Annotated in this window: 54 protein-coding genes (1 of these 54 running past the window's edge); 47 read left to right on the top strand and 7 right to left on the bottom strand. The window is 35.3% G+C overall.

Annotated features, from left to right (window positions below; genetic code table 11):
- Window positions 1–938 carry the 3' portion of an oligosaccharide repeat unit polymerase gene (locus tag ACIP9G_RS10390; protein WP_401019152.1) on the top strand. It extends 343 nt beyond the left edge of the window, so the window shows 938 of its 1,281 coding nt (coding positions 344–1,281); the start codon falls outside the window, past its left edge; the stop codon is at window positions 936–938.
- A 490-nt stretch (window positions 939–1,428) separates the two neighbouring features.
- Here ACIP9G_RS10390 and ACIP9G_RS10385 read toward each other — a convergent pair whose 3' ends face one another.
- Window positions 1,429–3,324, bottom strand: coding sequence for an S-layer homology domain-containing protein (locus tag ACIP9G_RS10385; protein WP_401019150.1), 1,896 nt, complete (start codon window positions 3,322–3,324; stop codon window positions 1,429–1,431).
- 234 nt (window positions 3,325–3,558) lie between these two features.
- Between ACIP9G_RS10385 and ACIP9G_RS10380 the strand changes: the two genes are divergently transcribed.
- The 5 genes from ACIP9G_RS10380 to ACIP9G_RS10360 all read left to right on the top strand — a co-directional run bounded on the left by ACIP9G_RS10380 (window position 3,559) and on the right by ACIP9G_RS10360 (window position 10,940).
- Window positions 3,559–5,823, top strand: coding sequence for an S-layer homology domain-containing protein (locus ACIP9G_RS10380; RefSeq protein WP_340820910.1), 2,265 nt, complete (start codon window positions 3,559–3,561; stop codon window positions 5,821–5,823).
- Between the two features lie 310 nt (window positions 5,824–6,133).
- Window positions 6,134–7,279 (top strand): polysaccharide pyruvyl transferase family protein, encoded by a 1,146-nt coding sequence (locus tag ACIP9G_RS10375; RefSeq protein WP_340820908.1) that lies wholly within the window; start codon window positions 6,134–6,136, stop codon window positions 7,277–7,279.
- Window positions 7,276–8,376, top strand: a complete 1,101-nt coding sequence (locus ACIP9G_RS10370) for a glycosyltransferase (RefSeq protein ID WP_340820907.1) — start codon at window positions 7,276–7,278, stop codon at window positions 8,374–8,376. Before ACIP9G_RS10375 ends, ACIP9G_RS10370 begins: the two co-directional genes overlap by 4 nt.
- Window positions 8,373–9,911 carry a murein biosynthesis integral membrane protein MurJ gene (murJ, locus tag ACIP9G_RS10365; protein ID WP_401019147.1) on the top strand — a complete coding sequence of 513 codons (1,539 nt, stop codon included), beginning with the start codon at window positions 8,373–8,375 and terminating at the stop codon, window positions 9,909–9,911. Before ACIP9G_RS10370 ends, murJ begins: the two co-directional genes overlap by 4 nt.
- 405 nt (window positions 9,912–10,316) lie before the next feature.
- On the top strand, window positions 10,317–10,940 hold the full coding sequence (locus ACIP9G_RS10360) for a TetR/AcrR family transcriptional regulator (RefSeq protein ID WP_401019145.1): 624 nt from the start codon (window positions 10,317–10,319) through the stop codon (window positions 10,938–10,940).
- A 247-nt stretch (window positions 10,941–11,187) separates the two neighbouring features.
- Here the strand turns inward: ACIP9G_RS10360 and ACIP9G_RS10355 are convergent, their stop codons facing one another.
- Window positions 11,188–12,576: a S41 family peptidase gene (locus ACIP9G_RS10355; RefSeq protein ID WP_401019143.1), complete on the bottom strand. Its 1,389-nt coding sequence runs from the start codon at window positions 12,574–12,576 to the stop codon at window positions 11,188–11,190.
- 111 nt (window positions 12,577–12,687) lie between these two features.
- On the bottom strand, window positions 12,688–14,010 hold the full coding sequence (gene brnQ, locus ACIP9G_RS10350; protein ID WP_401019141.1) for a branched-chain amino acid transport system II carrier protein: 1,323 nt from the start codon (window positions 14,008–14,010) through the stop codon (window positions 12,688–12,690).
- Between the two features lie 251 nt (window positions 14,011–14,261).
- On the opposite strand from brnQ, the gene ACIP9G_RS10345 reads away from it, so the two are divergent.
- Window positions 14,262–15,191 carry a C40 family peptidase gene (locus ACIP9G_RS10345; RefSeq protein WP_401019140.1) on the top strand — a complete coding sequence of 310 codons (930 nt, stop codon included), beginning with the start codon at window positions 14,262–14,264 and terminating at the stop codon, window positions 15,189–15,191.
- A gap of 112 nt (window positions 15,192–15,303) precedes the next feature.
- Here ACIP9G_RS10345 and ACIP9G_RS10340 read toward each other — a convergent pair whose 3' ends face one another.
- Window positions 15,304–16,203: an accessory Sec system S-layer assembly protein gene (locus tag ACIP9G_RS10340; RefSeq protein WP_340820901.1), complete on the bottom strand. Its 900-nt coding sequence runs from the start codon at window positions 16,201–16,203 to the stop codon at window positions 15,304–15,306.
- Window positions 16,203–18,566, bottom strand: a complete 2,364-nt coding sequence (gene secA2 / locus ACIP9G_RS10335) for an accessory Sec system translocase SecA2 (RefSeq protein WP_401019139.1) — start codon at window positions 18,564–18,566, stop codon at window positions 16,203–16,205. The genes ACIP9G_RS10340 and secA2 overlap by 1 nt, the downstream gene beginning before the upstream one ends.
- A 225-nt stretch (window positions 18,567–18,791) precedes the next feature.
- Between secA2 and ACIP9G_RS10330 the strand changes: the two genes are divergently transcribed.
- A complete protein-coding gene (locus ACIP9G_RS10330) occupies window positions 18,792–19,835 on the top strand; it encodes a glycosyltransferase family 4 protein (protein ID WP_340820899.1) in 1,044 nt (347 codons plus the stop codon).
- Between the two features lie 309 nt (window positions 19,836–20,144).
- Here ACIP9G_RS10330 and ACIP9G_RS10325 read toward each other — a convergent pair whose 3' ends face one another.
- Window positions 20,145–21,200, bottom strand: coding sequence for an LCP family protein (locus tag ACIP9G_RS10325; protein ID WP_340820898.1), 1,056 nt, complete (start codon window positions 21,198–21,200; stop codon window positions 20,145–20,147).
- A 145-nt stretch (window positions 21,201–21,345) separates the two neighbouring features.
- On the bottom strand, window positions 21,346–21,981 hold the full coding sequence (locus tag ACIP9G_RS10320; protein WP_340820897.1) for a YigZ family protein: 636 nt from the start codon (window positions 21,979–21,981) through the stop codon (window positions 21,346–21,348).
- A 165-nt stretch (window positions 21,982–22,146) separates the two neighbouring features.
- Between ACIP9G_RS10320 and ACIP9G_RS10315 the strand changes: the two genes are divergently transcribed.
- The 39 genes from ACIP9G_RS10315 to hpf all read left to right on the top strand — a co-directional run bounded on the left by ACIP9G_RS10315 (window position 22,147) and on the right by hpf (window position 57,069).
- Window positions 22,147–23,295, top strand: coding sequence for a sensor histidine kinase (locus ACIP9G_RS10315; RefSeq protein WP_340820896.1), 1,149 nt, complete (start codon window positions 22,147–22,149; stop codon window positions 23,293–23,295).
- 40 nt (window positions 23,296–23,335) lie between these two features.
- A complete protein-coding gene (locus tag ACIP9G_RS10310; protein WP_340820895.1) occupies window positions 23,336–24,010 on the top strand; it encodes a response regulator transcription factor in 675 nt (224 codons plus the stop codon).
- A 199-nt stretch (window positions 24,011–24,209) separates the two neighbouring features.
- Window positions 24,210–24,758: a nuclear transport factor 2 family protein gene (locus ACIP9G_RS10305; protein WP_340820894.1), complete on the top strand. Its 549-nt coding sequence runs from the start codon at window positions 24,210–24,212 to the stop codon at window positions 24,756–24,758.
- Between the two features lie 158 nt (window positions 24,759–24,916).
- Window positions 24,917–25,759 (top strand): DegV family protein, encoded by an 843-nt coding sequence (locus ACIP9G_RS10300; protein WP_340820893.1) that lies wholly within the window; start codon window positions 24,917–24,919, stop codon window positions 25,757–25,759.
- Window positions 25,760–26,339: 580 nt separating this feature from the next.
- A complete protein-coding gene (locus tag ACIP9G_RS10295; RefSeq protein WP_401019138.1) occupies window positions 26,340–26,963 on the top strand; it encodes a DEAD/DEAH box helicase family protein in 624 nt (207 codons plus the stop codon).
- Window positions 26,964–26,972: 9 nt separating this feature from the next.
- Complete coding sequence (locus ACIP9G_RS10290; RefSeq protein WP_401019634.1) at window positions 26,973–27,413, top strand: helicase-related protein; 441 nt, start codon at window positions 26,973–26,975, stop codon at window positions 27,411–27,413.
- Window positions 27,410–28,000, top strand: a complete 591-nt coding sequence (locus tag ACIP9G_RS10285; RefSeq protein WP_401019136.1) for a ComF family protein — start codon at window positions 27,410–27,412, stop codon at window positions 27,998–28,000. Before ACIP9G_RS10290 ends, ACIP9G_RS10285 begins: the two co-directional genes overlap by 4 nt.
- An 84-nt stretch (window positions 28,001–28,084) precedes the next feature.
- Window positions 28,085–28,498, top strand: a complete 414-nt coding sequence (locus ACIP9G_RS10280) for a TIGR03826 family flagellar region protein (protein ID WP_337982047.1) — start codon at window positions 28,085–28,087, stop codon at window positions 28,496–28,498.
- A gap of 259 nt (window positions 28,499–28,757) precedes the next feature.
- Window positions 28,758–29,018, top strand: coding sequence for a flagellar biosynthesis anti-sigma factor FlgM (gene flgM, locus ACIP9G_RS10275; protein WP_173479684.1), 261 nt, complete (start codon window positions 28,758–28,760; stop codon window positions 29,016–29,018).
- Window positions 29,019–29,044: 26 nt separating this feature from the next.
- The gene (locus tag ACIP9G_RS10270; protein ID WP_401019134.1) at window positions 29,045–29,545 is read left to right on the top strand and encodes a flagellar protein FlgN; all 501 of its coding nucleotides are present in this window, start codon (window positions 29,045–29,047) and stop codon (window positions 29,543–29,545) included.
- Window positions 29,546–29,576: 31 nt separating this feature from the next.
- Window positions 29,577–31,124 (top strand): flagellar hook-associated protein FlgK, encoded by a 1,548-nt coding sequence (gene flgK / locus ACIP9G_RS10265; RefSeq protein ID WP_401019632.1) that lies wholly within the window; start codon window positions 29,577–29,579, stop codon window positions 31,122–31,124.
- A 45-nt stretch (window positions 31,125–31,169) separates the two neighbouring features.
- Window positions 31,170–32,084, top strand: a complete 915-nt coding sequence (gene flgL / locus ACIP9G_RS10260; RefSeq protein WP_401019132.1) for a flagellar hook-associated protein FlgL — start codon at window positions 31,170–31,172, stop codon at window positions 32,082–32,084.
- 79 nt (window positions 32,085–32,163) lie between these two features.
- Window positions 32,164–32,727, top strand: coding sequence for a DUF6470 family protein (locus ACIP9G_RS10255; RefSeq protein WP_401019131.1), 564 nt, complete (start codon window positions 32,164–32,166; stop codon window positions 32,725–32,727).
- Between the two features lie 18 nt (window positions 32,728–32,745).
- Window positions 32,746–33,189: a flagellar assembly protein FliW gene (gene fliW, locus ACIP9G_RS10250; RefSeq protein WP_401019130.1), complete on the top strand. Its 444-nt coding sequence runs from the start codon at window positions 32,746–32,748 to the stop codon at window positions 33,187–33,189.
- A complete protein-coding gene (csrA, locus tag ACIP9G_RS10245; protein ID WP_115674241.1) occupies window positions 33,189–33,407 on the top strand; it encodes a carbon storage regulator CsrA in 219 nt (72 codons plus the stop codon). The genes fliW and csrA overlap by 1 nt, the downstream gene beginning before the upstream one ends.
- Before the next feature lie 178 nt (window positions 33,408–33,585).
- Window positions 33,586–34,398 carry a flagellin N-terminal helical domain-containing protein gene (locus ACIP9G_RS10240; RefSeq protein ID WP_401019129.1) on the top strand — a complete coding sequence of 271 codons (813 nt, stop codon included), beginning with the start codon at window positions 33,586–33,588 and terminating at the stop codon, window positions 34,396–34,398.
- 83 nt (window positions 34,399–34,481) lie between these two features.
- Window positions 34,482–36,170, top strand: a complete 1,689-nt coding sequence (locus tag ACIP9G_RS10235) for a motility associated factor glycosyltransferase family protein (protein ID WP_401019128.1) — start codon at window positions 34,482–34,484, stop codon at window positions 36,168–36,170.
- Window positions 36,171–36,172: 2 nt separating this feature from the next.
- Window positions 36,173–36,517, top strand: coding sequence for a DUF8042 domain-containing protein (locus tag ACIP9G_RS10230; RefSeq protein WP_401019127.1), 345 nt, complete (start codon window positions 36,173–36,175; stop codon window positions 36,515–36,517).
- Between the two features lies 1 nt (window position 36,518).
- Window positions 36,519–37,718: a 6-hydroxymethylpterin diphosphokinase MptE-like protein gene (locus ACIP9G_RS10225; protein WP_401019126.1), complete on the top strand. Its 1,200-nt coding sequence runs from the start codon at window positions 36,519–36,521 to the stop codon at window positions 37,716–37,718.
- Window positions 37,715–38,713 carry an NAD-dependent 4,6-dehydratase LegB gene (locus tag ACIP9G_RS10220; protein WP_401019124.1) on the top strand — a complete coding sequence of 333 codons (999 nt, stop codon included), beginning with the start codon at window positions 37,715–37,717 and terminating at the stop codon, window positions 38,711–38,713. The genes ACIP9G_RS10225 and ACIP9G_RS10220 overlap by 4 nt, the downstream gene beginning before the upstream one ends.
- Window positions 38,710–39,864 carry a LegC family aminotransferase gene (locus ACIP9G_RS10215; RefSeq protein WP_401019122.1) on the top strand — a complete coding sequence of 385 codons (1,155 nt, stop codon included), beginning with the start codon at window positions 38,710–38,712 and terminating at the stop codon, window positions 39,862–39,864. Before ACIP9G_RS10220 ends, ACIP9G_RS10215 begins: the two co-directional genes overlap by 4 nt.
- 2 nt (window positions 39,865–39,866) lie before the next feature.
- The gene (gene neuC, locus ACIP9G_RS10210) at window positions 39,867–41,027 is read left to right on the top strand and encodes a UDP-N-acetylglucosamine 2-epimerase (protein ID WP_401019121.1); all 1,161 of its coding nucleotides are present in this window, start codon (window positions 39,867–39,869) and stop codon (window positions 41,025–41,027) included.
- Window positions 41,028–41,029: 2 nt separating this feature from the next.
- On the top strand, window positions 41,030–41,911 hold the full coding sequence (locus ACIP9G_RS10205) for a methionyl-tRNA formyltransferase (RefSeq protein WP_401019120.1): 882 nt from the start codon (window positions 41,030–41,032) through the stop codon (window positions 41,909–41,911).
- Entirely contained in the window at window positions 41,908–42,576 is a 669-nt protein-coding gene (locus ACIP9G_RS10200) for a PIG-L deacetylase family protein (protein ID WP_401019118.1), read from the top strand. The genes ACIP9G_RS10205 and ACIP9G_RS10200 overlap by 4 nt, the downstream gene beginning before the upstream one ends.
- The gene (neuB, locus tag ACIP9G_RS10195; RefSeq protein ID WP_401019117.1) at window positions 42,573–43,646 is read left to right on the top strand and encodes an N-acetylneuraminate synthase; all 1,074 of its coding nucleotides are present in this window, start codon (window positions 42,573–42,575) and stop codon (window positions 43,644–43,646) included. Before ACIP9G_RS10200 ends, neuB begins: the two co-directional genes overlap by 4 nt.
- On the top strand, window positions 43,639–44,262 hold the full coding sequence (locus tag ACIP9G_RS10190; RefSeq protein WP_401019116.1) for an acetyltransferase: 624 nt from the start codon (window positions 43,639–43,641) through the stop codon (window positions 44,260–44,262). The genes neuB and ACIP9G_RS10190 overlap by 8 nt, the downstream gene beginning before the upstream one ends.
- Window positions 44,263–44,266: 4 nt before the next feature.
- Window positions 44,267–45,310, top strand: a complete 1,044-nt coding sequence (locus ACIP9G_RS10185; protein WP_401019115.1) for a nucleotidyltransferase family protein — start codon at window positions 44,267–44,269, stop codon at window positions 45,308–45,310.
- Window positions 45,311–45,320: 10 nt separating this feature from the next.
- A complete protein-coding gene (locus tag ACIP9G_RS10180; RefSeq protein ID WP_401019113.1) occupies window positions 45,321–46,034 on the top strand; it encodes an acylneuraminate cytidylyltransferase family protein in 714 nt (237 codons plus the stop codon).
- Between the two features lies 1 nt (window position 46,035).
- Complete coding sequence (locus ACIP9G_RS10175; protein WP_401019112.1) at window positions 46,036–46,821, top strand: SDR family oxidoreductase; 786 nt, start codon at window positions 46,036–46,038, stop codon at window positions 46,819–46,821.
- Window positions 46,815–47,759, top strand: a complete 945-nt coding sequence (locus tag ACIP9G_RS10170; protein ID WP_401019111.1) for a Gfo/Idh/MocA family oxidoreductase — start codon at window positions 46,815–46,817, stop codon at window positions 47,757–47,759. The genes ACIP9G_RS10175 and ACIP9G_RS10170 overlap by 7 nt, the downstream gene beginning before the upstream one ends.
- A gap of 1 nt (window position 47,760) precedes the next feature.
- Window positions 47,761–48,585, top strand: a complete 825-nt coding sequence (locus ACIP9G_RS10165; protein ID WP_401019110.1) for an SDR family oxidoreductase — start codon at window positions 47,761–47,763, stop codon at window positions 48,583–48,585.
- A 647-nt stretch (window positions 48,586–49,232) separates the two neighbouring features.
- The gene (locus ACIP9G_RS10160; protein WP_401019109.1) at window positions 49,233–49,904 is read left to right on the top strand and encodes a class I SAM-dependent methyltransferase; all 672 of its coding nucleotides are present in this window, start codon (window positions 49,233–49,235) and stop codon (window positions 49,902–49,904) included.
- Between the two features lie 29 nt (window positions 49,905–49,933).
- On the top strand, window positions 49,934–51,946 hold the full coding sequence (locus ACIP9G_RS10155) for a sulfatase-like hydrolase/transferase (protein ID WP_401019107.1): 2,013 nt from the start codon (window positions 49,934–49,936) through the stop codon (window positions 51,944–51,946).
- Between the two features lie 211 nt (window positions 51,947–52,157).
- The gene (locus tag ACIP9G_RS10150) at window positions 52,158–52,535 is read left to right on the top strand and encodes a flagellar protein FlaG (RefSeq protein WP_401019105.1); all 378 of its coding nucleotides are present in this window, start codon (window positions 52,158–52,160) and stop codon (window positions 52,533–52,535) included.
- Between the two features lie 22 nt (window positions 52,536–52,557).
- Entirely contained in the window at window positions 52,558–54,927 is a 2,370-nt protein-coding gene (gene fliD, locus ACIP9G_RS10145) for a flagellar filament capping protein FliD (RefSeq protein ID WP_401019104.1), read from the top strand.
- A 34-nt stretch (window positions 54,928–54,961) separates the two neighbouring features.
- On the top strand, window positions 54,962–55,321 hold the full coding sequence (gene fliT, locus ACIP9G_RS10140) for a flagellar protein FliT (RefSeq protein WP_401019102.1): 360 nt from the start codon (window positions 54,962–54,964) through the stop codon (window positions 55,319–55,321).
- 74 nt (window positions 55,322–55,395) lie between these two features.
- Window positions 55,396–55,806 carry a flagellar export chaperone FliS gene (gene fliS, locus ACIP9G_RS10135; RefSeq protein ID WP_401019101.1) on the top strand — a complete coding sequence of 137 codons (411 nt, stop codon included), beginning with the start codon at window positions 55,396–55,398 and terminating at the stop codon, window positions 55,804–55,806.
- A 239-nt stretch (window positions 55,807–56,045) separates the two neighbouring features.
- Window positions 56,046–56,429 (top strand): PilZ domain-containing protein, encoded by a 384-nt coding sequence (locus ACIP9G_RS10130; RefSeq protein ID WP_340826330.1) that lies wholly within the window; start codon window positions 56,046–56,048, stop codon window positions 56,427–56,429.
- Between the two features lie 88 nt (window positions 56,430–56,517).
- Complete coding sequence (hpf, locus tag ACIP9G_RS10125; RefSeq protein WP_340826329.1) at window positions 56,518–57,069, top strand: ribosome hibernation-promoting factor, HPF/YfiA family; 552 nt, start codon at window positions 56,518–56,520, stop codon at window positions 57,067–57,069.
- Window positions 57,070–57,671: the final 602 nt, after the last annotated feature.

Raw genomic sequence — 57,671 nt, 5'->3', positions numbered from 1 at the left:
ATGAATCTAATCGTCGTAATCTCGATCCAAAACTAAACTTCTTTAGCCAATTATTATGGTACGGAATTTTACTGTTATTATCTTACAAAATGATTTTAGAAAAGCATATGACATGGAAAAAGGCATTAGTATACGGCACGATTTTTGCTGTTGTTATGTTCTTGTTCCTATTAATGGGCTATCGTACACCATTAATTATTATGCTATTTACTGGAATTATTATTTTCCACTATGTTGTGAAACGTGTGAAATTAACGTGGTTCCTGACAGCGTTATTTGTAATCGGTGTTGCATTCTCGATGTTTGGTTTCTTACGAGTGGTGACAGAAGATACAACTAAAGAATTCAATAATCGCGATCAACCCGATGTTGAATTGACAGAAACAGAAAAAGAAAAACTGTTAACGGTTGAACAAAAAGTAAATTTAACACCTAAATGGATGCGTTCAATAAATGGTGAAAGTGTTACAGGTCATATCGTTTTAAGTAAAATTATCGAATACACGCAAGAAGAGGGCTACTTAAAAGGCGAAATTCATAAAGGTATCTTTAATACGGTTCTTCCTGGTGAGCAAATTTCACCTCGTATGAAGGTAACGGAAGTTGTAAACTCATTAAGCGTGGAAGAAGGTAAATATATTACACGTCCAACAAGAACAACAACGCCTACCTTTATCGGACAATTATTCCTAGATGGTGGCTATGCACTTGTAGCGATTGGCTTCTTACTATATGGTGTATTAATTTCATTAATTTATAATAAAGTAAAACAAGGTGGTATCCGTAGCTTCCACTCAGTAGCATACGCATTTGTCATTACATTGTTTACAGTGTCGATGCACACAGGATTACTTGATTTAATCTTTATTTTAATGTTAGGTTTTGTAGTAATTGCGTCAGCAATTATAAAAACAGAGCAAAGAAAACTTCGATACTAACAGTAAAGGGCTGTCCTCAATAGGGCAGCTCTTTTATATCGCTTGCAAACCATGCATGTGGGAAGCCCGAAGTGAATCGCGGAATTCCTCCGTTATATCGCGGAAAAAAGGTAGTGAATCGCGGAATTCCTCCGCTATATCGCGGAATAAAGGTAATGAATCGCGGGATTCCTCCGCCATACCGCGGAATAAAGGTAGTGAATCGCGGAATTCCTCCGCTATATCGCGGAAAAAAGGTAATGAATTGCGGAATCCCTACGCCATAACGCGGAATAAAGGTCATGAATCGCGGGATTCCTCCGCTATACCGCGGAATAAAGGTAGTGAATCGCGGAATCCCTAGGACATACCGCGGAAAAAAGGTAATGAATCGCGGAATTCCTCCGCTATACCGCGGAATCCCTAAGACATTCAGCGCGAAACCCCGGCTGTACAGCGCTGTGTTGTAGGGAATAAAAAGGGACCCTCCAATAAAGTGGAGGGTCCTTTTTTATTTCACTGTATCTATAAACTGAATATAGTCTTTACTAATGTAAGCTGAGCCTGGGTGGAGCTTATCAGATAGTACTTCATGCCAGCCATTAACGTTTGTATTGATAACAATGACAGGCATACCACTTCTAGCATATGTGAAGAGAGGGCTATTGCTAGTAGAAGTGTCTGTACGTACATTTAAACCAGTAGTTGTTGTTAAGCCGATTGTATAAGGATTTTTTGCATCTTTAAAACCTAACGCTTTTTCAGCACGATAGTAGTGTCCAGCGATTTTAGCTCCCCAGTACGGGTCAGATGCATATTTTACGTTAAAGCCAAGTGCTTTCGAACCAACTACTGCACCGTTTGCATAGTTTTTCCCAGGGGCACCACCTGGTGTAATGTAGTTTGGTTGTAGGAACTTATCAACAAGTTCGTTAATATTAGCAGCTACACTGTCGAATTTTTTATTAAGTGGGTTAGTGTCATAAACATATAAACCAAATAGGTTGTTTAAGTTTTGTGCATGGTCACTCATACCATAAGCACTTTCATGCTGAGCAAGTGACAAAATTAACATTGCGTTAATATGTGAATTTGCCTCAACCTCTTTTAACGTTTGACCTAAGCCGATGAGCTTACTTTTCGTTGTAGCATCTTTATAAAGTGTAATACCTGTACTTTCCATCTCCGCAAGCTTATTCATAATGTAAGCATCGATTTCTTCTGCTGTATATTGTGTTGTTGCACGAGCAGGTAAAAATTGATAATAGTTATAAGCTTCCCCTTTAGAAGAGCCATTCCCATTTGTGAAGTAAATACCATTCCAGCTATAGTATTTTTCACCCTGCTTCATGAAGGCAGGTGCTTTTCCGTAAACATAGCTTGAAGAATATTTATTTGTTGCGTAATCGTATAGTGTATGTTTAATTTCGCCATTTTCGTTTGAATAGTAAGAACGTCCCTTACTTAGTGAAAAGGGAATTAACGTTACATCCGCTTGTTTTAAATAGCCAACTTGACCAGCTAATCGAACTTTCACTTGAGCTGCATCACTGCTGATATATTCCATTTCTGTATTACCAGCAACAGCGATTTGATCTTTAATCGTTTCAGAATAAAGTGCAACATAATTATTCGTCACAACATAGCCAGAAGTCATTTTTATAATTTTATCTTTTTGGACGATAACTTGCGTATTTTTTGTTAATGCTTTATCAGCAGCTTCGAAGCTTGTGAAGCCTTGATTGCCGACTAGTGTACCATTTGAAATTTCTTTAATCGCATAAGTAGAGAAGTCAGCACCAGCATCACCTGCAAGCAGCATTAAACGTTGAATAAACGTTGCAGCTTGTCCAATTGTGGCATTTTTTTCAGGCATAAAGTAGCCATCAGAACCGATAATGATTCCTAAATGAGCACCGATTGCTACGGCAGAGCGGTATTCTTTAATAATGGATGCATTATCTTTAAATGTAATGGATGAAGTACCTTTAGGAATCTTTAAATAATCAATAGCTCTCTCCAGCATAATTGCCATATGCTGTCTTGAAATGGCGGCATCAGGTTTAAATGAACCGTCTGTGTATCCTGTTATAATTCCAGCTGTAGCAGCCAATTGAATTTCCTTTGCATACACATATGTATCTGGAACATCTGTAAATGCCATACCGTTATTTGCTTCGAGATTCATTACCTTTGCTAAATAAGAAGCAAATTCTCCACGTGTGACATTGTCATTTGGTCGATAACTGCCGTTAGCATTCGTTACTAAAGCGTTTTTCGAAATTAAGTAGCGCAGACCATTTTCATGGGCATGCCCTGAAAGTTCATCAGCAGAGGCCATTTGGGGTTGCCAAAAGAGCAAGCTAACTACTGCCATAACCAATGCAATGATTGATAGTTTTTTCATTTTTTTCCCTCCTAAACTTTAACATCATTTTACCAAAGTTAGAGAGTCGCGATAAGGTCAAATATAAGTATTCTCTTAAAATGCGTCAATATAAATAGTTTTTTTACCAATTATATGTAAATGGAAAATAGCTTAAATGTTCCATAGCTATTTTGGCATATTTTTGATAATCTTATAGAAGTAAAACAAAGAAGGGAAGGTGAGGGCTCTACATTTCCTGAGGAGCGCGAAAAAATGAAAAGAATAGCAAAAATTTTACTGATTTTAGTTGTAATGATGTCGATCGTTGTTAGTCCACTAAATGCCTACGCATTTCAAACAGTAAAGAAGGATTACCCACTTTCAAAAGGTGTACAGTATAAACAATATACATACAGTAATACCTATACAAACTCTATTAATCATTTATCGATTAATGTTGGAGATCCGACGACAGAAGTACAATTAGGGATGCCCGCAGCAGTCAATGGAAAAGAATCGACAGTAGCAAATGCGAATCGTCTTTCTCGTGAGGGAAATAGAGTAGTTGGTGCTATTAATGCAAGTTTTTTTAATATGTCAGAAGGTTATCCATTATTTTTACTAGCTAAAAATAATGTTATTTTGAACGGTGGAACAGTTTCCAGCGGTTCCGACCAATATATGAATGTTCCGACGGCATTTGGGATGACATCTGATGGTCGCGGTGTTATTGATTATTTTGATTTTGACGTGACACTTTCCCATAACGGAACGAATTATGAAATGTCAGGCTTAAATCGTGTACGTAATATATATGAAGCTATTATTTACACACCACAGTTTTATAGTAAAACAACAGATACAAATGAATACGGTTTTGAAATAGTGGTAGACACTGGTTCACCGATAACAGAAAACACATTTGGACAAACGTTAACTGGTAAGGTAACACAAATTAAGCCTTATGGATCGAAAGAAAAATTAACGATCCCATCTACAGGCTTTGTTGTATCTTTACAGGGCGGTGAATGGCACAATAAATTAAGCCAAGTAGCTGTTGGTGATGAAATGAGTGTTAATTTTTCAATTGATCAGCTTTGGCAAAATGCACAATTTATATTGGCGAGCGGTCCTTATTTAGTTAAGGATGGTAAACCTTATATTATGATGAGCACTTCAAGCTCACGTGCAAAAGAAGTTGCACCACGTACAGTAGTAGCTACAAGTAATAATGGACAAACAGTGCATTTCATTACAGTAGATGGTCGTCAAAGCCATAGTAAGGGCATGAATATGGTGCAGCTTGCTAATTATTTAGTGGCACTTGGTGTCGACAGAGCTATTAACTTAGATGGCGGTGGCTCTACGACAATGGCTGTTCGAAACTACGGCAGTAATAATGTTGTATTAGCGAATTTGCCATCCAACTCAGGTAATACGCAACGACTTGTATCTGCCACACTACAAGCAGTAAGTACGGCACCAACTGGCAAGGCAACACATATTAAATTTACGAATAGTACAAACTACGCTACATTATTAGTAGGTGCTTCGTCGAGTGTAGCTGTTCAATACGTTTTAGATGATAACTATACGACACTACCACTAGATGGTCATTTATCGTTAGCATCTCAAAACCAAAATTTACAGATTAATGGCTTGAACTATACAGCAACGCAAGCTGGGGATGACCGAATCTACATCGGCTATGACGGCGCTGCTGTGCAATCATATCAAGTCAAGGTTGTAGATGCTCCTACTACAATGGCTGTTGCACCAAGCTCTAAAACGGTAGGTGCAGGTGAATCTGTTAGCTTTACGATTGATGCTAAAGACGACGCAGGTAAGCCTATTGTTTATAATCCATCTCAAGTGAAATGGTCTGTAGAAGGTAATATAGGTACAGTTACGAGCGATGGTAAGTTTACAGCGCAAAATCCAGGGGCAACTGGTAAGGTAATCGCTACTTTAGGAACGAAGAGTGTAGCAGCTACAGTTACTGTAGCGAAACCAGCGTTGTTTAAGGACATTCCAAATAATTATGTCTACTATAAAGAGATTGAATATTTAACAACTCACAATATTATTACAGGTCAGGCTGATGGTACATTTAGACCGAATGACAAGCTAACACGTGCACATGCAGCAGTCATTATTAGCCGAGCATTAGATTTAGATACAAAAAATGTGAAAAACCCAAGCTTCAAAGATATTCAGGCAAATCACATATACTATAAGGAAATTGCAGCTGTTGTAGAAGCGGGTATTATGAGTGGACGTGAAGACAATACTTTTGACCCGAGTGCAACATTGACACGAGCGCAGATGGCGAAAATTGTGGCAATTGCATATAAATTAAAAGGAACAAGTAGTATTGCATTTAAAGATGTTCCAAAAGATCATTGGGCTTACACTTATGTGCAACAACTAGCAGCTAATAACATTACGACTGGCTACGACGGTAACATTTATAAACCGAACGAAGCAATCAGTCGAGCACACTTTGGTCTGTTCCTTTACAGAACGATTAATAAGTAAAAGATTTCAAACCTCGGCATAATAGCGTCCAGATTTTTTCGAGCCTGCTCGAAAAGCACCTCTTAAAACTGTGACCTCGCCGGGGCTTTTAACTTGATTCAGCTAGAGAGTGGACTTGTGCTAAAGACAGTAAAAAATGAAGTAGTACTTTTCTGCTGTTTTATGCTATGAATAATGGCTATAAGACGCTAGAAACAGGGAGAATCTCGTAGATATTCGAGGCTCCCTTTTTTTTTACTATTTTTAAAAAGAACGAATAAGTGCAATTGTGGTATAATCTCTGTATTAAAAAGTAAAAGGATGTTTTTTAATGAAAATAGGCATTGTGGGGAATTACGGCAATGATAATAATGGTGATGAATCAATATTATACGGCATTCTTCAACAAGTAAAACAAACATTTTCGGTAACGAGTGACGACATTACCGTTTTTAGCAATAACACAAAACAAACATCCGAGCGTTATGGGGTACATAGCTATCCATTGTATTATAAAAAGGGCAATCTATATAAAACGTTTATCCATACGTATAAAAATAACAAACAGTATGTATCGAACTTTGACCTCCTCATCATTGGTGGTGGTGGTATTTTAATGGATTTTTATAAACGTGAGGCTCATCTTTATGGAACATACGCAATGATGGCAAAACAAAGTAATATTCCCTACATTATTTACGGATGTGGCGCAGGACCACTAGATACAATTTCTGGTAAAATTAGTATTCGTATTATGTGTCGTTATGCAGCAAATATCTCTGTTCGTGATCCTCAGTCTAAAAAACTATTACAAAGTATCGGTGTCAAGAAACCGATTGAAGTGATAGGTGATCCTGCATTTACGTTAAAAGGTGATCGCAAAGATTATGCTGAAAAGCCAAGGAAAATTGGTGTTTCGGCCGTTCCATATTATAATGCAAACTATTGGCCGGAAGGTAATGTAGCAAAATACGATGCATATGTAACAGGTATGGCGAAAAATTTAGATCAAGTAATCTCTGAGCAAAATGCTCACATTACATTTTTTGCAACGAAATTTCCTCAAGATGTAACAGTGACACAAGATATTCAGAAGAAAATGCAGCATCGTGCACATACAGAAATAATTGAGGGAAATCTTGTGCCTGAGCGTTTATTAGAAGTTACAGGAGAGCAAGATATAATAATTGGTACGCGTTTACATTCGCTTATTTTGGCGACCAATTCAGAGACTCCCATTATTGCTGTATCCTATCATACAAAAGTGCAAGATTTTATGTCCTTTGTTGGTGCATCAGATCGTTGCTTACAGATGCAGGATATAGAAGATGATGAGAATGCTCTTTCTAAATTAGTTGGTAAACTAAGTAGCAATTGGGAACAGTCAATTGCAGAGACGAAACAAATTGCTACACATATTCATAAAGAGGCCATGTATGGTCAGGAATTAATGAAAAAGGCAGTGACACGTCTATGAAAAAAATACTCGTCATTAGTAATATGTATCCAACATCTGAACATTTATCATTCGGTATTTTTGTAAAAAATCAAGTTACAGCTCTTGAAAAAGCTGGACTAGACGTTGAAATAGCAGTGAATACAAACCCAGCTACAGGCAAGAAAAACACCATTGTAAAATATGCTAAATGGGGATTTTCTACTTTAATGAAGGGTTTGAAAAATCGAAAATCAATCGATATCACACATGCGCACTATGTGTTTCCTTCAGGGATGTTATCGCTACTTTTAAAGAAAATGTTTCGTATACCGTACATTGTTACTGCTCATGGTGGAGACATTGAACGTATGGCAAAGAAAAGTGCGAGAATTCGCAACTGGACAGCGAGTATTTTACGTGAAAGTGAGCATGTCATTGCAGTAGGTCCTGTGTTAGCACAACAAATTGAGCAAGACTTTGATATAGCTCCCGACAAAATCTCAGTAGTTAGCATGGGCGTGAATCGTGAAGTATTTTCACAAGGTAGACAAGCAGAAGTACGTCAACAATTGCAATTAGCCAAAGAGCCTTTTGTTTTTCTATTTGTAGGAAATGTCATTAAGCAAAAGGGTGTTGAAGAGCTACTGCAGGCATTCCAAATGTTAAAAACGAAAGTGGAGCGTCCTATAGAGCTAATTATTGTAGGTTCTAGAAGAGATGAGGGATTTTTCCAATCTTTGCAACCATTCTTCAGTGAAGACGTCAAATTTATAGACCCACTAAAACAACAGGAACTTGTAAAGTGGTTCCAGGCAAGTGATGTCTTCGTTTTACCATCACATTTAGAAGGATTCGGACTTGTAGCATTAGAGGCATTAGCGACAGACACACCTGTTATCGCTTCTAAAGTAGGTGGCCTCGTATCACTACTTGGTGAAGGTGCAGGGCATTTAGTGGAGCCTGAAGACGCAATCGCTTTATCTGAGGAGATGCTGCGTGCAGTGAACACCCCGAAAGAACAATATATGAATCGTGAAGCGGTCGAAAAAGTATTAGACGTTCACGATGAAAAAAATATAACAGCAAGATGTATTGCCATTTATAAGTCGGCCATTAAAGGTAGGGATGACTTATGAATAAATTTATAAAAGTTGTAGGGGCCGTTGCGATCATTAATATCGTTGCCCGTGTATTCGGCTTTTTACGTGAAATGATTATCGGTTACCAATATGGTAGTACACATATTGCAGATAGCATCTTCACAGCTTATACCATTCCGAATTTTTTATATTTAGTAGTAGGTGGGGCTTTTACAACGGCCGTTATCTCGATTTATAATCGGGAAACGACAGACCGAGCATTATTTGTAAAACAGTCCTTTACGATTGTATTGTTAACAGTTACCATTATGACTGTCATCTTGTTAGCTTTTACAAACCCAATTATGGACATATTTAACCAAGATAAAAATACGAATGATTATACTCCAAGTGAATTAGGCTTATTAAAAAACTTGTATTTCTGGATGATGCCGTCATCTATATTACTTGTTTTATCTTCTTGGTATAGCGGCTTACTGAATGTGAATGAAAAATTTCACTTATCAAGCTTTGCCATTTTAATTTACAACGCCATTTTCTTAGTAATTGCTGTTGGATTATCTTTAATTCCAAGTATCGGACCAATTGGTTACGGTATTAGTGCTTTAGTTAGTGCGGCGATTATGGTGTATTTCCTAATAGTCGGCTATCGTAAATTAGATTCCCATAAAGTTGGGTTTTCATTTGAACAGAATATGTCCTCAAAGCAACTTTGGCTTATGGTTTTACCAATTATGCTTGGAGGAGCAACGATTCAACTTTATGCATTATTACAGCGTGTATTTGCTGGAATGCTTTCAGAAGGGGCAGTTGCAGCTGTGAACTATTCTTCCAAGCTGATGCAATTTCCGCAAGCTATTTTAATTACAGCTGTTACAACGGTAATTTATCCAATTCTGAGCCAAAAAGAAGCTAACAATGATCTTGCTTCTATTAAGAACCTATATTCAAAAGGTTTACATTATCTATTGTTGCTACTTATACCAGTAACAATATATTCTTACTTCTACTCAGAAAACCTGATACAAGTTATATTCCAATATGGTAAATTCGATGCTGACTCGACTGCCATTACAGCACCTGTCTTAGCAATATTCGTATTATCCATGTATTTCTTAGCTGCGAATACGTACATTACGCGTTTTTACTATGCAAAAGGCGACTCGATAGCACCAGTTATTTTCAGCTTAATTAATGTCTTTGGTGTCAATATTGCCGTCATTATGCTAATGGTGGACAATTACGGTGCTGAAGCAATTGCTTGGGGTACATTAATTAGTTCCATTACAAACTATATTATGTTAGTTATTTATGCGATACCTAAGTATGACTTAAAAATGGGTATATTCAGCAAAGAGCTGCATTTTTTCAGAGCGCTGCCGCCAATGATTATCATTACAATAGTTATGTATTTCTCAAGCCATTATTTAGTGTTTGAATACAAGTGGTTAACATTCATTGTAGGACTAGCTATTTTTATCGCTGTCTTTGTTGGCTCTTACTTAGTATTTGGCATTACTGAAGTAAAAGAATATATAGATAAACTAAAAAAGAAGTTATTAAAACAATAAAAAATGATAAGGCTGTGTAAACAGTCAGATAATAAAAATTACCATTTTTTATTTATTAAAAATATGCTTATTTTAGACAGATTATTTTTTTAAAAGCATGCCGAGAATACTTCCGGCATGCTTTTTATATTGTATCTAAAGCCTGTAAAGGTACATTTGTAAAGGGTTTTAATGATGATTGGGTTGAATCTATTAATCGATTGTATTTATTTTCAAAAGGCAAGAAAAGTACCAAACATCATATTATTGCTAAAAATGCATAGTGTAATTTTTTGAATTGTATTATAATTAACATTATTCAGGTAGTGAAAAGGAAAATGATAGGTTACTATATGGTATTAACTATTTTAAATACCATAATTAAACAAAATAATGAATATTTATTAATAGAGTAAGGTGACAATTATGGCAAGAGGTAGAAAGATTAATTCGAATGGTGAAAGAAGTAAACAATTATTACTTGAAAAAGCTGTGGAGCTTTTCTCTGAAAGGGGATATTATGCTACGAAAATAAGCGATATAGTGAAAGCGGCAGATGTAACGCAGCCGACATTTTATTTATATTTTAAAAGTAAAGAATCGCTCTATAATGATTTGAACATAAGATTTCAGCAGGGATTTAATGAAATCATGTGCAATCAAAATGAAGAAGTAGAAAAGGGCATAGAGGGCTTTATTCAAATGCTAGAGCAAAAGTTATATATGTTGTTCCTTTATATAATTGAGAATCCAAAGCTAACGAAAATAGGCTTTTTTGAATCGAAACAATCGTCATGCGTTAAATCTCAATTGACACAGCAATTTATTGAGCTAGTTTATCGTCATGATTGTGCTTGTCTGTTTCAATACCAAAATATCGATATAAAAATCGTAGCAGATAGTTTAGTTGGCTCATTTGAACGTTTAATATTGACAAATTTACTAGAACAAAAAAGCAAGCCGTGTGAACTTGCACGAAATTTAGTGCATGTATTTTTTCTCCTAAAAGAATCTCCCAGTCGTGATAATGGATGTAGCTATACTAAATAGTATTAAAACCCCTCTCCGCATAGCTTGGAGAGGGGTATTGTGCTTTCCCGTAGGTAGTCAATGTCTTCGCTCCATTCTAATTGTTTGAGTGCCTGACACTTATAAAACTCCACTCCGATTTCCGCAGGCATGGCTCCAACTATTTTTAGCTACGAACGTCCACTAAAAAGAAAAGCGTTTGATTTTCGCAGCAAGCATCCACTTGAAGCAAAGATCAAACGCAATCTATTATGGGGTAGCCCCATTTTTATTTAGTTACTGTTATATGGAGATAAATCCCCTTTTGTAGTTTGCCACCTGTAGGTTTTTGAATAGTTGGATGAACAAGTAGCATATATTCTTGCCCTTCAACTAAAGGATCAGTAGGTGTAATCATTAAGGAATTATCTTTTTCTACCTTTGTTGTAAATGAAATTTCGTCTCCGCCTAAAGCCACTAGCAGTACACTGCCTTCAGGGATTGGTGTAGTGAAAGCTTGTGAAAACTTAACAGTAAACGTTTTAGTAGTAGGCACATTTTTTAAGCTAACTAGTTCTTGATAATCTTTGTATTGCGCTTTAATAGCATCATAGTGAGCTTGGAAAATTGGTGCAGTCTTCGTTTCGATGTTTGGTTTCACACCTACTTCATTAATAGTGTGACCTGCAGGGCCAGTAAATTTACCGACAGTAAGCTTTAAATAACTACCGTCATGCAATTCATAGAAGCCTTGCATTGCCCCTTTACCGTAAGTAGTTTCACCATACAGAATTGCGGATTGTTGATCTTGTAACGAAGCCGCTAGCATTTCAGATGCACTTGCACTATAGCGATTTACTAATATACGAGTATCTGCTGGGAATTTAACGTTTTGTTGTTTAGCACGAACTTCGTAAGAATCATGTGCTTCTTGCAATAAATAAGCGATTTTTGCCTTTGGGAATAAACCAGTAAGCTGTTCTGCTGTTGCAACATAGCCACCGCCATTATTTTGTAAATCCAAAATAAAAGAAGTAGCGCCACGCTGTTTAAGCTGAATCATTGCCTCTTTTACTAGTTGCGCACCATCCTCAGAGAAAGAAGACATTGCTATGTAGCCAACATTACCAAATAATAAAGCAGACTCTACGTTTGGTAGTGTGAATTTTTTACGTGTAATTGTTTTCGTGGAAGTGGAACCGTTCTCGTGTAATAGCTTAACCTGTACTTGTGTACCTTCATTACCGATTAGTAGGGAAGAGGCTTCTTCTATAGAGTTACCTACAATGGATTGACCGTTAATGGCAATAATGATATCTCCAGCCACAACACCTGCCTCAGAGGCTCCACCTTCGTCGATTACTTGTAAAATATGAATACCATCCTCATGCTCCTCAATTACGACACCAATACCAATCGTGGATAGATTGATGCTATTCATAAATTCCTCAAATTCTTGTTTAGAAAAATATGTTGAATAGGGGTCTAACATATTAATAATGTCAGGAATGGTTGTTGCCTTTTGTAGGTCTCCATTAATTTTACCAACATAATTTTCCGTAATAATTTCTTTTATTTCTTCAACAAGTTGCTGGTCATTATTTGCAGCAGAAGCGTTTGATAATGGAAAAATGACAAAGCTCAATATGAACAAGAAGGACCATAATACTTTTTTCATAAGACACCTCTTTTCAGAATTATTTACATATATTATACATGAATTTCCATATTGACGTCGAATAAAAACAGACACGTCTATAAATAGAACGTGTCTGTAAGCAATTCATATTTAGTTTTTCTTGAAAAGCTTATGAATAATGAAACCTAAAATTGCTCCTATCATTGCAGGTACAAGCCATCCAAGACTTTGCTCATACAGCGGTAATGCTTTTAGGATATTTTCATAGGAAGGAACTTTAATTTCCATTTGTTTTAAGCCATCGTAAAAGCTAACAAAGAATGTCGGGATTAACGCTAAAATATAAACAATTCGTCCACCTTTAAAGAAATGATCGACAAGCGATAACACCATTAATACCATAGCTAGTGGATAAATAATCAATAGTACAGGAAGTGATGTGCTAATGATTGTTGATAACCCAACATTTGTAATGGCTACACTTAATAACGTAAATACGATTAAGAACGTTTTATATGAAATTTGCGGGAATAGCTTATTAAAAAATTGCGCATTGGCTGTCAATAAGCCGACAGCAGTAGAAATACATGCTAATAAAATGGTAAGCGATAAAATAATACTACCGAAGCTGCCGAAAAGGTATTCTGCAGATTTGGCGATGATGACGCCACCATTATCAGATGTACCAATTGCTCCTATACTTGTATTGCCGATATAGCCAAGTGAAATATATACGAAGGCTAAACCAATTGCAGCTACAATTCCTGCAAAAATTGTTGTTTTAACTTGTTTTTTAGTGTCTTTCATTCCCATATCGCTTAAGGCTTGTAAAATTACAATACCGAAAACGAGTGCACTTAGAACATCCATCGTTAAATAACCTTGAACAAAGCCCTCGGAAAATGGCGAAATATTGTATTTGCCAACAGCCATTCCTGATTCACCCATAGGTGTAATAAAGCTTTTAACAGCTAGTAGTAAAATAACGATTAAGAGTGCAGGGGTTAAAATCTTTCCTACACGATCTACTAGTTTAGAAGGATTGAATGCTAAATAAAGTATAAACGCAAAGAATACTACAGATGTAATGAATAGTGGAGCCCAATGTTCTTGTGCTGCCTCTGAAAGAAATGGTGCAATGCCAATTTCATAAGACACAGAGCCAGTACGCGGAACTGCGAAAAATGGCCCGATTGCTAAATAGACAATTGACGTGAATATGATTCCGAAAACAGGGTGAACACGACTTGAAAGTAGCTGTAAGTCGCCACCTGCTTTTGCAACGGCGACAATAGCAAGTAAAGGTAAACCGACACCCGTTATTAAAAATCCAATCATCGCTATTGTAATATGTTCACCGGCTTGTTGGCCAAGTAACGGTGGAAAGATAATATTGCCTGCCCCTAGGAACAATGCAAAAAGTAGTAAGCCTACTGCTAAATTCTCTTTGATGAAAATCAAGATGCTTCTCATAAATACTAAAAACTCCTTTATAATTGAAAAAATAAAACTTTCTAAAAATTTTAAATACAGTCATGTATGTTATCATAGGACTATAAAACTTGCAATTATTATACTAATAGTAGATAGTCGGATTCTGTAGTATTCTATAGGATTCATAAATTGTTTGAAAAATAGTCAGTTTTTCCGATTTTTGTTTAGTCACTTCTTTAGTATGATAGACACACAAGGAAATATTCTACCATGAACGGAGGCTATTTGATATGCTAAAATCACAAAAGTGGAGAATTCTCGCTTTAAGCACTATTGCTACTTCATTTTTCGCAATACAGACCGCAGAAGCTGCAACATATACAGTGCAAAAAGGCGATACATTATCCAAAATCGCACAAACACATCAAGTGACAATACAAGACATAAAAAAATGGAATAATCTATCGAAGGATACGATTTATGTAGCCCAAAAACTAGAGATTACGAAACAGGCGGCAACCGAAACAGTAAAACCGTCAAAACCTACAACGGATACAGTAAAACCGTCAAATCCAACAACAACGACACCTTCTAAGCCATCGACTGACGTTCATACAGTTATTAAAGGTGATACACTTTCAAAAATAGCAAAGCAATACAATGTGACATTAAAAGAGCTTAAAGACTGGAACGGAATAGAGAACGACACGATTTATATTGGACAAGTGTTAAAAATTTCTCCAGTAGCTGTTATACCCGAGGGTGATACAATACATAACAATGTGACTTCAGATACGGGGACGCCATCAAAAGTAACGAATCAAGATCCTACAGCGAATGGACAAGCTATATACAAAAAAACGGTGGAAATGGCTAATAAATTAATTGGAACACCGTATCTTTATGGCGGAAACACACCAGAAGGACTTGATTGCAGTGGATTTATTTTTTATGCTTTCAATCAAGGCGGTTTGAAAATAGGGAGAGATAGCAGCGAAGGCTATTTCAGTAGCAGTACAACACAAGTAAAAAATCCTGTGCCAGGAGATTTAGTATTTTTTGAAAATACGTATAAAGAAGGCATTTCTCATATGGGTATTTACCTCGGTAACAATAAATTTATCCACGCAGGTACGGATGGTGTAGAGCTTTCGGATGTTACGTACTCTTATTGGTCAACTAGATTAGTAGCTTATAAACGATTCGATTCAGTGAAATAATAACGAGGCGATTTTTGCATTGCGCAAAAATCGCTTTTTTTGATAGATAGAATGACGGTTTGTTTACACTAAAAAATCCTTCTTTCTAATAGAAAGAAGGATTTTATTAATATTATTGAGTTACTCGTGCTGTCCAGCGAGAAAGATCAGCTTGTTGAGCATCAACAAGTTCAGCTGGGAAGATGAATGTCCAAGGTTTTGTTGAGTTCGGTTGGACAGTCAGGATTGGATCCATTGTAAAGGAACCTTTTGCGATTTGTTTACCTGTTGCATCGATAATTTCTAACGGTAATTGCTCTAAATTAATCGCTTTATTGTGACCATTACGGATAAAGATTGAAACATTTAGGTTACCATTATCAGCAAGTTTTGCTTGTAGACCAGTGAAGTTGACTTCCGTTTCGCCTAACTTTGGTAATGTATTCACGATTTTTGCAAGCTCTTCTTTTTGCGCTGCTGGTAATTGTTGCTCCCATGAAGGGTCTAATTCTAATTGGTGACCACGTAATGAGACAAGGTTAAAGGCGATTTTCCAACCGTCTTCTGGTACTTCGTCTACTTTAATAGTTGATTTTTCAAATTCAAATACCCATGGACGTGCACTCTCAGCTGGAATTGTGCCAAGTGCTTTAAAATCGAATTTTTTAGATGCTATTAGCTCATCATTTTTATCCATAATGAATAATTCGATTTCACCAAGCTCAATCGCTTCAGCTAATGAAGAACGGAAAAATGCGCGAACAAGCCATTTGCCTGTGCGTGGCTCATCTTCAATACTAATAGAAGATAGCGATAATTGATTTGGTTTTAATGGCTCTAGCTCATTTGCTAGGAAATTAAAAATGTATTTTTGCTCTTGTGGTACATCCCATTCAGGGTGGAATGAAAGTTTTGTTACAACATCACGATTGTCACCTTTATTAGTAGAAACTTTCCCTAGTAAATCTTTAGAGTCAATTGTGTTCTCTTGTACGATTTTGTCTGATTTCTTAAAAAATGAAAATAAGCCCATTATTGTACCTCCTGTTGTCCTTCAACCATTTTCATGAAGCCTGTAATTTCGATAATAATAGAACGGCGTAATTCTTGGAAGTTCTTTCCGAATAATTCAAGTCCTTCACGCTGATAAATGCGCATTGGATCTTCCTGTTGGTAATGACGTAAGCCAATACCTTCTTTTAAGTGAGCCATTGCTTCTAAATGTTTCACCCAACCACTATCTATATAACTCAACATAACTTGTGGAATAACAGCCATTACTTGCTCATTTTCTGCGAATTTCTGCATATGATCAAGAAGTTCTTGTTCAGAAGGCTGTATATCAGCTAAAATTTGTTTCACTTTGCCTACTTCACGATCAATCGTGACAGGAGTGATGAATAATGAATTAAGTGACTTTTCCATTTGGTCATAAGCCCATTCTACAGAAGGGAGCTCTTCAGGCGCAGCATCGCGCACTGCGAAATCGACCGTTTCGCTTAACATTTTTTTCAGCTCACTCATTAAATCCTCGCCAGCTAAAATTTTGTCACGTAAACCATAAATAACAGTACGTTGATCATTAATAACATCGTCTAATTTTAAATTGTACTCGCGCATGCCATATTGTGAGCCTTCAACAATGCGCTGTGTACGATTGATTAGCTCTTGTACATCTTTGTTTTGAATGACATCATTTTCATCCACAACCATTTTTGCAGAGAATTTTTCAACCTCTTCTTTTGCATAGCGGCGGAACATATCATCTTCAATAGAGAGAATGAAGCGGCTTTCGCCTACGTCACCTTGACGGCCAGAACGACCTCGCAGCTGATTATCAACGCGTCGGCTTTCATGCTTCTCGGTACCGATAACATAAAGTCCACCAAGTTCATGGACATCATCGCCTAGCACGATATCTGTACCACGACCAGCCATATTTGTAGCAACGGTAATACGACCTTTTTGACCTGCTTGAGAGATAAGCTCAACTTCTTGTTCAACCGTTTTAGCATTTAACAATTGGAACTTTAATCCCTCTTTTTTTAAATGATCTGCAACCGTTTCGGATTGTAGAATGGATGTTGTTCCAATTAACACTGGCTGTCCTGTTGCATGGCGTCGTTTTGCTTCAGCAGCAACGAATTTATATTTGGCTGCTTGCGTTTTGAAAATCATATCAGGCTGGTCAATGCGTTGACGTGGACGGTTTGTTGGAATTTGAATTACTTCCATACCATACACTTCACGAATTTCTTTTTCCTGTGTTTTCGCTGTACCTGTCATCCCAGAAAGCTTCGGATACATACGGAAATAGTTTTGAATAGTAATTTGCGCTTGTGCTTTATTTTCTTCGGTAATCGTTACGCCTTCTTTTGCTTCGATTGCTTGGTGCAAGCCATCAGAAAGAGAACGACCTTCTAAAATACGACCTGTGAACATGTCTACAAGCTCGATTTTATCTTCTTTAACGATATAATCAACATCACGCTGGAACATGACATGTGCACGTACAGCTTGGATCACATAGTGATAAAGCGTTTGATGTTCTAAATCGTATAAATTTTCAACATCGAATGCAGCCTCTACTTTTTCAATGCCTTTATCTGTTAATGAAGTTGCCTTTGTTTCATCATCGAAATCATAGTCTTCTTCAGCTTTAAAACGTTTTGCTAACATTGCTGCAATGCGGTGTAATTCATCATTTGCAGGCATTTTACCAGCAATAATTAACGGTGTTTTTGCTTCGTCAATAAGTACACTATCGACTTCATCGATGATGGCGAAATGATATGCACGTTGCACTTTATCGGCTAAGCTATGTGCCATGTTGTCACGTAAATAGTCGAAACCAAATTCTGTACCAACACCGTACGTAATATCTGCGTTATACGCTTGCTTTTTTTCAGTTGGTTCCATCATCGGAATATTTAACCCGACTGTTAAACCTAGGAAACGGTGAATTTGACCAACAAGCTCAAAGTCACGTTTAGCTAGATAGTCGTTTACTGTAATGACATGAACACCTTTACCTTCTAATGCACGTACATAAGAGGGCAGTGAAGCGACAAGTGTTTTACCTTCACCTGTAGGCATTTCAGCAATATTGCCTTCTGTTAATACAAGGCCACCAATCAGTTGTACATCAAAATGACGCATACCTAAAACACGCTTTGAGGCTTCGCGTACAACAGCAAATGCGTCTGGGATAATTGATGTTATTAGTTCGCCTTGTTCTAAGCGATTCTTGAAAATAAAAGTCATTTCTCTTAATTCAGCATCTGACTTGTTGACATATTTTTCTTCTAAATTATTAATTTGCTCTACTATTTTATAGTAGCGTTTTAATTGACGAGCACTTGTTTGCTCGTTGTTGCGTTTAAAAATTGAGAACATGAATTTACGCTCCTTTAAAGTTGTCTAAATGCTAGACACCTCATTATTCTATCAAATTTTACGAATGATGACTACATTTGACATTAAGTAATACAAGTAGAATAATAGAGAAAAATGTAAATTGTGAAAAGGTGGAAAATGAATAGAAAAAGTATATTTCAGAGCTTGTTCATGCTATAATCAAATTGGATTCAAATGTAGATTATTTTTTTGAGGGGGAGAGACATGCTTTACGTGTCTTTAATAGCAGCATTCGTTGCTTCCATTTTGTTAACTCCACTAGTTAAACGTTTAGCGTTTAGAATTGGTGCCGTTGACGCGCCAAACTATCGAAAAGTACATGCACGCATAATGCCAAGGCTTGGTGGTCTGGCGATTTTCCTTGCGTTTTTAATAGGGTTGGCGTTCATACAGCCACAAGGTGAAAATAGTTTAGCGATTATTATCGGAGCTTGTATCATTGTAGCAACTGGTGTCATTGATGATATGCGCGAAATTTCCGCAAAGGCAAAAATGCTTGGCCAAGTTGTTGCTGCCCTTGTCGTTATTTTTGTAGGCGGTATTCAAATTGACTTTATTAACTTGCCATTTGGTGGGCAATTAGATTTTGGTTTCTTAAGTATTCCATTTACTATATTATGGATTGTTGGTATTACAAATGCGATTAACTTAATTGATGGCTTAGACGGTTTAGCTGCAGGTGTTTCTTCTATTGCACTAATCACATTATCAGGTATGGCTTTTATAATGGGCGATATGTTCGTATTAGCCTTTGCAGCAATTTTAGCTGCTGCAACAATTGGTTTCCTATTTTATAACTTTCATCCAGCAAAAATCTTCATGGGTGATACTGGAGCACTATTTTTAGGATTTATGATTTCTGTATTAGCATTATTAGGATATAAAAACTTTACAATCATTTCGTTAATTATCCCAGTTATTATGCTAGGTGTACCGATTTCTGATACATTCTTTGCAATTGTTCGTCGTTTACGTATGAAGAAAAAATGGTCAGATCCAGATAAATCGCATTTACATCATCGATTATTGGATATGGGCTTTACTCATCGTCAAACAGTACTTATTATTTATGGCATTGCGATGATGTTCGGCTTAGCTGCCATTATCTTCTCAATGGCTAAATTATGGGGAGCAATTTTGCTTATTACGGTTATTTTAATCGCCATTGAAATTTTCGTCGAGATTATTGGCCTTGCAGGTAAAAACTATAAACCGCTATTAAATTTCATGCGGATTTTTAATAAATAACATTAGAACCAACCATACTGTGTGGTTGCTCAGACTGAAGACAAACTCAAAGGGATTTTGAGTTTGTCTTCAGTCTTTTTTGCGGAGATTTTTCCATGTATCGCTATCTCGGAAAGCTTGGCTTCGCGGAAATATGGCTCTAAAGCGCGGAAATAATCCCTTGAAACGCGGAAAAACGATGCCGAAGCGCGGAATCACCTCCTTGTATCGTATGACTATCAAAGGCAATAATAAAAGGAACTACCATGAGCAGACAAAAAAACAACCAGTCACCGGTTAAATACCGGCAACTGGTTGTTTTGAAAAGTTTTATTGTGCTGACTCGTTAGTCGAACTGTCGTCGCCAGCTGCATTATCTTTATCTGTATTATTATTTGTTAAAGTAGAAGATGATTTTAAAGCAAGATGGTTTTTAAGAATTTGTGACACATCATCAACTGATTGTTGGTCTAATTGATAATAGTAAACGCCTGTAGACATATCATCGCTACCATCTAAAGTTAACGAATCGATGCGTGGTTTACCTTGTTTTAAATAAGACAGGAATGATTTCATTTCACTAAATGTCATATTTGTTTTCATATTATCGCCAATCGCCTTAATGACGTCGTCATACTTTGTAATCGAACCGACTGAAGCTACTTTATTTGTAATTGCTGTTAAAATTTCTTGTTGTCGAATACCACGTTGGATATCATTATCTTGTTTACGTGTACGAGCTAGTGCAAGTGCTTGACTACCACTTAAATGTTGTAAACCTGGTTTTAAATTAATCGTATTACGATCAAATTCATCTTTTTCATGTAGAGCATATGGTACTTCAGCTTCAATGCCACCTAATGCGTCGACAACATCAATAAATGCATTGAAGTTCATGCGCACATAGTAGTCGATTGGAATATCTAGCAGTCCTTCAACCGTTTCAATTGTTGCCAGCGTACCACCTAAAGCATGTGCATGCGTGATTTTATCTTTATATCCTACTGAAGGAATATTAACGTAAGAATCACGAGGAATGCTTAACATTTTAATCGTTTTTGTATTGTTGTTTAATGTAGCTAAAATCAGTGCATCTGAACGTGAGTGATCAGAACCTTGTCCACGATTTTCACTATCATCAACACCTACAAATAAAATAGAAACATTATCATGAACCGGTTCTACTTTTTCTTCTCTTAGTGTAGAAACATCGCGACCTTCTAATTCTTCATGTGCTGAGTTTGCAGCGTGTTCGGCTTGCTTTGTAATATAGACTCCGTAGGCCGTAACGCAAATTAGGAAACTAGCAACAAGTAGTAATGCTACTTTTATTATTAAAGAAGCTTTAGAAGTCCTCTTTTTCCTTTTTACATTCGTTCTTTTCATGTCTGGTATATTCTCCTCTTGATTTTGGGAATAATTACGTGATTGAACTAAAATTTATTCAAATTAGCACAGTGGCGTAACTGAGTAAGTTAGCTCAATATTAAAATTATACTATGGACCTTCAGCATTAGACAATTAAAACTATTTATTTCACAATAAATTCGATAAATTGCGCGCTCTCGAATGAGATGGATGCTTGTCCATTTGTAAGTTCTGTAATCCAATTTATAAATTGATTTTCTTCCTCTTTTAACACGGAAACAATGATTTCGACACCTTCCAAGTAGCGAATTTCCTCTAATGCATAAGCGGAGTTACGAATCTCATTTTCTACTTTTCCGAGCCAAGTGTAGTCGATTACAATTTTCATTAGATGGTGTAGCTTGCGTTCGACAACTTGTGCAGCGAGTAATCCCTCTGTTGTTGCTTTACCATACGCACGAATAAGACCGCCACCGCCCAATTTAATGCCACCAAAGTAGCGTGTGACGACAACGACCGTATCTTTTAAGCCTTGTTTTTTTAATACCTCTAACATTGGGACGCCTGCCGTGCCACTAGGTTCCCCATCATCATTTGCCTTTTGAATATGATCATGCTCCCCAATTATATAAGCTGAGCAATTATGTGTCGCATTATGATGCATTTTTTTTATGCGCTCAATAAACATCATTGCATCCTCTTCGCTTTCAGCGCGTTCTATATAAGTGAGAAAGCGAGATTTAGAAATTATGATTTCACTTTCTCCATAGCCTTTTACAGTTAAATAGTTATCTCTCATATGTGTCATTCTCCTTTAAAGTAGGGTTGTATGCTATAAATTTCATAAAGAAAAAGCATTAATTTTTAGCATTGTGATGCTATAATAGGTTTAGACTTAGATTCTATGAAATTGGTCTTTCAAAATACTATGTGGTAATAAGGACATTAGACTGGGGAGTACACTATGTTTTCAAATGATACCTTCGATTTAAAGTCGCTTGATGACGTATTCAATCGAATGTTAGAAACAATAATGAGCTCTAAAGACGATATTTTCATTATAAGTGAACAAAGCCGTAGAAGCTTTGAAGATATGCAACAAGAGCTAGAAATTGTTCGAAAACAGATTTCAACTGTCATCGATGAAGGCGATGCTTTAGAAAAAAGCACGCAACTTGCTAAGCAAAGACTTGTGTTAGTGAGTAAAGCTTTTGATAATTATACCGAAGAACAAGTTAGAGATGCATATGAAACGGCCCATGATTTTCAATTGAAGCTCTCCGTCATTAGAACACAAGAAAAGCAACTTCGCGACAAAAGAGATGATTTAGAGCGACGTCTAAGAGGATTACTCGATACAATTGAACGTGCTGATCATATTGTCAATCAAGTAAATGTTATTTTAAATTATTTAACTTCTGATTTAAAAAATGTTGGGTTAGCGCTTGAACAAGCGAAAATGAAACAAGATTTTGGTATACGAATAATCGCAGCGCAAGAAGAAGAGCGAAAACGTTTATCAAGAGAAATTCATGATGGACCTGCCCAAATGTTGGCCAATGTCTTAATGCGTACGGACTTAATTGAAAGAACGTATCGTGAGAAGGGCATTGAATATGCTTTGGCTGAAATTGCTGATTTGAAGAAAACAGTGCGCAATGCGCTATCAGAAGTGCGACGTATTATTTATGATTTACGTCCTATGGCACTAGATGATTTGGGAATTGTACCGACATTAAAGAAATATTTGTCGACTGTGACCGAATATAATCCTGGTGTTGAAATCCATTTTCAGTCAAGAAGCACAGAGCAACGGATTCCATCAAATTATGAGGTATCCATTTTCCGATTAGTGCAGGAATGTGTAACAAATGCTATGAAACACGGGAAATGTAAGGATATTTGGGTAAAACTTGAATGGTTGAACAATGCGGTAAATATTGTCGTAAAAGATGATGGCGTTGGATTCGACCAGAAAGTCGTAAAAGATCATTCCTTTGGTATTTTAGGAATGCGAGAAAGAATAGAAATATTAAATGGTACAATCTCAATTGAAAGTGAGATAAATCGTGGCACCACGGTATTATTTAAAATTCCGTTAGAAGTAGATTAAAGAAAGAAATGTGTTGCAGAATTTTAGGGGGTAAAGACTAATGACGAAGATTATTATTGTAGACGATCACCAGCTATTCCGAGAAGGAGTTAAACGCATCTTAGATTTTGAAGATACGTTTGATGTAATTGCAGAAGGTGACGATGGCACAGATGTCGTGAACTTATACGCGGAAAATCAACCAGATGTTGTTTTAATGGATATCAATATGCCAGGAAAAAATGGTGTTGAGGCAACAGCTGATTTAATTGCAGAATATCCAGATGCAAAAGTAATTATGCTATCTATCCATGATGACGAAACATATGTAACACATGCACTAAAATCAGGTGCACTTGGCTATATGCTAAAAGAGATGGATGCTGACGAAATCGTAGAAGCGATTAAAGTAGTAGCTAATGGCGGCTCATATTTACATCCAAAAGTAACAAAAAATTTAGTAGCAGAATTCCGTCGCCTTTCTGAACATGAAAACAAAGGTAATTTCCACCAAACAGAGATTCGTCGTCCATTCCATTTACTAACAAAACGTGAATGTGAAGTTTTACAATTACTAACAGATGGCCAATCTAACCGTACAATCGGTGAGACACTATTTATTTCGGAGAAAACAGTTAAAAACCACGTTTCAAGCATTTTACAAAAAATGAACGTAAACGACCGTACGCAAGCTGTAGTAACAGCCATCAAAAATGGTTGGGTTGAAGTACGATAACTGTATAGTATAGAATTGAAGGCTGTTTTTAAAAGCTACTTTGACAGATAAAGTAGTTTTTAAGGCAGTTTTTTTGTTGTGCAACATTTTAAATTAAAAGACGTCTTAAGAATGATATAAGCACCTAAAAGTAGAAAATGCGCAACAAAATTCCTACTAATGCATTTATATGCTACAATATTGCGCGGGAGGTTTTATGATGTTAAAGAAAAGTATTCTAGCAGTTTTAACCTTATTAGTGTTAACTGCCTGTGGCAATAAAGAAGATGATTTAACTGCAAAAGAGCGTGAGAAGGTTATTGAAGATGGTACAGTAGGCTTTGAAATGATGGGTGGAGAAGTCGAAAAAGCAACGAATGTACCAGCTAATGAGGAAAAAGCAATTATAGCGGCGTTTGATGAATATATTGCCGCATTCAATGATAAAGACATCCATCGTTATATGAATACGATATCTAAGAACCCAAAAGGATTTAATTATGATGAAGATAAAGTATTTGCAGAGAAAGTATTTGATCAATCCGATACGAAACGCGATGTTGCAAATGTGACTATTGCGAAGTATGAACAGGAAGAAGCTCAAGTATTTGCCAATGTGACAACGCACTCACTCCAACTTGAGACCAATGTAGAACACGAAAGTGCAGGGCGTCAAGTTACGGTGTTTGTGAAAGAGGATGGAGCTTGGAAAGTGACGAGCGTCTTTTACATTGGCGATGACACAAAGTCTAGCACCGGCAATCAATAAGGGGAAATCTTTCCCTTTACTATACATAGAAAATGAATGTGAAGTGGACGCCATCGTTTGAACAGCGATTCAATCCTGATGCAATTACGTTAGGTCGTAATTCAATTCACATTCATTTCTTTTTGAGGTAAACTTGGAACATAGGAGAGTGGACATGAATGAGGACGGCAATCGTAACAGATAGTACTGCATACATTACGCCAGAAGAACGCGCGCGCTTAAACATTCGTATGATTCCGTTAAGTGTAAACATCGCAGGTGAATTATTCGCAGAGGAAGTAGATATTACTGCTTCTGAGTTTTATGATAAAGTACGTGGGGCAAAAGAATTCCCTAAAACAACACAGCCACCAATTGGTGAATTTGCTTCTCTCTTTGAAGAGTTGGCAAATGATTATGACGAAGTAATTTCCATTCATTTATCGAGTGGTATAAGTGGTACATATCAAGGAGCTGTCCAAGCAGGAGAAATGGTGGAAGGTATTGATGTGTACGCATTTGACAGCGAGATTTCTTGCGCTGTTCAAGGCTTTTACGTGCTACGTGCAGCTGAAATGGCGGCAGAAGGTTGCTCAGCACAAGAAATATTAGCAGCATTAGCGGACATGAAGCAGTATATTCGTGCTTACTTCATTGTAGATGACTTAGCGCACTTACAACGTGGGGGACGTCTATCTTCAGCAGCAGCTTTAATCGGAGGCTTATTACAAGTAAAGCCTGTTTTGCATTTTGTAGATAAGGTAATCGTACCATTTGAAAAAATTCGCACACGTAAAAAAGCACTAAAGCGTGCAGAAGACTTACTAGCTGAAGATGCAAACAAGTATGACAAGATGGATGCAGTAGTCATTCACGGCAACTGTCAAAAAGAAGCTGAGGAATGGTTAGCGCAGCTCGCTGCGACATACCCAAACGTAAACTTTAAATTGAGCTATTTCGGCCCAGTTATTGGCACACACTTAGGTGAAGGCGCAATGGGACTAGGCTGGACAAAAAAATAAAATGAAAAAGTCTCTACAACTTGTTGTAGAGACTTTTTTTATTTATTGTAGGCGAGAAATCTCTGATAGCGCGAGCGAATCGCCTGTAAACCTGGTTGAAACCTTAGATAGAAGCTTGTGAATCGTCGGTAAAACACGAGGAATCGCCGATACAATTGCTTGAATCGCCGGTAGAACACGAGAAATCGCCGATAGAATTGCTTAAAACGCCGATAAACCTGAGTAAAACGCCGATAAACCTGCAGAACCCCCTGCTAGAACCATTATCACAAAAAGAAAGGAGCAAATTAGAATGAAATATAAAGGATGGCTGTTGCCTCCTGCGTTGCGGGACTTTCATGAAGGTCGTATATGGCTAAGGGAGCATTCACCTTTTGCCAAACGTGATATACAGCATGCCATTGATAAAAAGTATCTTCATATAATAGGAGGGATTCAAACAACACCACAAATGAGATGTAATCGTTGCTATAATGACAAGCCGCAGTTCTTTACAATGTTTAATTGCTCAAAATGTCAGCAACAATGTGTGTATTGTAGACATTGTCTGAGCATGGGCAGAGTGAGTAGCTGCACGCAATTGCTAATATGGAAAGGGCCGAAAACGTTTAGAAAAAGACAGCATTCACTCCAATGGACAGGCCAACTGACGGAACTTCAACAACAGGCAGCTGATGAAATACTTGAGAGTGTCAAAGCAGGTCGATGTCATTTAATTTCAGCGGTATGTGGGGCTGGGAAGACTGAGCTGCTTTTTCAATCTGTACATTATGCGTTGGAAAAGGGGTTACGGGTTTGCATCGCCGCGCCACGAACGGATGTGGTGCTAGAGTTATTTCCACGCTTTCAACGGGTTTTTCCTCAAACGGTCATTCATGCTTACTATGGTGGAGCGCCGAAGCAGAACGGATATGCGCAACTAATACTGGCTACGACTCACCAGCTATATCGCTTTGAACAGGCATTTGATGTGATGTTTATTGATGAGGCGGATGCTTTCCCATATTCATTCGATGAAACATTAGCAAGAGCCGTGAAAAAAGCCAAAACTGCAAAAGCCTCAACTTACTTTATTACAGCTACATCATCACAATCATTAATCAAAGAGTTTGATCATTGCTCATTTATTCCAAAAAGATACCACAACAAGCCTTTGCCAGTGCCACGCTTCAGCTCGCTATGGGGATATGAAAAAAGCTTATAGCGTGGAAAAATTCCTCGGAAGCTAAAAGAATGGACAGAGGAGCGGCTTACTAAAAAAGAGCCTTTTCTTATATTTTTCTCGAAAGTTGAATTGTTAAAAATTGCAACGCCACTTTTTCAAAGGCTACATGCAAATATTTTAACCGTTCATGCTGAGGACCCAGTAAGGAAACAGAAAGTACTTCAGCTACGTAATGAAGAAATTCCTGGGTTACTCACGACGACTATATTAGAAAGAGGTATTACGATAAAAAATGTACAAGTCGCTGTTGTTGGGGCAGAATCGTCTATTTTTACTGCAAGCGCATTGATTCAAATTGCTGGACGAGTAGGGCGGCATGAAAAGTATGCAGAGGGAGATGTGGTGTTTTTTCATCATGGCATTACAATAGCAATGGATGAAGCACGAGAGAAAATAGAATATAACAATAAGGTAGCGTTCTCGCAATGAACAAAGTAGAAATGTTTTGTTTACTATGTGCACAGCCTTTGCGTATCGTTCCTAGCTGGAAAACACTTTTAATAAGAAACTTCTCACCTTGCCTTTGTGAAAAATGTGCCTCCAAATTTGAGCGTTCATCTACCACAACAGCGCTTTATCAATATAACGATGCAATGAAGAAGTATTTGCATCAATATAAATTTCTCCAAGACGTTGCACTCGCTAAAGTATTTCGACAGGAGTTACATGCACAATTTAAACGAGAGACAGCAACAATTATTCCGATTCCTATGCACCCTATTAAGCAACAAGAACGTACCTTCTCACATACGGAGGAGCTTCTAAATGCGGCTATTATTCCTTATAAACAACTATTAGAAAAAACAACTATAGAAACACAAAGCTCAAAAAATAGGGAGCAACGTATAAAATCAGCTCCACTTTTTCGACTAATGTCTACAGCGCAAGTTGAGCATAAAGATTATCTCCTTTTTGACGATATACAAACTACAGGGACAACACTAAGGCATGCGAAACAAGTTTTACTAGAAGCGGGCGCCCGAAATGTTCGAACCTTCACTTTAATTAATGGATGAAAATGCTAAAACATCATGTATAATAGATTACGAATTTAGGATTCGTGTAATTAAATAGTGATCATGCAAGAGGAGGAAGAATAGATGGCTGAGGTTCGAAATTGTCCAAAATGTAATGAGTTTTTTAATTATACAGGGGTCAGAGACGTATGTCATAAATGCGCGCAATCAGAAGAGGAATTATATCAAATTGTTTATCGTTTTTTACGAAAACGCGAAAACCGTGCGGCTACAGTAGAGCGAATTGTGGAAGCAACGGGTGCTGAAGAGGAACTATTGTATAAGTGGGTTCGTAAAGGTCGTTTACAGCCAGCAATGTTCCCGAACTTAGGCTATCCATGTGATAACTGCGGTCATTTAACGACAACAGGGAAACTATGTACAAAATGCCAAGATGAATTAAAATCAGAACTTCGCACATTTGAGGCAGCGAAGGAGTTCCGTGAAAGTGTAGCTGAGCATGATCGCGTAACATATCATGCTGAACGTAAAAAATAACAAGATGAAAAGAGTTGTCTTACACTAGAGTTGAGCTTCCTTCACTTACACATGTTCAATGCTCATGCGAATCAGCAAGCAAATTGTAACAGGAAATTCAAAATGACGAAGTTAAATTATACACCTTAAAGATGGTTGATAAGCGAAAGTGTGTTAATTTTAAACAAAATTAGCACACTTTTTTATATTTGAAAACTTAACATTGTTGGAGACAATCCGAAATAATAGTAAGATAAGCTTTTAAGATAGGGGGATGAATATGAAAATTACATCGTATGGTGTTAATGCTGTAAACGCATATAAAAATCAAGTACGTAATGTCAAATCTGGCGACAACAAAGCGTCATTCGCTGACAAAATTGAAATTTCAAAAGCAGCGCAAGAAATGCAAGGTGTAACGACGTACAGTACTGAACGAGCTGAACGCGTGCAACAATTAAAGGCAGATATTGATTCTGGAGAATATAAGGTCAATGCTCGTAAAGTTGCTGAAGATATGCTGAAATATTATCGTTTCTAGGAAATACAGAAAGGGTGCTTAGTAATATGACTGTAGAAACAATTTGTTCTACATTAACAATATTAGAGAGAATGCATAAAAGCTTACTCGAACTAGCCTTTAGAAAAACAGAAATTATTAAAGCTGGCGATATCGAAGCACTAGACCAAATGCTCAAGGATGAGCAGGCACATGTAGCGGCCATTGATAAGCTCGAGCAACAGCGCCAGGTACAGGTAACCGAATACCTTGGAGCAAAAGGAATTGCTTCAACTGACAAAATGTCTGTTGCTGATGTCATCGAGGCTGCTGAAAAAGAAGCTGAAAAAGAAGCACTTTCAGCTGTTCGCAATCGATTAATGCTAATCATCAATGATTTACGCAAACAAAATGAACTCAATCAAAAATTAGTATTCCAATCATTACAATTTGTCAATCTAACATTAGATGCGCTACGACCACGACCAGAGCAAATGAATTACTCTGGTCGTGAGGTACGCGGTACGAATACAGTAGCCAAAAAATCGTACTTCGATTCACAAGCTTAATTTTTAATCGTTACTAAAGGGAGGAATAATGATGCGCTCAACATTTATGGGCTTAGAAACAAGTAGAAGCGGTTTATTTACACAACAATCTGCTTTATATACAACAGGTCATAATATTTCAAATGCCAACACACTTGGTTACTCGCGCCAACGAGTAAACATGCAAGCTACACCAGGTTTCCCAACGGCAGGCTTAAACACGCCGAATTACCCTGGACATATGGGAACAGGGGTAGAGACAGGTTCCATTCAACGTATTCGCGATGAATTTATTGACCGTCAATACCGTCAGGAAACAAATAAGCTAGGTTATTGGGAATCACGTTCAAATGCAATATCTCAAATGGAAGATATAATGGACGAACCTTCTCAGTACGGTTTAAACGCAGCATTAGAACAGTTCTGGAAAGGTCTGCAAGATGTTAGTACAGGTCCGGAAAACGCTGCATCACGTAAAGTTGCCATTGAACGTGCCAATCATTTAGCACAATCATTTAACTATATCGATACGCAATTAAAAACAATTCAAGGCAATTTAGGTAACGAAATTAGTGTTTCAACAAACCGCATCAACTCCTTACTAAAACAAATTGCTTCTATTAATAAACAAGTGCAAGAGGTTGAACCAAATGGTCATGTTCCAAATGATTTATATGATGCTCGTGATGTGTTAATCGATGAATTAAATAGTTACATCCCGGTCTCAGTCGAACGAGTTCCTTCTGGTGGACTTGCTTCTAGTGTAGCTGAAGGCAGTGTAACTATTACATTTAAGCCATATGGCACGAACACAGCTATTAAATTAGTGAATGGTAAAGATGCTGCGAGCATCGAAGTAAATAGTGGTGCTACACAAATAGATGGAACGGATTTATCGAAAGTATTTACGAGCATCAATGTTACTGGCGCAGGTACAGCAGATTCAGGAACTATTACATATGACCAGTTAGAGCCTGGCAAAGGTAAATTATTATCATTGATCAACTCTTATGGATATCAAGATGGGGCCGATGTTAAAGGCTATTATCCAGAAACGATGGCTAGCCTTGATAAACTTGCCTCTGAATTTGCAAATGTCTTTAATGCGATGCATAAGCAAGGGTATGATTTAACTGGTGCTCAAAGCACAATCGATTTCTTTGAACCGATTGATAATACAAAACCGATGTCAGCAGGAAATATTAAAGTCAATGCTGACCTTTTGAAAGATTCTTCAAAATTGGCTGCTTCGAGCAAGCCAAATGAAGAAGGGAACGGTAAATGGGCACTTGAGCTTTCAAATATCCAATCAAAAGTTCAAGCAAATTTAGACGGTGCAACATTTAACTCATTCTATCAAGGAATCATTGGTAAGCTCGGTGTCGATGGAGAAGAAGCGGCGCGCTTAAACGGAACTTCTGAAACACTTCTTGTGACAATCGGCAACAGCCGTGCTTCGATCACTTCCGTATCGCTTGATGAAGAAATGACGAATATGATCACATTCCAACAAGCATATAACGCAAATGCTCGTATGATTACCGTTATCGATGAAACATTAGACAAGATTATTAACGGTATGGGCCGTGTAGGAATTTAACTAAAAACTAATTGAGTACGACTAAAGGAAGGAGCTTTTACAAACATGCGCGTAACACAATCCATGTTATCGAATAACATGCTTCTAAACTTAAATAATAGCTACGGAAAAATGTCGAAGCTACAAGATCAAATTACTTCAGGCTCTAAAATCACAAGACCTTCAGACGACCCTGTTGTAGCAGTAAAAGGGATGGGCTATCGCCGAGACCTAGGTAGAGTTGAACAGTATACACGTAATATGAATGAGGTTAATAACTGGCTAGATACATCTGACGAATCATTAAATCAAGTGGGCGAACAAATGAAGAAAGTGCGTGAACTTGTTATTCAAGCAGCGAACGATACAAATACACCAGATGAACGAGCAAAGATTAAATCTGAGATTGACCAAATTCAAAAACAGCTTCAAGATGTGGCCAACACGAAAATAGGAGACCGCTATATTTTCAGTGGCACAAAAACAGGCCAACCAGTTTTTTTGAATGGCACTCTTAACAATGCGAATGTCAATTCCGAAGATGTTAAGATTGAAGTGTATGATGGTATAGAAATGAAAGTCAATACGGCTGGTGTGGATTTATTTAAAAGTGTAGATGATATGATGAGCAAAATTTCGGGTTTGTTAGATCCGAATCGAATTCCTCTTGCAACAGGTGAAGAAATCAGCTCTACATTAGGTGGCGTTACAAGTAATAGTACAACCGATGATATTACAACAATGCACAATAAAATTCTCGAAGCGCAAGCAGATGTTGGGGCACGCCAAAATCGTGTGGAATTAATGGAAAACCGATTATCTATTCGTGAAATTAGCGTGACGAAGCAATTGTCGAATAACGAGGACGTTGATTATTCAAAAGCTATTACAGAAATGGTAACATCAGAATCAATTCATCAGGCAGCATTGTCTGTTGGCGCTAAAATTATTCAACAATCTTTAGTCGATTTTATTAGATAAATACGAGTGATTTTACCGCTAATGAATCCGAGCGTTTGAACATTTTGTTCAGACGCTTTTCTTGAAAGGAGAAGTGTACATGAGACTCCCACAAATCCAAATTCGTACAACGGACGCACAAATTGACCTTAATATTGCTAAGCCACAGCAATACATTAAACAACCAAGTGCTACGCAGCATATTGAACAGCCTGCTGCAATACTTGATATCAATACAACACGTGGTGTATTGAAAATTGATTCATCCCAAGCAAGACGTGATTTAGGCTTGATTGGACCATTAGAATCAAGTGCAAATTATGCGCAAAAAGGGAAACAAGAGGCAATGAGGGGCATGGCACGAAGAGCAAGGGAAGGCCGACAAATGATGGAGGGTGCCGGCAAAGATCAGGGAAGAGCAACAATCCAAAATATCGCCAAACAAAACCATGGCCCACACCGTGTGCAATTTAATATAAAATTTGTGCCATCTGTTGATTCCGTAAAAATCGACTATACGCCAGGCACTACTGACGTTAATATACAACGAAGAGAACCAGTAATTGACGCCCAAGTGAACAAACCAATCCATGAATACACACCAGGTAAAGTAACTGGTACAATGATACAAAGACCAGATGTTGACATTGATGTCATCGTTTAAAGGAGTGCACCCGAAAATATGAAAATAGCTACTAAATTTTTAGGAGAAGTAGAAATCGTTGAACAAGATATCCTGACTTTTGAACATGGCTTATTAGGATTAGAAGAAGAAAGAGAGTTTGTTTTACTACCAATCGATGCAGACCTGCCGCTTGCATTACTTCAGTCTGTTCAGCATGTCGAAATCGGCTTTGTCGTTGCCTATCCATTTGCCTTCAAAAAAGATTATAGCTTTGATATTAGCGAAGAAGATCGCGAGCAATTAAAAATTGAAAAACAAGAAGATGTGCTTTCATACGCCATTGTCACAATGAAAGAAACATTCCAAGATTCTACGATTAACTTATTAGCACCTGTTATTTTAAATATTGCTAAAAAACGAGGAAAGCAAATCGTTCTCCAAGATAATAAAGCTTATCCATTACGCTACCCAATGCAATCATTGGAAGGAAGTGCGAAATAATGCTAGTACTTTCACGTAAAAAAGATGAGTCTATTATGATAGGCGATCAAATCGAAATCAAAATATTAGCAGTTGAAGGTGACCAAATTAAACTTGGTATAGTTGCTCCGAAAACAGTAAAAGTACATCGCTCCGAAGTTTTTGAAGCTATCCAAGCGCAAAATAAAGAAGCACTTGCTTCATCTTCGAACTTTTTAGAACAGCTAAAGAAAAAATAAATTAATAGCTAAATATATTACATAAAAAAATAAAAAACTTTTAAAAAACTATTAAACTTTTCCAACTACTAACGATATATAGATTGTAGGGTAAGGGAAGTACATATATACAACCTAAACCGACAATATTCCACACGGATGTGGAATAACAAAACAAACATTCAAGGAGGAATTCCAAATGAGAATTCAACACAACATTTCAGCTTTAAACACACACCGTAACCTAGCTTTCAACAATACTGAAGCTTCAAAAAACCTTGAGAAGTTATCTTCTGGTTACAAAATCAACCGTGCTGGCGATGACGCTGCTGGTTTAGCAATCTCTGAAAAAATGCGCGGACAAATCCGTGGTCTTGATATGGCAACTAAAAACGCTCAAGACTCAATCTCTTTAATCCAAACAGCTGAGGGTGCTCTTAACGAAACACACTCTATCCTACAACGTATGCGTGAATTAGCAGTTCAATCTGCAAACGATACAAACGTATCTTCAGACCGCACAGCGTTACAAGATGAAATCGATGCACTTGCAACAGAAATTACTCGTATTTCAACAGATACTGAGTTTAACACGCAAAAGCTTTTAAATGGATCATTTAGCGCTAAAGTATTCCATATTGGTGCTAACTCAGGTCAAAATTTAAAAATTACAATTGGTAATATGGGTGCAAAATCACTAGGTGTAGCTTCAATTGATATTACTAAACAATCTAGTGCAGATAAATCAATTACAACAATTAATACTGCATTAGAAACAGTATCAACGCAACGTTCAAAATTAGGTGCTGTTCAAAATCGTTTAGAGCACACAATTAACAACTTAGGTGCAACATCTGAAAACTTAACAGCTGCTGAATCACGTATCCGTGATACTGATATGGCTAAAGAAATGATGGGCTTCACTAAGAACAACATCTTAATGCAAGCTGCACAATCTATGTTAGCTCAAGCTAACCAACAACCACAAGGTGTTCTTCAATTATTACAATAATATTTTTTAGAAAAAGCCCTTTTATAAAGGGCTTTTTCTTTATTTTTGGATTTAAAAGTCGATATAAGTAAAGAGGTGACAAAATGAGCGAAATTATAAATTACATAGTATCAAAATCTGGAATACAAACTGTGGAAGTGAATGGATATTTACTACATAGTAAATATGATCCTATCAAAGAAGCGGAACGAATTGTCGAAAAAGAATATAAAGAAAATTTTGTACATATTTTATTTGGTAATGGTTTGGGCTATATTGCTGATGAATTAAAAGCTAAATTGAAGGATAAAGATGAATTAGTTATTGTTGAGCCTTTTAAAGAGTTATTAAACAATAAAAACGATGAGATTTTTTATGTTGAACAACAAGAGGGTATAAACTACAAAATAAAAGCATTATTACATGATAATAGACGTGACATTAAAGTTATTTGTAGCCCTAATTATGATAAGCTTGCTCCGGAAGCATATAAAGAGTTATTAAAAATTATTAAAGATATACAAAGTTTAAATATCGTAGAAGAAAATACATTAAGATTAGGAAGTGAAAATTGGCAAGAAAATTATATAAAAAATTTATTGTATGCTTCACAGGATGCTTCGCTAAGTGAACTATATAAGGCATATAATTATCCTGTTATAATAGCATCAGGGGGACCATCTTTAACAAAGCAACTACCTCTATTAAAAAAAATAAGAAACCGTGTTATTTTAATTGCTTCAGGCTCCACTATTAATTCTTTATTGAAAGAAAACATTGACCCTGACTATATAGTTACCATAGATGGTTCAGAAGCTAATTATGAACATTTTAAAGCAATAGCATCAACTAAAGCTTCGCTTTTATATAGTCTAAGTAGTAATCATAAAATACAACATGAATATACAGGGGAAAGATATTCGTTTTTACCACTTGTAAATAACCAAGTTGAAAAACGAATAAAAGAAGAATTAAGTTTATCTTTACCACATATTGCAGGAGGTGGTACAGTTTCTACTTTTGCCTTTACAATTGCTACTTATATAACCACTGGACCTATTGCTTTAATTGGGCAAGATTTAGCATACACTGAAAACTTAACACATGCTAATAATAATAAACATCAAAAATCTGTCGATGATTCTTTTTATAAGATACGTAGTGCCTTTCAAGTAGAAGGTTACTTTGATGACTTAGTTATGACAGATTATGCATTTTATTCAATGAAAAATTCATTTGAAGAATTGCACCAAACAATTAAGCATTCTGCATCAATTTTCAATTGTACAGAAGGCGGAGTTAAGTTAAATGGGTTTCAACAAATATCATTTAAAAATTTTATAGAAACCTATGTAGAAGCGAATGAAATTTTTAAAGTTACATCAGAATGCCCCTCCAGTAAAGATAAATTACATGGGCTTATGAAGATGCTAACTGATGAAATAAAGAAGTATGAACAATTAGAATTTTTATGGTCTGATGCAATTATTGCTCTTAAAATAGATAAAAATAAATTAACCTTTAGTAATAATACGTTAAAAAAATTAGATAAAATTGATAATAAAAGTAAGGATATTTTAAATGAAGTTCTTATGAATGATATTATTAAACCGATAACGATGGATGTAATGAGAAGTTTTAAAGAAAAAGAAAATGAGACACCAAAAGAAAAGTTTGAGCGTAGCTACAATCAAAACATGCTGCTATATTCACAGTTATTAGAAGTAACAAAAAAATCAAAACAATTTACGTTGGAAGCTATTTCAACAATTAAAACAGAAATAGGAGAATGATTATGAACGAAGTACTAGAAGTAATTGAAAGTTTTAACGAATATATTGTAAAAATACCTCAAGGAGCAGTTTATATTGCTAATAGTTTGCGTGAAGATAAACTGAATGAAGCACTTTTAACGATTAAGGATTTCTCAGAAGGAGTTATTTGGTTATCCGATGCGGGTAATTTACTTGGCAAAAATAATATAGATGTAAGTTTAAGTATAGAAAAAATTCATGATTTTTTAAATGAAATAAATGAAGGTTTAGAAAAGCAAGATTTTTTATTAGTTGCAGACTTATTTGAATACGAAATCGCTCCTTTCTTTCAAGAATTAAAACTGATCGAAGGAATGAATCAGTAAAGTGAAATGGGAAGTAATTGTATCAAAGAATGGTGAAAATACCCTCCTTTTAAATGGAATTCAAATTTATAGTCAATATCGACCAGGAGAAGGTGCGACCAAGTTTATTCAATCTGAGTATGATTGTAATGCAGGTAGCTATTTATTGATTGGACTTGGGCTAGGGCATCATTTAAAAGCATTATTAGAGTATGTAAATGGAAAAGAGATAATTGTTTACTATTTTTCAGAAAGTGAATTACAACTATTTAAAAAATATAATGTGACAAACTGGTGGGAAAAGAAAAACGTACATTTGGTAAATAAAATAAATTCCTCCGCACTAGACAATGATTTACAAATTATACTGCCTAATGTTTGGTTAAAAGCGATTGGACAAGAACACCCGTTATTTTCAATTCTTGAGGTCATTAAAATTCAACAAATCTCCTATAATAGGAATAAAGTTTTACTGAGAGAGAATTTTAATAAGAATATTATGCTGAATGATTTTACAATTCAAACAAAAAAACAAACAAAAATTGCATGTTTAGTAGCAGCAGGTCCTTCGTTAAACGAAACAGTTTATTGGTTAAAGAAACTTCAAAAAGACATCGATATATATGTAGTAAGTGCAGCATTAAAAACTTTACTTGCTCATGATGTATATCCAAAAGCTGCAGTAATATCTGATGCTAAGGACATAACAGTACAACATTTTGAAAAAACAGGATTTACAGGACAATTATATTATTTAAGCACAGCGAATCATCAAAGTGTATTGTATCATAAAGGCACTCGTTATATTTTATATCAAAAAGGGTATGAATTAGCTGAACAACAAGCTAAAATCGTGCCTCTAATTGAGACGGGAGGTTCTGTAGGTACTGTAACATTTAGTTTATTGGAAAGACTAGGCTATGAAAAGATTGTATTATTTGGACAAGATTTAGGATTTTATGGTCAACATACACATGCGAATTTTTCAACTTCTAAAAAGGTCGTTACAAATGAATCTTCAGTCAGAGAAGAACAAGCAAATGATGGTAGTATCATTTATACTAGACCAATGTTTCAAGTTTTTAAGCACTGGTACGATCAAAAGATGACTAAGACAAAAGTAAAAGTATATAATACAGCCATAAAAGGTGCAAAGATAAAAAATGTCCCTCTTATAGATGAACAACAATTTCAGCATTTAGTAAATGGAGATAATTTATGAAAAAAATTCTAGTAACCGGAGCAGATGGCTTCATCGGCTCACATTTAACAGAAACATTAGTACGACAAGGTTATGATGTTCGTGCATTTGTTTATTATAATTCATTTAATTCTTGGGGCTGGTTAGATCAGTCATCATCAGAAATTAAATCATCATTGGATGTGTTTTCAGGGGATATTCGTGATCCGTATGGTGTAAAAGAAGCTATGAAGGGTTGTACGCATGTCCTTAATTTAGCAGCTTTAATTGCAATTCCATATTCCTATCATTCTCCTGCAACTTATGTTGATACAAATGTGACAGGGACATTAAATGTTGTACAAGCAGCGAAAGAGTTAGGCGTAGATAAGGTAGTACACACTTCTACAAGTGAAGTATATGGAACAGCATTGTATGTACCAATTGATGAAGAGCATCCACTACAAGGGCAATCACCATATTCAGCATCAAAAATAGGTGCGGATCAGATGGCTTTGTCATTTTACCGCTCATTTGATACACCTGTATCTATTATTCGTCCGTTTAATACATATGGACCACGCCAATCCGCTCGCGCTGTTATACCGACGATTATTAGTCAACTGGCAAGTGGCAAAACGAACATAAAGCTTGGAGCTATAAGCCCTACACGTGATTTTAACTATGTAAAAGATACAGTTAACGGTTTTATATCTGTAATGAATTCCACTAATTCAATCGGTGAAGTCATTAATATCGGATCAAATTATGAGGTTTCTATTGGCGAAACTGCAGAAATGATTGCTGATATTATGGGTGTAGATTTAACAATCGAAACGGATGAGCAACGTCTACGTCCTGAAAAAAGTGAAGTCGAGCGTCTTTGGGCAGAGAACAAAAAGGCGAAGGAACTACTTGGTTGGGAGCCACAATATGGTGGCAAAGATGGCTTCCGTAGAGGTCTTGAAGAAACAATAGAATGGTTTACAAATCCTAAGAACTTATCTCAATATAAGGCAGATGTTTATAATATATGAATACGCAATGGTTGGAATTTGCAGATAATGTAAAGCAGTTTTATGGAAAAGAGTTTGTGCCTTTACATGAGCCCACATTCAATGATAAAGAAGTTGAATATGTCACGGATTGTGTAAAAACAGGTTGGGTTTCTTCAGTTGGCGCTTATGTTAATCGTTTTGAGGAGGATTTAGCTAAATTTGTCGGTGTAAAGCGAGCGGTTGCTGTTGTAAATGGGACAGCTGCACTGCATATAGCATTAAAAGTTGCAGGCGTAAAGGCTGAAGATGAAGTGTTGATGCCGTCACTTACTTTTATTGCAACAGCCAATGCTGTGTCATATTTAGGCGCTGTTCCACATTTTATAGATGTTTCTCTTAATACTTTAGGTGTAGATGCAGATAAATTACAAATCTATATAGAGAAAATTGGAAAAATCCAAAATAATCAGCTTTATAATAGAGAAACGGGAAGACGTATTTCAGCACTTGTACCGATGCATACATTTGGTCATGCAGTTGATGTGGAAGGTTTACTTAAAGTATGTGAAATGTATAATTTGACTCTTATAGAAGATGCAGCAGAATCATTAGGTACTTATTATAAAGGCAAACATACAGGCAGCTTTGGAAAAGTAAGTGCGTTAAGCTTTAATGGTAATAAAATAATGACAACAGGCGGTGGCGGCGCGATTGTAACTAATGATGATGCAATAGCGGATTATGCAAAACATTTAACAACGACTGCTAAAATTCCACATCGTTGGGCTTATGAGCACGATGAAATCGGATTTAACTACCGCATGCCGAATATAAATGCAGCGTTAGGTTGTGCGCAATTAGAAAAAATGCCAACGTTTATTCAACAAAAACGCGATTTAATGAAGCACTATGAGCAATGGTTAGGTTATTTAGATGGCGTCCATTTATTTAAAGAGCCAGCAAATACTAGAAGTAATTATTGGCTACAAACTATTTTACTCGATGAGCAGTTTAATCGTGATGAAGTATTAAGCTTTTTAAATGAGCAAGGTGTAATGAGCCGCCCAATTTGGACGCCAATGCACCACCTAGCAATCTATCAAAACTGTCCGAAATCAGATTTAAGTGTAACAGAACAGTTGAATAGAATAGTTGTCAATATTCCTAGTACACCATTAAGTGAGGGATAACGATGAAACGAAAAATTTGTATTGTGACTGGTACTAGAGCGGAGTACGGTCTTTTAATTTGGTTAATGAAACGCATTGCAAGTGACTCAAATCTAGAATTACAAATAGTAGCGACTGGCATGCATCTTTCTCCTGAATTTGGTTTAACATTTGAACAAATAGAAAAAGATGGATTTGTTATTAATGAAAAGGTTGAAATGTTACTCTCGAGCGACACTACAACAGCTATTACAAAATCTATTGGTTTAGGAGCTATATCTTTTGCAGATGCATTCGCAAGATTGAAGCCTGATGTATTAGTTATTTTAGGTGATAGATTTGAAATTTTCGCTGCAACTCAAGCTGCGATGATTATGAGGATACCTATTGCTCATATTCATGGTGGCGAGCTAACCGAAGGATTGATTGACGATCCAATACGACATTCTATTACAAAAATGGCTCACCTTCATTTTACAGCAAGTAATGAATATAGAAATCGTGTTATTCAAATGGGGGAACAACCTGACACTGTTTTTAACGTAGGAACACTAGGAATAGAAGGGATAAAAAAAATAGAATGCCTTAGTAAAAAGGAACTTTCTGAAAGTGTTCACCTGGATTTGGATAAATTTTTCCTTGTTACTCTTCATCCTACGACTTTACAAGATAGTACAGCGGAAATCCAAATTCAAACTTTATTAAATTCTCTAGATAAATTTCCACAATATCAAATTATATTTACCAAGACAAATGCTGACACAGATGGTCGTATTATAAATCATTACATAGAAGAATATGTGAAAAAAAATTCACATCGAGCATGTGTGTATGATTCTCTTGGACAATTGAGATATTTAAGTGCAATTAAACATTGTCAACTTGTAATCGGCAATTCCTCTAGTGGATTACTAGAAGTACCGTTTTTTAGGAAGCCTACTGTTAATATAGGTTTACGTCAAAGGGGTCGTCTAAAGGCTGGATCAGTAATAGATTGTTCATTTGATGAAAATCAAATAATAAATGCAATAAAAAATGGGGTGTCAACAACCTTTAACGAAAAAATAAAGACAATCCCAATGGTATATGGAGAGGGAAATACATCAGAGCAAATTGTAGAAATATTAAAAACTAAAAATCTTGAAAATATTATTATAAAGAGATTTTACGATTTGAAGAGGTAAGTATGAAAATATTATTTATTGGATGTGTAAAATCCAGCGAACGCTTTTTAAAAGCAATCTACCATAAAACGACTGCTGAAATAATTGGTGTTGTAACTAAAATTGAATCTAATTATAATGCAGACCACGTATCTTTAGATGGGTTTTGTGAAAAGAAAAATATCGAATGGTTGAATTATAAAAATAATGAACAACTATTAAACTGGGTAAAACAAAAAAATCCGGATATCATCTATTGCTTTGGGTGGTCATATTTATTACCAAAAGAGATTTATTCATTACCACCTTTAGGTGCGATAGGTTATCATCCAACATTACTACCAAAAAATCGTGGAAGACACCCTATAATATGGACATTGGTATTAGGACTTAAAGAAACTGGATCTACATTTTTTTACTTAACGGATATTCCTGATGCTGGAGATATTTTAAGTCAAAAAAAAATTATTCTAGGTGATTCTGAAGATGCCAATTCATTATATGAAAAACTATTACTTGTTGGCGAACAACAAGTAGTTGAAATGACAAATAGTATCATAAATCAAACCATCATTCCAATAACTCAAGATGATAAACAAGCATCCTATTGGAGAAAAAGAAGTAAAATAGATGGAGAAATAGATTGGCGGATGAATGCTAAATCAATTCTACAGTTAATAAGAGCGTTAACGAAGCCTTATGTGGGTGCTCATTTCCAATATAATAATAAGGATATTATTATTTGGCGAGCAAGAATATTAGAAAGTGAATATATGGAAAATATAGAACCCGGAAAAATAGTAAATGTATATGAAAATTCTTTTATTGTTAAAACATCGGATAAATTGCTGCAAATATTAGAATATGAAGGTGATTTCATACCAAAAGAGGGGGAATATTTATGAGTAAAAATGTGGTTATTTTAACTCCCCATCCTGATGATGAAACACTAGGATGTGGTGGAACGTTATTAAAGCATATTAGTCAAGGAGATAAGGTATATTGGATAATTGTTACGTCAATGGGAAATAATTTTGAGCGTGATATCAAGATCAAAAGAGCTAAAGAAATCAAAAATGTAGCTACAAGTTATCAATTTGAAAAAACATTCGAACTTGGCTTTGAGGCAGCAACATTAGATCAAGTCCCGGACGGGGATTTAATCGGAGAAATAGGTAAAGTTTTTCAAGAAATATTGCCAAATATCATATATGTACCTTATCCAAGTGATATACATTCAGATCATAAAGCAGTATTTGACGGAACAATGGCCTGTACAAAATGGTTTAGATACCCATCTGTAGAAAAAGTGTTAGGTTATGAAACTTTATCGGAAACAGATTTTATAATGAATCCCGATGCAAATGGCTTTAGACCAAATGTATTTGTAAATATCGAGTCCTTTCTTGGCAAGAAAATTGAAATTATGAAAATTTATGAATCAGAAATAAGTGCATTTCCATTTCCACGAAGTGAAAAGGCTATTCAATCTTTAGCTTATATTCGTGGGACTGCAAGTGGTTTTGAAGCAGCAGAAGCATTTATGCTATTGAAGGAGCGAGTTTTATGAAAACTTACATTATAGCTGAAGCAGGCGTTAATCATAATGGATCATTAGAAATGGCAAAAGAACTTGTCCAAGTTGCGAAAGAAGCTGGAGCTGACGCGGTAAAATTTCAAACATTTAAAGCGGAAAATTTAGTGACAAAGCAAGCACAGCAAGCAACTTATCAAGTTGAAAATTTAGGTGAGGCTTCATCTCAATTTGCGATGTTGAAAAAGCTAGAATTAACTTATGAGGAATTTATTGAATTGCAATCATTTTGTCATTTAGAGCAAATAGAATTTCTATCGACACCTTTTGACTTTGAAAGTGTCGATTTTTTGCTAGATAAATTGAACTTGTCGATAGCTAAAATTCCTTCTGGAGAATTAACAAATGCTCCATTTATTCATTATATTGCAACAAAACAAAAACCAATGATTTTATCTACTGGAATGGCAACAGTTGAGGAAATACATGAGGCATTAGCATTTATAGCTTATGGTTTAGTAAAATCGAAGGAACCTATTACGATAGAGCGCGTAAATAATTTTTATGCTACTGAAGAAGCGAAAGAAGCGTTAAAAAAGTATGTAACCTTGTTACATTGTACAACGCAGTATCCAGCACCTATGGACTCTATTAATTTAAATGCAATGACTGAAATGCAGAAGAGCTTCCACTTATCGATTGGTTTATCAGACCACTCAGAAGGTATCAATATACCCGTTGCAGCTGTTAGCTTTGGAGCAAAAGTGGTAGAAAAGCACTTTACTTTGGATAAAACACTAGAAGGTCCTGATCATATTGCCTCCTTAAATCCAACAGAGTTAAAGTCCATGATAAAAGGAATTAGAGATGTAGAGCTGGCACTGGGGGATGGAATTAAAAAACCTAACTCAGTAGAGATAAAAAATCGGATTCCTGTCAGAAAAAGCCTTGTTGCTAAAACTCCTATAAATGTAGGTGAGGTATTTACTACTGATAATTTAACTGTAAAAAGACCTGGAGATGGTATGCAGCCTTCTAAATACTGGTCTCTCATCGGTGAAATTGCTTCAAAATCATACGAAGAGGATGAGCTAATCGATGAATAAGCCGATTATTATGATTGGGAATGGTGGACATGCCTCGATACTAACTGAAATTTTATTAGCACAGAAGGAAACAATTATTGGATTTACTGCACCTACTTTAGAAGAGAATGCTTTTGGTTTATCTTATTTAGGTTCTGATGCGGTAATAGAAGGTTATAGTCCATCTGATATTGAACTAGTACTAGCAATAGGGACAATTAAGCCGTCACCATTAAGAGAAAAAATATTTAATATGTTTACGCAAAATAAGTATCATTTTAAATCTGTCATTCATCCTTCAGCCATTATTGCTCCTTCCGTTCAATTAGGACAAGGAGTTCAAATAATGGCTGGTACTATTATTCAAACGAATACAAAAGTTGCCGATAATAGTATTATAAATACTGGTGCGCTGATTGATCATGATTGTCAAATAGATTCCCATATACATATTGCACCGGGCACTAAAATATCGGGTAGTGTTCATATTGAAAAAGGCACACATGTTGGAACAGGTGCAACAATTATTCAAGGCATTCATATAGGATCAAATTGTTTAATTGGTGCAGGAGCAGTTGTGACTAATAATATTGCAAATGGCATAAAAGCAGTTGGCGTACCTGCAAAGGAAGTGTAATACTATGAAACAATGGCAAAAAACATTAGTTAATCAAAATCATACTTTACTAGATACAATGAAAATCATTGATGATTCATCTTTGCAATTTGCAGTAGTTGTAGATGAAGAACAACATTTGCTTGGGACTGTCACAGATGGAGATATTCGTCGAGGTATTTTGCGTGGTGAGGGTCTCGATGTAACAATCACATCAATTATGAACCCAAATCCAATTAGTGCTAGAAGTGGTCAAAAATATCATAAATATAAGCAATTAATGAAATCTAAAATGCTTAAGCAGTTACCTATAGTGGATGAAAATAATAGAATTATAAATATACTTTTTACAGATAGTATTGAAACTTCAATAAATAAAAATACAGTTATATTAATGCTTGGCGGATTAGGTACAAGGTTACGACCGTTGACCAACGATACGCCAAAGCCGATGCTAAGAGTTGGGAATAAGCCTATTTTAGAAACAATAATAGAAGGTTTTAAACAATATGGCTATACCAATTTTATTTTTTCTGTAAATTACAAAAAAGAGGTTATCCAAGATTATTTTCAAAATGGAGAAGCTTTTGATGTAACCATTGAATATATTGAAGAAGACAAGAAAATGGGAACTGCTGGAGCACTTTCATTATTAAAAAATAGACCGACTAAACCATTTTTTGTGATGAATGGAGACTTGCTAACACAAATCAATTTTGACCAACTAATGCAATTCCATATGGAGCATGAGTCTGTTGCAACGATGTGTGTAAGAGAATTTGAATATCAAATCCCCTATGGTGTTATTAAAACGGATGGTACGGATTTGGTAACAATTAAAGAAAAACCGATTCATCGTAGCTTTGTTAATGCAGGTATTTATGTACTTAACCCTGAGGTATTTAATTATATTCCTCAGGATGAATATTATGATATGCCTACACTTTTTGAACAATTAATTGATAAGAAGGAGAAAGCAACTGTTTTCCCAATCCATGAGTATTGGTTAGATATTGGTAAAATGGATGATTTCAACAAAGCTAATGGTAATTACTGTGAAAAGAAATGAGGGTAAATAAATGATTGGTAATAAAAAGGTACTGGCTTTAATACCAGCAAGAGGTGGCAGTAAGTCTATTCCTAAAAAAAATATAGTTAATTTATGTGGTAAACCACTTATTGCATGGACAATTGAAACAGCTAAAAATACTCCTGAAATAGATAAAGTAATTGTTTCTACAGATGATTCAGAAATAGCAGAAATAGCAATTAAATATGGAGCGGAAGTACAAATGCGTCCATCTGAACTAGCCACCGATACCTCGTTAGTTATTGATACAATGCATTATGTAATAAATGAATTGATGGGAAAACAGGATTATTATGAATATATTACTTTATTAGAATCAACTTCTCCTATGAGAGAAGTTCAAGATATTAGTAGATGCATTAGAATGATTTATGAAAATTCATTAGATTCTGTTGCAACCTTTAAAGAAGCGGATTTAAATCCACATAGAGCTTGGAAAATTGAAGATGACGTCCCAACAACATTTATTAATGATGTTATTCCATGGTTACCACGTCAGCAATTGCCTAATGCTTATCAATTAAACGGAGCAGTGTATATTACAAAAATAGAAAAACTGTTGAAGTCGAATAAAGAACTTATTCTAGGTGAAATTGGTGCTGTAACAATGCCTAAAGATCGATCGATAGATATAGATGACTTAATTGATTTTTCTTTAGCGGAACTCATGTTAAAGAAACGAATTGAAGAAAAGGGGTACTAAAATGAGTGTTACATTGAGAGAACTATTTAATTTACAAGGGAAAACAGCTTTAATTACTGGCGGAGCAGGTTATTTAGGAACTGAAATGTGTGAAGCTTTAGCTGAACAAGGAGCTAACATTTATATTGCAAGTCGAGATGTGAATAAATGCCAACTGTTAGCTAATAGATTATCAGCAATGTATCCAAAACAGAATTTCAGTGCTTTGAAATTAGATTTGATGAATAAAAATTCGATTGCAGAGACAGTTAGTAAAATTGATAAATTAGATATTTTAATTAATAATGCTTGGTCTGGAAATAAAAACTCTTTTGAATCGATTTCAAATGAGGATTGGGAATATGATATTGATATGAGTCTAAATTCAGTTTTTAGACTTGTAAAAGCAACACAACATTTATTAAAGCAATCTCAAGGCGTTATTTTAAATACAGCTTCAATGTATGGTCACGTAGCACCTGATTATAGAATGTATAATAATGAGAAATATACAAATCCGCCAAGTTATGGGGCAGCTAAAGCAGCCGTAATACAGTTTAGTAAGTACTTAGCAAGCTTTTTAGCACCTTATCATATTCGTGTAAACTGCATTAGCCCAGGTCCGTTTCCTTTCCCGGAAACACAAAAAGATGAAGAGTTTATAAAACGACTGGGGGAAAAAAATCCAATGAACCGTATTGGACAACCTCATGAACTTAAAGGTGTAGTGGCATTATTATGTTCTGATGCATCCTCATACATTACAGGACAGAATATTTGTGTAGATGGTGGCTGGGGAGTATGGTAAAAAAAATAGGATTAATTGGCTTAACAGAAAATAACGGACATCCATATTCTTGGGGGTCTATTATCAACGGGTATAACGATAACGCATTGAAAGATGCGAATTGGGATGTAATTTATAAATACGTAAAAAAGAGGGACATCTCGGAATTGGGTTTTCCTAACGTTAAAATTACTCATGTTTGGACTCAAGATGATGTTATTAGCAATAATTTAGCACAAGCTATTTGTGCAGATATTGTTGTCGAAAACTATACCGATATGATTGGAGAAGTTGATGCAGTAATTATTGCTCGAGATGATTATGAGCAACATTTATTGATGGCTAAACCATTTTTAGAAGCAGGAATGAAAGTTTTAATAGACAAGCCTTTAACAATGGATATGTCAGAGTTATTATATTTTAAAAAATTTCTTTCTAAAGGACAATTAATGTCGGTTGCAGGTTTAAGATTTGCAATGGAACTAGATGAGATAAGAGATAATATGAACACGTTTGGTAAACTAAAAGTGATTCAATCATCAGTAATTAATGAATGGGAAAAATACGGTATACATATTATAGACGGGGTATTAGGATTATTAGACGAGAAGCCAAAATCAATTCAATATATTTCTAGTAATGCAGAAATATATATGGTTACCTTTGATAGTGGATTAGTTTGGACAATTAATATTCTTGGATGTACACAAAAGACTTTTAATATAGAAGTTTGGGGAGAATCGAAAAGATCCAATGTCGAAATAGAAGATAATTTTTCTATGTTTAGACGAATGCTTTATCGATTTGTAAAGTTAGTAGATGAAAATGAAATACTTTATAATCCTGAAAATACTTTAGTATCTATCGCATTATTAATAGCTGGAAAGCAATCACGTAAAGAGAATAGAAAAATTTTATTAGATGAACTGTATCATTACTTGGGAATAGAAGGGTATTAATATGAAAAAAGAATTTAAAAAGCTTTTTGATTTGCAAGGTAAAAATGCTGTTGTAACAGGCGGTGCAGGAATTTTAGGTAGCTATTTTTGTATGGGCTTGGCAGATGCAGGTGCTAATGTAGCAGTAGTGGATATTAATATAGAAAAGGCTAATGAGCTTGCAAGTATAATTGAAAAAGATTATGGAGTTAAAGCACTAGCTATTTATTGTGACTTGACATCTGAACAATCGGTAAAAGAAATGGTTGATAAGGTTGTTACTGAGTTTAAGACGATTGATATACTTCATAATAATGCAGCGGGGAAATCTAGTAACTTAGAGGCTTTTTTTGCCCCATTTGAAGAATATGATTTGAACCAATGGAAAGAAATCATGAGCACAAATTTAGATGGAATGTTCCTTGTTGCTAAATATGTAGGGAAAGTAATGAAGCAACAAAAAAATGGAGGTTCTATTATTCAAACTGCTTCTATTTATGGCGTAGTTGCTCCAGATAATCGTATTTATGAAGGCTCTTTTTATTTAGATCGTCAAATCAATACCCCAGCCATCTATTCTGCATCAAAGGGTGGCGTAGTTGCATTAACAAAATATCTTTCTACCTATTGGGCGAAAGATAAAATACGTGTAAATACGATAACCCCTGGTGGAGTGGAAAGTGGCCAAAATGAAATTTTTAAACAAAATTATTCACATCGTATTCCCTTAGGTCGAATGGCTCAAGCCGACGAAATGGTTGGAGCGTTAATTTATTTAGCTTCAGATGCTTCGAGTTATGTAACGGGACATAATATTATAGTTGATGGTGGTTTGAGCGCTTGGTAATTAGCGTAATTAAGCGAAGTGAAATTTGATTTATAGAGAAAAATAAAAATAGGAATCTAGGAATCATATACAAACTACTGAGCTATTGCAAAGTTTCAGCAGACTAGAGAATAAAATTAATATAACTTGAATCGTAAGTACTAAGAATAATTCAAGTTTTTTAATATAAAGTATTTTTAAGATGAATTTAACAAGAGAATTAATTCGACACATATGTTGATGTAAACGCTTCTAACAGTCTGAAGAACATGAAACAATAGCTTAGCTAAATACTAAAAGATATATCTATAATTATAATAATAATTTTTCCATGTTATATAAACTTTTAGTGCTAAATGTTGCTTGATTATTAGTGTACTCAAAGTAACAAAAATTAACTCAAGACACGGTGATTGAATGACTATAACGACTAGCAAAAAATGAGGTAGACTCAGCCATCCTACAATAGGAAGTATTATTTTGTGAAGAAGTCTCAGGTTTAGATAAACTTTTTTGACCTAGAGACTTTTTGCTGAGAAAGTTATTTTTATAAGTAGTTACTGGCAAATGTGGAACATTTCTAAATACAAGGGAATCATTATCAAACTCTTTAAATTGATTTATAGAATATAGTAGATAAGCAAAAGAAAAAGAATGGAGAATTTTTTATGAGTTACATAAATAAGCAATACTGGGAAGGTTTTTATAAAGATAGAGTAGATTTAACTGAATCATCAACCTTCAGTGAGTATATATTAAAGAAAAAGGAACAGAATATTGAAAATACAATTCTTGTTGATTTAGGATGTGGAACTGGAAAAGATACATTTTATTTTGCTAAAAATGGTTTTGAAGTTATAGGCATTGATGGATCAGAAGAAGTAATAAAAATCAATAATAATATAATGAATAAACATTTTAATACAAGTAATAATATATATTTTGCCTGTGTTGATTTAAGTAATGTTATTGAAGTTAAAAAATTAATGGCTAAATTTAATGAAATTTCGATATCGCAAGAAAAAAGAATTTTGTTTTATACAAGGTTTTTCTTACATGCTATTACAGAAGAAACAGAAAATTTGATTTTAGAAAGCATTCTTGAGAATATTCAAATCCCATGTGAAATAGTAGCGGAGTTTAGAACTAAAGAAGATGAGGATTTAGACAAAGTTTTTGATGACCATTACAGAAGATATATAGATACAGATTTGCAAATTACCAAATTAATTAAACTCGGGTTTTCAATTGAAGAATTTTCAAAAGGAAGAGGATTTTCTATTTACAAAAATGAAAATCCATATTTAGCAAGAATTATTCTTAAAAGAACTATTCAGTAATATAAAAATACTCTGAAAGAGTGATATTTTTGAAAAATGCTAAAATAACGGCTTTTAAAAAAAATAAGGAAGAAATTATTTTTCTTTTAAATGAAGGACTATTAACAGAAGCTAAGAAAAAACTAGATGGAATAAGTTTAAGAAATGAATCGTATTATACCTTATTTGCTAACTATTATTATTTAAGTGGTGAGTTTCAGCAAGGAATAACTTTATTAGAGAGGGAGGCATTAAAAGAGTTTCCTTTTTCATTTGAAATTGTTTATAATTTGGCTACTTTGAAGAGTGCTGTAGGTGAGCATATTGATAGCTTATGGATGTTTGCACGATGCGTGAAATTAGCGGGTTCTAACGAAGATCGTGAAATAGCGACAAAGTATCTAAATCAAGTAATAGAGATATTAAAAGAAGATTCTACATTATCTCCTGATCATTTCCGTGCAGCGTTAGATTATACCGAAATGATTCTACGAGAAGGTGATGAAAGAACTTATCCAGTTAATCGCTTTAATGAAAGTCTTGTAAAAAAAATTGTAAAAGATTCTGCTGGTAATGAATACTTTACAGAAATGTATAAGTCTATGAATGTGATGGATATTGATACAAGTTCCCGATTCTTTTTTAAAACTGAACTGTTACAAGGAAAAGCTTCTGATTCATTTTCCTTTGATATTAACAATGAAACAACATTACCAATAGCATTGTTTGAACAATATGATGAAATTGTAGTGGAAGGTCCGAAAATTAATTATCGATTCCCTAAAAATGTATTAAGGCCAAACCAATTTAATTATTTTACATTTACAGATCCTGGTGACTATAAAGTGACATCTAGTCAACCCTTTTTTGCTGCTAAACCAGTTAATTTGGAACCTACAATAAAACCAGTTCAAGCTATTATAACTGTTTTTGTAGATGGTTTAGCTAATAGTGTAATAGAAGAAAAGTTACATAATTTAATGCCTCATACATATAACTTTTTCTCAAATGGCTATATAAATAATAATTGTTATACTACTGGAGATTGGACATTGCCAAGTGTTGCAAGTATGTACACTGGAAAGACTACCTTACACCACGGTCTTTACCATCCTTCAAATCATTTTGAGTTAAACAAATATAATCATTTGTTTACTAAGGATTTTCAAAAGAGTGGCTATATGACTACCCAAATAAATAATGATTGGCGTGTTACACCAACCTATGGTTATTTAGAGGGGATGGATCGAATTTTATATCAAAACTATGCAGGAGGCTTTACGGCTGGAGAAGTTGTTGTAGAAGCAATTGAGCACTTAGAGACATTCAAAAATAACAACCACTTTATGTGGATAAGCTTAATGGATTTACATGATGTAGCTGATGAAATAAATAATGATTTAATGAGTCAAGTAAACGTATCAGCAAAATATAGACAAAATAAAAATCTTGGCGCTACATCTGTATTATCTGCTTATGACCCAAATAAAATAAAAAAGTACGAATCAGAATTAAAGCGTATAGATTTACATCTTTCCTCACTATATAGTTATCTTGAATCAAGATTTGGTAAAGAAAATATTATTGTTGCATTAGTAGCAGATCATGGACAAACTTATTTAAAACAAGACGACTTTCTTTTACATGAACCGAGACGTAAAGTCCCATTTATGTTGGCTGGGGGAAATGTTGAAAGGAAAATTAGTAATGAATTATGTTCCATTATTGATATTTTCCCTACAATTTCTAAACTTTCTGACATTAGGGCAGATAGTTATGAAGGTGTTGTATTAAAAGACTTTGGTGGTATTGGGCGTGATACAGCAATAACTGAAACAATACACCCCAATCAGCCATACTTAGTTGCTATAACAGATACTGAACATATTTTTAGATTTAAGACCATATCTAATGTTACTGACAATGGATTAGTTGATTTAGAGCATTATGAAGCGCAATTATTAGACATAAAAACATTTGACGATGTATCAGTGCAGTTTAATGAAAAATTAGTGAAATACATTGATAAGACGATTCAAAGAGCAATAAAAATGCAGTTATAAAAATGGCCTCTTGATCAATGAAGAATCATTGGTTAAGAGGCTATTATTTTGTAAGCAGTTAATAGAAAGGCATACTCTCATGACGATTATCAAATTAACAATTTTAGCTGTGACACTAAATGAATTGTTAAAAAAGTGAAATAAATAGAATTAGAGCCGATACTATATAAAGAATTAATCGCTTGTAATCGATTCAAGGAGGAAGAATAACATGCGTATTTCAGTAAACTCAAATGTAGATACAATGACTGAAGCGAAGACTACTTCACTTCCTAAACAATCAGTAGACCAAGTAGTAAAGCAAGGAAGCAATACTACCAACATCTCTAAAGAATTGTTGAAACTGCTTGATAATAGTGAAGAAACTAAGGTGAAAGTTCAGGATGCGGTTAAAGCTTTAAACGAAATGTTAGAAGTAACTCATAATGCATCAAAATTTATGTATCATGAAGGACTAGAGCGTTATTACGTAACTGTAGTGAATAAAGATACAGAAGAAGTAGTAAAGGAAATTCCACCTAGAAAGTTGTTAGATGCATTTTATGAAATGCAAAAAATGCTTGGCATGATTGTTGATGAAAAAATTTAAAGAATTTTAAGGAGGATTTATAATGGTAATGAGAATCGGTGGCTTAGCCTCAGGAATGGATATTGATGGTCTGGTAGAAAAGTTAATGCAGGCGGAGCGTGCACCTCTAAATAAAACTTTTCAACAAAAGCAAACGTTACAGTGGCAACGTGATTCTTACCGAAGTGTTAATGCTAAACTAAAAACATTTGATACATTTTTATTCGATAAAATGATTCTATCAGGAAAAATGAATCAAAAAACTGCAACATCTTCGAATGAAAGTTTAGTAACAGTAAAAGCAAATCCAGGTGCGACTGGTAATATTACAATTGGTGGTGTATCCCAATTAGCATCTGCAGCACAATCTGTAGGTAGTCAGACAAAGTACACAGGAAGCTCAAAAATAAGTGATTTTGAGTTAGATCCAAACATAAAATCGATTTCTATTAAATCAATTGGTGCTGATGGCCGTTTAGCTTCAGAAGCAACAAAAATTGAATTTAATGAAACTATGACAATAGACGATTTAGTGAAAAAAATTAATAGTAGTGGTGCTGGAGTTACAGCATTATTTGAAGGTGGGAAACTTTCACTAAGTGCTAAAAATACAGGTAGTGAAAAAAGTGGACAAGGTGAAATTGTTGTTACGGAAGGCTTAGATGTCTTTAATAAGCTAGGATTTTCAACGACTGATAATAAGCTTGCTAGTAATGGTAAAAATGCAATGTTTGAAGTGAATGGTATTTTGACAGAGCGCTCATCAAATACTTTTACAATCTCTGGTTATGAAATGACTTTGAAGCAAACGTTTAATGCAGGAACAGTGGCTGCTGGTCAAATAGCTGCTACAGAAACTGAATACAATAACGCAGTTGCAGCTCAACCACAGCTTGATAAAAATTATATCGATGCAATTAAAAGGTATTTCAATGTAGATATTTCGGAGACAGATCTAAAGAATTTTAATGAAAAAGATTTTACGAGTCAATTTAAACTTAATGCTGATACAGCATATAAGGCAGCATTTGCTAAGCCAACTTTAACAGATGAACAACAAGCTCTTTTTAATGATTTTAGTAATAAAAAAGCATTAGCTAAATTAACAGATACTGATATTACAACAATTCAAACGAAAACATTAGAAGAGTTAAAAGAAGATGATCGTTTTAAAAGTTTTAATGAGGCAGACTTAAAACGTTTAAAAGAAAATGTTACTGATATTTCTGCTATTCGCGAACGTGCTATTGTAGACACTAGTGAACAAGCCTATAAAACAGTGAACAAATCATTAGTTGCAGATGATGCTATAGTGAACTTTGTTAAAGACAATAAAGGAAAGAGCCTTAGCGAATTAAAACAAGCAATTAACGATGAAACAGACGAAAATTTAAAGAAAAAGCTAAAAGGTATTTCTGATAGTAATCTCACATCTTTAAAAGACTTAGCAGAAATGGATTCTATTAATGGTGGCACACCTCCAGCAGGTAATCGATTAGAAGAACTATCAGCAGTAGCAAAAAATCAAGTAGCATATGAGGATGAATTAAAACAATTTAATGCGGCTAAGCAAGCTTATCAAGCAGGTAACCAGCGTGTGGCTGATGCAAAACAAGCATGGGATAATGCTAAAAATGTTAATGCACCAACAGGTGAGACTACTGTAGCTCCTGTATCAATGCAAGCTTCTAGTAATACAAGTGCTGCAAAAGAACAGATCAAGGAGTTTGTTGAAAAATATAATGAAATGATTGATGAGTTCAATAAGTTACTTAAAGAAACGAAATACCGCGCTTATGCTCCACTTACCGATGAACAACGTAAAGAAATGTCTGAAAGTGAGCAAAAACTTTGGGATGAAAAAGCAAAAAGTGGTTTATTACGTAGTGATTCAATTATTCGAGACGGTATGTCAAATATGCGTTCCACATTCTTGGGCCCTGTTGGAGGGTTAGGAGATAAGTTAATGGATTCATTGGCTGAAATTGGAATTACAACATCGAATGACCTTAAAGAAGGTGGAAAACTAGTCATTAATGAGACGAAGTTAGATGCTGCATTAGCAAAAGACCCTGACCAAGTTTTTAAGCTATTTTCTCAAAATGGGAAAGTAACAGAAACAACTGATGAAAACGGGCGTAAAGTAATCGAGGATAATCGAGGCATTGCATATCGTTTACGTGATGCAATGAAAGATATGACGACTAAAATTGAGAAAAAAGCAGGTAAAGAAGGAGCAACAGAACAAACCTATAGTTTAGGTAAGAAAATCGCTGATTCTGACGAACGTATTACTAAGTTACAAGCTAAATTAAAGGATATCGAAGCTCGTTATTGGAAGCAATTCACGGCGATGGAACAAGCGATCAATAAAGCCAATTCACAATCAAGTATGTTCTCACAAGGTTCTTGATGAGGCTTTTAATGAAGCAAAGTAGGAGAAGTTTATGCAACTAACAAATGATCTATTGCAGGCATCTGCAAATCTATATAAATTATTAGGTGATATCCCAAAAGGCGAAGATCGTGATGACTATGTGGATACTATAAATACTATGTTGGACAAGCGTGGAACGATTATAAATGGTTTAAAACAAGAAGGTTTTCATTTTGATGAACAAGATCGCGTTCATCGTACCTTGCTTGAATTAGATAATGGCATTAAAGAACGATTGGCTGCTGTAATGAGCGCGGTAAAGCAAGATATGGCAAACCTTCAAAAAACGAAAAAAAGTGAATCGCAATATTTCAATCCATATGGCAATGTCCGTGTGATGGACGGGATGTATTACGATAAGAAAAATTAATTTCTCTATTAGCTTTTCTTCGTTTAATGGTTTAAAATAGTAAATAAGTAACATCTAAAAGGAGTTGTCCTTTATTGGCAGCAAATTTAACAGCACAAAACGCGTATAAGCAAAATAGTGTCACAACTGCTTCACCTGGTGAGCTTACATTGATGCTTTATAATGGATGTTTAAAGTTCTTAAATAAAGCTAAACTTGCGATTCAAGAAAAAAATATTCAAGACAAAAATACAAATTTACTAAAAGCACAAGCGATTATTAGTGAGCTTATGGCGACACTTAATATGGATATTGAAGTGTCGAAAAATATGTTAGCACTTTATGAATATATGAATCGTCGTTTAGTAGAAGCAAATATCCAAAATGATGTTAGCATCATCGAAGAGGTTGAAGGCTTAGTGACAGAATTTCGAGATACTTGGAAAGAAGTTATTCGCATTAATCGACAACAACAATTTGGTAATGGGAATAACGGACAAGTTTAATAAAAAATTAGAGACCATCGCTTGATGATGGTCTCTTTTGTTTATTAGACAAATTATGCAAATGAAAAAACAATAAAGTTATTAAGATTATACAAAAATCGACAAGAGGAACTTTACATATAGTCATAAATTAGGTGATTTAACGGTAAAATATGTTACTAATTCCCTCTAGATGAAAATCATGTATTCGTGTCATAATCAGGCTAACTAAATGTTTGAAAAGTATTGGGGTGGGGAAAATGATATTTAAGCGTCAAGAAGGCTTTCGTTTTAAATTTGACGAGCCGGTTAATATGACCTTTGCTATATATGAGAATGGTAAAGTGAATCATGCGCAAACGGCAATGGCTGATCTATTGGATATTAGTCCGAGGGGATTAAAGATGTTTACTGAGGTTGATTTAGGTGTACGTCCTTCTCCTCTTGATTTGCGCTTTGTTCTAGATACAAGAGAAATCCGAGTATATGGCGAAGTAATTTGGAGCCGTCCTCATGGTAATGGGAAACAATACGGTGTATTTTTCAATAATCAAGGCGCTATTGAGGATTTGATTGTTGACGAGCTGAAATTACGTCGTAAAAAAGAAATGGCTGAAGCAAAACAGAAAAAAATAAATTCATAAAATTTTATTGAAAAAAGAATTATTTTAGAGGAATTTCACACACTTGTGTAGAAATAAGAAGTATAGCAGTCATAAAGGAGGAGTTTACATGTTAAACTTTAACATTCGTGGTGAAAATATTGAGGTAACGCCAGCTATTCGAGAGTATGTAGAAACTAAAATCGAAAAAGTTGAACGTTATTTTAACGAAGATGTTAACGCCAATGCTAACGTAAATTTAAAGGTTTATAATGACAAGCAAACAAAAGTGGAAGTTACGATTCCAATGAAGAACTTAACACTTCGTGCAGAAGAACGTCATAATGATATGTATGCTGCTATCGACTTAATTGTTGATAAATTAGAGCGACAAATTCGCAAGCATAAAACAAAAGTAAACCGTAAATTCCGTGAGCGTGAAGGTGCAGGACTTTATTTTGCTATAACGCAAGCTGCAGCTGATACTGTAACAGAGGAAGACGAATATTCCATTGTACGTACTAAACAGTTTGATTTAAAACCGATGGATCATGAAGAAGCTGTTTTACAGATGAACATGTTAGGCCATGATTTCTACATTTTCACTGATGCTGAATCAAATGGTACAAACATTGTTTACAAACGTAAAGATGGCAAGTACGGCTTAATTGAAACAACTTAAATAAATGATTAAGAACCCTCAATTATGAGGGTTCTTTCTTTTTTTTCCTATATGAGATAGAAGGGCCTCAGTAGGATTAAGAGTACTCGTAAAGTTTTAAAAATAATCCAATGGTCGATAGGGTGCATTTCAACCTAAAATGAGTGCGGAAAGCGCCCTAATTCCAAGGATATATAGTAGAAAAATAAAAAAAAGAAGATTTTTAATAAGTTTGTTGACTAATCTATAATTAACATGATATTATTTAATCCTGTCGTCAAACACCAATTGTATTAATGAAATATTAATCAAATATAGTGTTGACAGATGAAATGTTATCGTGGTATATTATAACTCCTGTCACTTCGACAGCAAAAATAACTTTTGAAAAAGTTATTGACAAACACAACGATATTTTGATATAATAATTTTATTGCTGCTGAAACGCAGTGCAACATGAACCTTGAAAACTGAACAAGCAAAACGTAATCAATATAGTTTTTACTAGCTAACTACGTTTAGTGAACGAAACAAAATTTTGGACATCAAAATTGATGCCAGCAAAACAATTTGAGCTAATCAAATTTCTTTTATGGAGAGTTTGATCCTGGCTCAGGACGAAC

This window comes from Lysinibacillus sp. NPDC093197 (assembly GCF_044754025.1).
In the GTDB taxonomy this organism is placed as follows: Bacteria; Bacillota; Bacilli; order Bacillales_A; family Planococcaceae; genus Lysinibacillus.
Note: the sequence above shows the minus strand (reverse complement) of the source record. Positions and strands in the feature narration are given on the sequence as shown.

What these genes read in the sequence shown, in the direction of transcription:
- ACIP9G_RS10385 (WP_401019150.1), bottom strand. Translation starts at nt 3,324, where the DNA reads ATGAAAAAACTATCAATCATTGCATTGGTTATGGCAGTAGTTAGCTTG.
- ACIP9G_RS10380 (WP_340820910.1), top strand. Translation starts at nt 3,559, where the DNA reads ATGAAAAGAATAGCAAAAATTTTACTGATTTTAGTTGTAATGATGTCG.
- ACIP9G_RS10375 (WP_340820908.1), top strand. Translation starts at nt 6,134, where the DNA reads ATGAAAATAGGCATTGTGGGGAATTACGGCAATGATAATAATGGTGAT.
- ACIP9G_RS10370 (WP_340820907.1), top strand. Translation starts at nt 7,276, where the DNA reads ATGAAAAAAATACTCGTCATTAGTAATATGTATCCAACATCTGAACAT.
- murJ (WP_401019147.1), top strand. Translation starts at nt 8,373, where the DNA reads ATGAATAAATTTATAAAAGTTGTAGGGGCCGTTGCGATCATTAATATC.
- ACIP9G_RS10360 (WP_401019145.1), top strand. Translation starts at nt 10,317, where the DNA reads ATGGCAAGAGGTAGAAAGATTAATTCGAATGGTGAAAGAAGTAAACAA.
- ACIP9G_RS10355 (WP_401019143.1), bottom strand. Translation starts at nt 12,576, where the DNA reads ATGAAAAAAGTATTATGGTCCTTCTTGTTCATATTGAGCTTTGTCATT.
- brnQ (WP_401019141.1), bottom strand. Translation starts at nt 14,010, where the DNA reads ATGAGAAGCATCTTGATTTTCATCAAAGAGAATTTAGCAGTAGGCTTA.
- ACIP9G_RS10345 (WP_401019140.1), top strand. Translation starts at nt 14,262, where the DNA reads ATGCTAAAATCACAAAAGTGGAGAATTCTCGCTTTAAGCACTATTGCT.
- ACIP9G_RS10340 (WP_340820901.1), bottom strand. Translation starts at nt 16,203, where the DNA reads ATGGGCTTATTTTCATTTTTTAAGAAATCAGACAAAATCGTACAAGAG.
- secA2 (WP_401019139.1), bottom strand. Translation starts at nt 18,566, where the DNA reads ATGTTCTCAATTTTTAAACGCAACAACGAGCAAACAAGTGCTCGTCAA.
- ACIP9G_RS10330 (WP_340820899.1), top strand. Translation starts at nt 18,792, where the DNA reads ATGCTTTACGTGTCTTTAATAGCAGCATTCGTTGCTTCCATTTTGTTA.
- ACIP9G_RS10325 (WP_340820898.1), bottom strand. Translation starts at nt 21,200, where the DNA reads ATGAAAAGAACGAATGTAAAAAGGAAAAAGAGGACTTCTAAAGCTTCT.
- ACIP9G_RS10320 (WP_340820897.1), bottom strand. Translation starts at nt 21,981, where the DNA reads ATGAGAGATAACTATTTAACTGTAAAAGGCTATGGAGAAAGTGAAATC.
- ACIP9G_RS10315 (WP_340820896.1), top strand. Translation starts at nt 22,147, where the DNA reads ATGTTTTCAAATGATACCTTCGATTTAAAGTCGCTTGATGACGTATTC.
- ACIP9G_RS10310 (WP_340820895.1), top strand. Translation starts at nt 23,336, where the DNA reads ATGACGAAGATTATTATTGTAGACGATCACCAGCTATTCCGAGAAGGA.
- ACIP9G_RS10305 (WP_340820894.1), top strand. Translation starts at nt 24,210, where the DNA reads ATGTTAAAGAAAAGTATTCTAGCAGTTTTAACCTTATTAGTGTTAACT.
- ACIP9G_RS10300 (WP_340820893.1), top strand. Translation starts at nt 24,917, where the DNA reads ATGAGGACGGCAATCGTAACAGATAGTACTGCATACATTACGCCAGAA.
- ACIP9G_RS10285 (WP_401019136.1), top strand. Translation starts at nt 27,410, where the DNA reads ATGAACAAAGTAGAAATGTTTTGTTTACTATGTGCACAGCCTTTGCGT.
- ACIP9G_RS10280 (WP_337982047.1), top strand. Translation starts at nt 28,085, where the DNA reads ATGGCTGAGGTTCGAAATTGTCCAAAATGTAATGAGTTTTTTAATTAT.
- flgM (WP_173479684.1), top strand. Translation starts at nt 28,758, where the DNA reads ATGAAAATTACATCGTATGGTGTTAATGCTGTAAACGCATATAAAAAT.
- ACIP9G_RS10270 (WP_401019134.1), top strand. Translation starts at nt 29,045, where the DNA reads ATGACTGTAGAAACAATTTGTTCTACATTAACAATATTAGAGAGAATG.
- flgK (WP_401019632.1), top strand. Translation starts at nt 29,577, where the DNA reads ATGCGCTCAACATTTATGGGCTTAGAAACAAGTAGAAGCGGTTTATTT.
- flgL (WP_401019132.1), top strand. Translation starts at nt 31,170, where the DNA reads ATGCGCGTAACACAATCCATGTTATCGAATAACATGCTTCTAAACTTA.
- ACIP9G_RS10255 (WP_401019131.1), top strand. Translation starts at nt 32,164, where the DNA reads ATGAGACTCCCACAAATCCAAATTCGTACAACGGACGCACAAATTGAC.
- fliW (WP_401019130.1), top strand. Translation starts at nt 32,746, where the DNA reads ATGAAAATAGCTACTAAATTTTTAGGAGAAGTAGAAATCGTTGAACAA.
- csrA (WP_115674241.1), top strand. Translation starts at nt 33,189, where the DNA reads ATGCTAGTACTTTCACGTAAAAAAGATGAGTCTATTATGATAGGCGAT.
- ACIP9G_RS10240 (WP_401019129.1), top strand. Translation starts at nt 33,586, where the DNA reads ATGAGAATTCAACACAACATTTCAGCTTTAAACACACACCGTAACCTA.
- ACIP9G_RS10235 (WP_401019128.1), top strand. Translation starts at nt 34,482, where the DNA reads ATGAGCGAAATTATAAATTACATAGTATCAAAATCTGGAATACAAACT.
- ACIP9G_RS10230 (WP_401019127.1), top strand. Translation starts at nt 36,173, where the DNA reads ATGAACGAAGTACTAGAAGTAATTGAAAGTTTTAACGAATATATTGTA.
- ACIP9G_RS10220 (WP_401019124.1), top strand. Translation starts at nt 37,715, where the DNA reads ATGAAAAAAATTCTAGTAACCGGAGCAGATGGCTTCATCGGCTCACAT.
- ACIP9G_RS10215 (WP_401019122.1), top strand. Translation starts at nt 38,710, where the DNA reads ATGAATACGCAATGGTTGGAATTTGCAGATAATGTAAAGCAGTTTTAT.
- neuC (WP_401019121.1), top strand. Translation starts at nt 39,867, where the DNA reads ATGAAACGAAAAATTTGTATTGTGACTGGTACTAGAGCGGAGTACGGT.
- ACIP9G_RS10205 (WP_401019120.1), top strand. Translation starts at nt 41,030, where the DNA reads ATGAAAATATTATTTATTGGATGTGTAAAATCCAGCGAACGCTTTTTA.
- ACIP9G_RS10200 (WP_401019118.1), top strand. Translation starts at nt 41,908, where the DNA reads ATGAGTAAAAATGTGGTTATTTTAACTCCCCATCCTGATGATGAAACA.
- neuB (WP_401019117.1), top strand. Translation starts at nt 42,573, where the DNA reads ATGAAAACTTACATTATAGCTGAAGCAGGCGTTAATCATAATGGATCA.
- ACIP9G_RS10190 (WP_401019116.1), top strand. Translation starts at nt 43,639, where the DNA reads ATGAATAAGCCGATTATTATGATTGGGAATGGTGGACATGCCTCGATA.
- ACIP9G_RS10185 (WP_401019115.1), top strand. Translation starts at nt 44,267, where the DNA reads ATGAAACAATGGCAAAAAACATTAGTTAATCAAAATCATACTTTACTA.
- ACIP9G_RS10180 (WP_401019113.1), top strand. Translation starts at nt 45,321, where the DNA reads ATGATTGGTAATAAAAAGGTACTGGCTTTAATACCAGCAAGAGGTGGC.
- ACIP9G_RS10175 (WP_401019112.1), top strand. Translation starts at nt 46,036, where the DNA reads ATGAGTGTTACATTGAGAGAACTATTTAATTTACAAGGGAAAACAGCT.
- ACIP9G_RS10170 (WP_401019111.1), top strand. Translation starts at nt 46,815, where the DNA reads ATGGTAAAAAAAATAGGATTAATTGGCTTAACAGAAAATAACGGACAT.
- ACIP9G_RS10165 (WP_401019110.1), top strand. Translation starts at nt 47,761, where the DNA reads ATGAAAAAAGAATTTAAAAAGCTTTTTGATTTGCAAGGTAAAAATGCT.
- ACIP9G_RS10160 (WP_401019109.1), top strand. Translation starts at nt 49,233, where the DNA reads ATGAGTTACATAAATAAGCAATACTGGGAAGGTTTTTATAAAGATAGA.
- ACIP9G_RS10150 (WP_401019105.1), top strand. Translation starts at nt 52,158, where the DNA reads ATGCGTATTTCAGTAAACTCAAATGTAGATACAATGACTGAAGCGAAG.
- fliD (WP_401019104.1), top strand. Translation starts at nt 52,558, where the DNA reads ATGGTAATGAGAATCGGTGGCTTAGCCTCAGGAATGGATATTGATGGT.
- fliT (WP_401019102.1), top strand. Translation starts at nt 54,962, where the DNA reads ATGCAACTAACAAATGATCTATTGCAGGCATCTGCAAATCTATATAAA.
- ACIP9G_RS10130 (WP_340826330.1), top strand. Translation starts at nt 56,046, where the DNA reads ATGATATTTAAGCGTCAAGAAGGCTTTCGTTTTAAATTTGACGAGCCG.
- hpf (WP_340826329.1), top strand. Translation starts at nt 56,518, where the DNA reads ATGTTAAACTTTAACATTCGTGGTGAAAATATTGAGGTAACGCCAGCT.